General features: G+C 57.0%; 54 protein-coding genes (2 of these 54 cut by a window edge). 25 read left to right on the top strand and 29 right to left on the bottom strand.

Translation table 11 applies throughout. From position 1 onward, the window contains the following. Positions 1–143 carry the end of a LysR family transcriptional regulator gene (locus tag QMZ18_RS30060; protein WP_282610105.1) on the top strand. Its footprint begins 829 nt before the window's first position, so the window shows 143 of its 972 coding nt (coding positions 830–972); its start codon lies off the left edge, out of view; the stop codon is at positions 141–143. Here the strand turns inward: QMZ18_RS30060 and QMZ18_RS30055 are convergent. Next, on the bottom strand, positions 129–662 hold the full coding sequence (locus tag QMZ18_RS30055) for a MarR family winged helix-turn-helix transcriptional regulator (protein ID WP_282610104.1): 534 nt from the start codon (positions 660–662) through the stop codon (positions 129–131). The two genes, QMZ18_RS30060 and QMZ18_RS30055, sit on opposite strands and share 15 nt — an antisense overlap. Before the next feature lie 139 nt (positions 663–801). On the opposite strand from QMZ18_RS30055, the gene QMZ18_RS30050 reads away from it, so the two are divergent. Together QMZ18_RS30050 and QMZ18_RS30045 are read left to right on the top strand one after the other, a co-directional pair. After that, positions 802–1,776 carry a haloalkane dehalogenase gene (locus QMZ18_RS30050; RefSeq protein ID WP_282610103.1) on the top strand — a complete coding sequence of 325 codons (975 nt, stop codon included), beginning with the start codon at positions 802–804 and terminating at the stop codon, positions 1,774–1,776. Between the two features lie 405 nt (positions 1,777–2,181). After that, a complete protein-coding gene (locus QMZ18_RS30045) occupies positions 2,182–3,579 on the top strand; it encodes an adenylate/guanylate cyclase domain-containing protein (RefSeq protein ID WP_282610102.1) in 1,398 nt (465 codons plus the stop codon). Between the two features lie 55 nt (positions 3,580–3,634). Here the strand turns inward: QMZ18_RS30045 and QMZ18_RS30040 are convergent, their stop codons facing one another. Continuing rightward, positions 3,635–4,309 carry a PEP-CTERM sorting domain-containing protein gene (locus tag QMZ18_RS30040; protein WP_282610101.1) on the bottom strand — a complete coding sequence of 225 codons (675 nt, stop codon included), beginning with the start codon at positions 4,307–4,309 and terminating at the stop codon, positions 3,635–3,637. 535 nt (positions 4,310–4,844) lie between these two features. Here QMZ18_RS30040 and QMZ18_RS30035 point away from each other — a divergent pair. Beyond that, positions 4,845–5,387 carry a cysteine hydrolase family protein gene (locus tag QMZ18_RS30035; protein ID WP_282610100.1) on the top strand — a complete coding sequence of 181 codons (543 nt, stop codon included), beginning with the start codon at positions 4,845–4,847 and terminating at the stop codon, positions 5,385–5,387. 262 nt (positions 5,388–5,649) lie between these two features. Further along, positions 5,650–6,531: a PEP-CTERM sorting domain-containing protein gene (locus QMZ18_RS30030; protein ID WP_282610099.1), complete on the top strand. Its 882-nt coding sequence runs from the start codon at positions 5,650–5,652 to the stop codon at positions 6,529–6,531. On the opposite strand, the gene QMZ18_RS30025 is transcribed toward QMZ18_RS30030, so the two are convergent. Beyond that, the gene (locus QMZ18_RS30025) at positions 6,520–7,506 is read right to left on the bottom strand and encodes a DMT family transporter (protein WP_282610098.1); all 987 of its coding nucleotides are present in this window, start codon (positions 7,504–7,506) and stop codon (positions 6,520–6,522) included. The two genes, QMZ18_RS30030 and QMZ18_RS30025, sit on opposite strands and share 12 nt — an antisense overlap. A gap of 182 nt (positions 7,507–7,688) precedes the next feature. Between QMZ18_RS30025 and QMZ18_RS30020 the strand changes: the two genes are divergently transcribed. After that, a complete protein-coding gene (locus QMZ18_RS30020) occupies positions 7,689–8,195 on the top strand; it encodes a GNAT family N-acetyltransferase (protein ID WP_282610097.1) in 507 nt (168 codons plus the stop codon). Positions 8,196–8,372: 177 nt separating this feature from the next. On the opposite strand, the gene QMZ18_RS30015 is transcribed toward QMZ18_RS30020, so the two are convergent. From QMZ18_RS30015 to QMZ18_RS30005, 3 genes are all read right to left on the bottom strand, one after another. After that, a complete protein-coding gene (locus tag QMZ18_RS30015; RefSeq protein WP_282610096.1) occupies positions 8,373–10,331 on the bottom strand; it encodes a proline/glycine betaine ABC transporter permease in 1,959 nt (652 codons plus the stop codon). Positions 10,332–10,450: 119 nt separating this feature from the next. Further along, entirely contained in the window at positions 10,451–11,467 is a 1,017-nt protein-coding gene (locus QMZ18_RS30010; RefSeq protein ID WP_282610095.1) for a glycine betaine/L-proline ABC transporter ATP-binding protein, read from the bottom strand. Between the two features lie 658 nt (positions 11,468–12,125). Further along, complete coding sequence (locus tag QMZ18_RS30005; protein ID WP_282610094.1) at positions 12,126–13,070, bottom strand: ABC transporter substrate-binding protein; 945 nt, start codon at positions 13,068–13,070, stop codon at positions 12,126–12,128. Positions 13,071–13,406: 336 nt separating this feature from the next. On the opposite strand from QMZ18_RS30005, the gene torR reads away from it, so the two are divergent. Continuing rightward, positions 13,407–14,114 carry a two-component system response regulator TorR gene (torR, locus tag QMZ18_RS30000; RefSeq protein WP_282610093.1) on the top strand — a complete coding sequence of 236 codons (708 nt, stop codon included), beginning with the start codon at positions 13,407–13,409 and terminating at the stop codon, positions 14,112–14,114. 175 nt (positions 14,115–14,289) lie between these two features. On the opposite strand, the gene QMZ18_RS29995 is transcribed toward torR, so the two are convergent. Together QMZ18_RS29995 and QMZ18_RS29990 are read right to left on the bottom strand one after the other, a co-directional pair. Continuing rightward, on the bottom strand, positions 14,290–15,009 hold the full coding sequence (locus QMZ18_RS29995) for a response regulator (RefSeq protein ID WP_282610092.1): 720 nt from the start codon (positions 15,007–15,009) through the stop codon (positions 14,290–14,292). Further along, on the bottom strand, positions 15,010–17,241 hold the full coding sequence (locus QMZ18_RS29990) for an ATP-binding protein (RefSeq protein ID WP_282610091.1): 2,232 nt from the start codon (positions 17,239–17,241) through the stop codon (positions 15,010–15,012). A gap of 251 nt (positions 17,242–17,492) precedes the next feature. Here QMZ18_RS29990 and QMZ18_RS29985 point away from each other — a divergent pair, with 251 nt between their 5' ends. The 5 genes from QMZ18_RS29985 to QMZ18_RS29965 all read left to right on the top strand — a co-directional run bounded on the left by QMZ18_RS29985 (position 17,493) and on the right by QMZ18_RS29965 (position 21,418). Further along, a complete protein-coding gene (locus QMZ18_RS29985; RefSeq protein ID WP_282610090.1) occupies positions 17,493–18,329 on the top strand; it encodes an alpha/beta fold hydrolase in 837 nt (278 codons plus the stop codon). Positions 18,330–18,391: 62 nt separating this feature from the next. Further along, entirely contained in the window at positions 18,392–19,315 is a 924-nt protein-coding gene (locus QMZ18_RS29980; RefSeq protein WP_322097429.1) for a class I SAM-dependent methyltransferase, read from the top strand. Between the two features lie 198 nt (positions 19,316–19,513). Beyond that, entirely contained in the window at positions 19,514–19,888 is a 375-nt protein-coding gene (locus tag QMZ18_RS29975) for a group 1 truncated hemoglobin (protein WP_282610089.1), read from the top strand. Beyond that, positions 19,878–20,933 carry an adenylate/guanylate cyclase domain-containing protein gene (locus tag QMZ18_RS29970; RefSeq protein WP_282610088.1) on the top strand — a complete coding sequence of 352 codons (1,056 nt, stop codon included), beginning with the start codon at positions 19,878–19,880 and terminating at the stop codon, positions 20,931–20,933. Before QMZ18_RS29975 ends, QMZ18_RS29970 begins: the two co-directional genes overlap by 11 nt. Before the next feature lie 269 nt (positions 20,934–21,202). Continuing rightward, entirely contained in the window at positions 21,203–21,418 is a 216-nt protein-coding gene (locus tag QMZ18_RS29965; RefSeq protein WP_282610087.1) for a hypothetical protein, read from the top strand. Between the two features lie 353 nt (positions 21,419–21,771). Here the strand turns inward: QMZ18_RS29965 and QMZ18_RS29960 are convergent, their stop codons facing one another. From QMZ18_RS29960 to QMZ18_RS29950, 3 genes are all read right to left on the bottom strand, one after another. Beyond that, positions 21,772–22,116, bottom strand: a complete 345-nt coding sequence (locus tag QMZ18_RS29960) for an antibiotic biosynthesis monooxygenase (protein ID WP_282610086.1) — start codon at positions 22,114–22,116, stop codon at positions 21,772–21,774. Beyond that, the gene (locus tag QMZ18_RS29955; protein WP_282610085.1) at positions 22,113–22,727 is read right to left on the bottom strand and encodes a GntR family transcriptional regulator; all 615 of its coding nucleotides are present in this window, start codon (positions 22,725–22,727) and stop codon (positions 22,113–22,115) included. The genes QMZ18_RS29960 and QMZ18_RS29955 overlap by 4 nt, the downstream gene beginning before the upstream one ends. Positions 22,728–22,820: 93 nt before the next feature. After that, positions 22,821–23,822 carry a LysR family transcriptional regulator gene (locus tag QMZ18_RS29950; RefSeq protein ID WP_282610084.1) on the bottom strand — a complete coding sequence of 334 codons (1,002 nt, stop codon included), beginning with the start codon at positions 23,820–23,822 and terminating at the stop codon, positions 22,821–22,823. Between the two features lie 15 nt (positions 23,823–23,837). Here QMZ18_RS29950 and QMZ18_RS29945 point away from each other — a divergent pair, with 15 nt between their 5' ends. Both QMZ18_RS29945 and QMZ18_RS29940 read left to right on the top strand, forming a co-directional pair. Further along, positions 23,838–25,067, top strand: coding sequence for a multidrug effflux MFS transporter (locus tag QMZ18_RS29945; RefSeq protein WP_282610083.1), 1,230 nt, complete (start codon positions 23,838–23,840; stop codon positions 25,065–25,067). A gap of 151 nt (positions 25,068–25,218) precedes the next feature. Next, positions 25,219–26,289 carry a serine hydrolase gene (locus tag QMZ18_RS29940; RefSeq protein WP_282610082.1) on the top strand — a complete coding sequence of 357 codons (1,071 nt, stop codon included), beginning with the start codon at positions 25,219–25,221 and terminating at the stop codon, positions 26,287–26,289. 85 nt (positions 26,290–26,374) lie between these two features. On the opposite strand, the gene QMZ18_RS29935 is transcribed toward QMZ18_RS29940, so the two are convergent. Further along, positions 26,375–27,808, bottom strand: coding sequence for an adenylate/guanylate cyclase domain-containing protein (locus QMZ18_RS29935; protein WP_282610081.1), 1,434 nt, complete (start codon positions 27,806–27,808; stop codon positions 26,375–26,377). A 424-nt stretch (positions 27,809–28,232) separates the two neighbouring features. On the opposite strand from QMZ18_RS29935, the gene QMZ18_RS29930 reads away from it, so the two are divergent. Together QMZ18_RS29930 and QMZ18_RS29925 are read left to right on the top strand one after the other, a co-directional pair. Next, the gene (locus tag QMZ18_RS29930) at positions 28,233–29,474 is read left to right on the top strand and encodes a CaiB/BaiF CoA-transferase family protein (protein ID WP_282610080.1); all 1,242 of its coding nucleotides are present in this window, start codon (positions 28,233–28,235) and stop codon (positions 29,472–29,474) included. Then, positions 29,471–30,208 (top strand): glutathione binding-like protein, encoded by a 738-nt coding sequence (locus QMZ18_RS29925; protein WP_282610079.1) that lies wholly within the window; start codon positions 29,471–29,473, stop codon positions 30,206–30,208. The genes QMZ18_RS29930 and QMZ18_RS29925 overlap by 4 nt, the downstream gene beginning before the upstream one ends. Before the next feature lie 52 nt (positions 30,209–30,260). On the opposite strand, the gene QMZ18_RS29920 is transcribed toward QMZ18_RS29925, so the two are convergent. The 3 genes from QMZ18_RS29920 to QMZ18_RS29910 all read right to left on the bottom strand — a co-directional run bounded on the left by QMZ18_RS29920 (position 30,261) and on the right by QMZ18_RS29910 (position 32,729). Further along, entirely contained in the window at positions 30,261–30,950 is a 690-nt protein-coding gene (locus QMZ18_RS29920; RefSeq protein ID WP_282610078.1) for a hypothetical protein, read from the bottom strand. Positions 30,951–31,335: 385 nt separating this feature from the next. After that, on the bottom strand, positions 31,336–31,749 hold the full coding sequence (locus tag QMZ18_RS29915) for a hypothetical protein (RefSeq protein WP_282610077.1): 414 nt from the start codon (positions 31,747–31,749) through the stop codon (positions 31,336–31,338). A gap of 35 nt (positions 31,750–31,784) precedes the next feature. Then, on the bottom strand, positions 31,785–32,729 hold the full coding sequence (locus QMZ18_RS29910; protein ID WP_282610076.1) for a LysR family transcriptional regulator: 945 nt from the start codon (positions 32,727–32,729) through the stop codon (positions 31,785–31,787). Positions 32,730–33,254: 525 nt separating this feature from the next. On the opposite strand from QMZ18_RS29910, the gene QMZ18_RS29905 reads away from it, so the two are divergent. Together QMZ18_RS29905 and QMZ18_RS29900 are read left to right on the top strand one after the other, a co-directional pair. After that, positions 33,255–34,328 carry an ABC transporter substrate-binding protein gene (locus tag QMZ18_RS29905; protein WP_282610075.1) on the top strand — a complete coding sequence of 358 codons (1,074 nt, stop codon included), beginning with the start codon at positions 33,255–33,257 and terminating at the stop codon, positions 34,326–34,328. A 63-nt stretch (positions 34,329–34,391) separates the two neighbouring features. Beyond that, entirely contained in the window at positions 34,392–36,110 is a 1,719-nt protein-coding gene (locus QMZ18_RS29900) for an ABC transporter substrate-binding protein (protein ID WP_282610074.1), read from the top strand. Positions 36,111–36,151: 41 nt separating this feature from the next. On the opposite strand, the gene QMZ18_RS29895 is transcribed toward QMZ18_RS29900, so the two are convergent. The 3 genes from QMZ18_RS29895 to QMZ18_RS29885 all read right to left on the bottom strand — a co-directional run bounded on the left by QMZ18_RS29895 (position 36,152) and on the right by QMZ18_RS29885 (position 37,826). After that, complete coding sequence (locus QMZ18_RS29895; protein ID WP_282610073.1) at positions 36,152–36,403, bottom strand: hypothetical protein; 252 nt, start codon at positions 36,401–36,403, stop codon at positions 36,152–36,154. A gap of 94 nt (positions 36,404–36,497) precedes the next feature. Continuing rightward, positions 36,498–37,055, bottom strand: a complete 558-nt coding sequence (locus QMZ18_RS29890; RefSeq protein ID WP_282610072.1) for an ABATE domain-containing protein — start codon at positions 37,053–37,055, stop codon at positions 36,498–36,500. Between the two features lie 9 nt (positions 37,056–37,064). After that, complete coding sequence (locus QMZ18_RS29885; protein ID WP_282610071.1) at positions 37,065–37,826, bottom strand: hypothetical protein; 762 nt, start codon at positions 37,824–37,826, stop codon at positions 37,065–37,067. Positions 37,827–38,301: 475 nt separating this feature from the next. On the opposite strand from QMZ18_RS29885, the gene QMZ18_RS29880 reads away from it, so the two are divergent. Further along, positions 38,302–39,702: a multicopper oxidase family protein gene (locus QMZ18_RS29880; protein WP_282610070.1), complete on the top strand. Its 1,401-nt coding sequence runs from the start codon at positions 38,302–38,304 to the stop codon at positions 39,700–39,702. 10 nt (positions 39,703–39,712) lie between these two features. Here QMZ18_RS29880 and QMZ18_RS29875 read toward each other — a convergent pair whose 3' ends face one another. From QMZ18_RS29875 to QMZ18_RS29865, 3 genes are all read right to left on the bottom strand, one after another. Then, positions 39,713–40,186, bottom strand: coding sequence for a hypothetical protein (locus QMZ18_RS29875; RefSeq protein ID WP_282610069.1), 474 nt, complete (start codon positions 40,184–40,186; stop codon positions 39,713–39,715). A gap of 127 nt (positions 40,187–40,313) precedes the next feature. After that, a complete protein-coding gene (locus QMZ18_RS29870; RefSeq protein ID WP_282610068.1) occupies positions 40,314–40,664 on the bottom strand; it encodes a RidA family protein in 351 nt (116 codons plus the stop codon). Positions 40,665–40,723: 59 nt separating this feature from the next. Further along, on the bottom strand, positions 40,724–41,842 hold the full coding sequence (locus QMZ18_RS29865; protein WP_282610067.1) for an FAD-binding oxidoreductase: 1,119 nt from the start codon (positions 41,840–41,842) through the stop codon (positions 40,724–40,726). A gap of 344 nt (positions 41,843–42,186) precedes the next feature. On the opposite strand from QMZ18_RS29865, the gene QMZ18_RS29860 reads away from it, so the two are divergent. From QMZ18_RS29860 to QMZ18_RS29845, 4 genes are all read left to right on the top strand, one after another. Then, positions 42,187–43,518 (top strand): hypothetical protein, encoded by a 1,332-nt coding sequence (locus QMZ18_RS29860; RefSeq protein WP_282610066.1) that lies wholly within the window; start codon positions 42,187–42,189, stop codon positions 43,516–43,518. A 180-nt stretch (positions 43,519–43,698) separates the two neighbouring features. After that, positions 43,699–44,709, top strand: a complete 1,011-nt coding sequence (locus tag QMZ18_RS29855; protein ID WP_282610065.1) for a C4-dicarboxylate TRAP transporter substrate-binding protein — start codon at positions 43,699–43,701, stop codon at positions 44,707–44,709. Between the two features lie 71 nt (positions 44,710–44,780). Next, positions 44,781–45,410 carry a TRAP transporter small permease subunit gene (locus QMZ18_RS29850; RefSeq protein WP_282610064.1) on the top strand — a complete coding sequence of 210 codons (630 nt, stop codon included), beginning with the start codon at positions 44,781–44,783 and terminating at the stop codon, positions 45,408–45,410. Next, positions 45,407–46,732, top strand: coding sequence for a TRAP transporter large permease (locus QMZ18_RS29845; protein ID WP_282610063.1), 1,326 nt, complete (start codon positions 45,407–45,409; stop codon positions 46,730–46,732). The genes QMZ18_RS29850 and QMZ18_RS29845 overlap by 4 nt, the downstream gene beginning before the upstream one ends. 116 nt (positions 46,733–46,848) lie before the next feature. On the opposite strand, the gene QMZ18_RS29840 is transcribed toward QMZ18_RS29845, so the two are convergent. After that, positions 46,849–47,337: an Lrp/AsnC family transcriptional regulator gene (locus QMZ18_RS29840; RefSeq protein WP_282610062.1), complete on the bottom strand. Its 489-nt coding sequence runs from the start codon at positions 47,335–47,337 to the stop codon at positions 46,849–46,851. Positions 47,338–47,553: 216 nt separating this feature from the next. Here QMZ18_RS29840 and rocF point away from each other — a divergent pair, with 216 nt between their 5' ends. Together rocF and rocD are read left to right on the top strand one after the other, a co-directional pair. After that, positions 47,554–48,528: an arginase gene (gene rocF, locus QMZ18_RS29835; RefSeq protein ID WP_322097423.1), complete on the top strand. Its 975-nt coding sequence runs from the start codon at positions 47,554–47,556 to the stop codon at positions 48,526–48,528. A 59-nt stretch (positions 48,529–48,587) separates the two neighbouring features. After that, on the top strand, positions 48,588–49,796 hold the full coding sequence (rocD, locus tag QMZ18_RS29830; protein ID WP_282610061.1) for an ornithine--oxo-acid transaminase: 1,209 nt from the start codon (positions 48,588–48,590) through the stop codon (positions 49,794–49,796). Positions 49,797–49,839: 43 nt separating this feature from the next. Here the strand turns inward: rocD and QMZ18_RS29825 are convergent, their stop codons facing one another. From QMZ18_RS29825 to QMZ18_RS29795, 7 genes are all read right to left on the bottom strand, one after another. Next, positions 49,840–50,415, bottom strand: a complete 576-nt coding sequence (locus tag QMZ18_RS29825) for an ATP-binding protein (RefSeq protein ID WP_282610060.1) — start codon at positions 50,413–50,415, stop codon at positions 49,840–49,842. A gap of 340 nt (positions 50,416–50,755) precedes the next feature. After that, on the bottom strand, positions 50,756–51,817 hold the full coding sequence (gene dctP, locus QMZ18_RS29820) for a TRAP transporter substrate-binding protein DctP (RefSeq protein ID WP_282610059.1): 1,062 nt from the start codon (positions 51,815–51,817) through the stop codon (positions 50,756–50,758). Between the two features lie 23 nt (positions 51,818–51,840). Continuing rightward, complete coding sequence (locus tag QMZ18_RS29815; RefSeq protein WP_282610058.1) at positions 51,841–53,145, bottom strand: TRAP transporter large permease; 1,305 nt, start codon at positions 53,143–53,145, stop codon at positions 51,841–51,843. A 14-nt stretch (positions 53,146–53,159) separates the two neighbouring features. Then, positions 53,160–53,792 (bottom strand): TRAP transporter small permease, encoded by a 633-nt coding sequence (locus QMZ18_RS29810; RefSeq protein ID WP_282610057.1) that lies wholly within the window; start codon positions 53,790–53,792, stop codon positions 53,160–53,162. Between the two features lie 69 nt (positions 53,793–53,861). Beyond that, positions 53,862–54,596, bottom strand: a complete 735-nt coding sequence (locus QMZ18_RS29805) for an SDR family NAD(P)-dependent oxidoreductase (protein WP_282610056.1) — start codon at positions 54,594–54,596, stop codon at positions 53,862–53,864. Beyond that, entirely contained in the window at positions 54,593–56,662 is a 2,070-nt protein-coding gene (locus QMZ18_RS29800; protein ID WP_282610055.1) for a TIM-barrel domain-containing protein, read from the bottom strand. The genes QMZ18_RS29805 and QMZ18_RS29800 overlap by 4 nt, the downstream gene beginning before the upstream one ends. 11 nt (positions 56,663–56,673) lie before the next feature. After that, positions 56,674–57,024 carry the end of an L-fucose/L-arabinose isomerase family protein gene (locus QMZ18_RS29795; protein WP_282610054.1) on the bottom strand. Its footprint extends 1,008 nt past the window's final position, so 351 of the gene's 1,359 nt are visible here — the last part of the coding sequence; its start codon lies off the right edge, out of view; its stop codon occupies positions 56,674–56,676.

Here is a 57,024-nt window from a genome sequence, read left to right as displayed (position 1 = left end):
GGCTTCTTCGAAAAGATGGATCGACCCCGAATGATATAGCGATCGATTTCATCGAAGGGCTTATCATCGATACGGTCGAAGCGGGCCTCTGGCCGGGAGCCCGCGTCCTGAAGAAATGCGGCGAGCGCTCAGGAACGCCTTAGCGACTTTGGAATAGCGGCCCGTTCGACCGGACACCCCTTTGATCGACATACGCCCTCATCGCAAAGACGGCAGATACGCCGCGCGGCCTCCTCACCGTCGGTTATCTGATTCAGGGCGGCTTCCAACACAGGGCCGAGCGCCTGCTGTTGGCTTGCGGTTAGAGAGTCTAGGACCTTAGCCGTCACCTGCTCGCGGGCATGGAGGACTTTATCGGCCCGCTTTCGCCCGGAAGCAGTCAGCCGTAGTACTACAGACCGGCCGTCATCGAGATTGCGGTGACGCTCGACCAATTTCTCTTGCTCCAGGGTGTTGATGAGGCGAACGGCACCGGAATGCGTCAACCCCAACACCTTGCTTAGAACGTCGATACTGTCGCTGGGGTGGTTACGGATTGTCACCAGGGCAGACTCGTGGCTAAGGCTCCGACCGCCCAGCTTGGAGATCTCTTGCTCGATCCCGGCGGAAACGCTTGTGGCGAAGGCGCCCAGGAGATTGGTTAGGTAGGCATTTTTGCTCATTGGATATTTTTATATGACTGGCTCATAAAAAACAATAGACAGTCATATCGGTATGTGTATTGTATGACTCACTCATATAATACACCGGAGAAGATCCATGTTCGAGTTATCGCGCCGAAACATTCTTTTGGGCGCTCTGATGGGAGGCGCGCTTATTGGGTCCGCCAAATCCATCTACGCTGACGGCACTGAACAGAAACGACAATCCTTGGAGCAAACATCCGAAATGACTAGTGACACCGAAGCCCTGCGTTACAAAAAGCAGTTCAAAACTATCCTCGGCAAACAAATGGCCTACATTGATGAGGGCACCGGCGATCCCATCGTGTTTCTGCACGGCAATCCCACATCCTCTTATCTCTGGCGCAACGTCATGCCACACCTGGAAGGGCGAGGACGCTTGATTGCCATCGATATGATCGGCATGGGCGATTCCGACAAACTCGATAACACGAGTGATGGCAACTATTCTCTGGCAGAAAACAGCACATACACCTTCGCTTTGTTGGAAGCGCTCGGCGTCGAAAAGAACGTGACACTGGTATTACATGATTGGGGCTCAGGCGTGGGCTTCAACTGGGCCAATCAGCACCGCGATGCCGTGAAGGCCATTGCGTTTATGGAAGCCATTGTTACGCCATTTCCAAGCTGGGACGAGTTCCCTGAGGAACTACACGGACCGATCGGCAAGTTCCGCTCTCCAGAGGGTGAGAAAATGGCGTTGGAAGAAAATTTCTTTATCGAAACCCTGCTGCCAAGCGCCATCTTGCGAGACCTGAGTGAAGCCGAGCACGCTGAATACCGCCGGCCGTTTTTAGAAGCGGGCGAAGCACGCCGCGCCACCTTGGCCGGACCGCGGCAGTTGCCGATCGCCGGTGAACCCGCCGATACGGTCGCTCTTGTGGCAGCCTACGGCGAATGGCTCTCAAAATCCGATGACCTACCGAAACTGTTCATCAATGCCGAACCGGGGGCTTTCCTCGTCGGCTACGCACGAGACTTCGTTCGGACTTGGCCGAACCTGAAGGAAGTTACCGTTAAGGGATCTCATTTCGTTCAGGAAGATTCCCCTAATGACATTGGGGAAGCTATTGCCGAGTGGTTACCTGAATGAGGCTGATTTAATGTTCTGAGAAATAATGCCCATCTCAAGGTTTTGGGGTGGGCATTTGTCTGCCGGTGATCGGGCTTGGCGTGTAGTGTTAGGAACTTGGCGCTGAGAAAGGCGTTTGGATCAGGTACGGCTCGTGCCTTTGCTCTTCATTCGGAGGATATGAGGTCGTGGCGTCCTCGCAGTTGCAGGACCCGACCCGGTTCGCCTATTCGCTTCAGCCCATTCAATGACCGTTTTGCGTTGAAAGCTCCGCATGCACCGATCGGAGAGTACCGCTGCATTGTAAATGGCGCGTCCTTCCTGGTTTGACTTGACGTCTTCTGATTCAATGGCCTGATCCCTAAGTGCTAATGGCGGAGTTGTCTGAGCCGCCCGATCTGGCACTTGAGAGGAAAGGCAGGGAAATTGACCCGGATACCAGAAAAACAGGTCATTGCAGGCGCGTCCGGATCCGTTAGCGGGACGACGGACACTGCTCTCGCTGAGACTTTTCGCGAAGCCGAGCAGGCCGGCCTGCGCATCGCTCTTAAGGGTCGTCTCGTGGCATTGGTGTTGCTCGGCGCCTTTCTGGTCCTGACGCGTTTGGCTGACCCGGGGCATGCACTTGATCTCGGCCTCGGCATCGCCGTCTTTGCTGCACTCGGCATCTTCCATTTCGTCCTCATCGGTTCACGTTACGACCGACCCTGGCTCAAATATGCCTTCATCACCGTCGACATTGCGATCCTGTCGCTGCTCATGGCCACCCAACCAGTTTACGATACGATCGACGTGCCCCAGGTCATGTTGTTTCGTAACACCATATTTCCCTTCTATTTCCTGATCCTGGGTATAGCCGCCTTTAGCTTCTCGCCGGGCAAAGTACTTTGGTCCGGGGTCATGGTCGTCGTCGGTTGGCTCGGCGCCTTCGCCTGGGCGATCCGCGATATGCCTGAACGCCTTGATTGGACCGACATTGGTACGACACCGACCACAGAACATTTCATATCGGTCTTTCTCAGCCCCAACTTCGTCGGCACCGGCAGTCGGATCCAGGAGTCTTTGGCCTACTTTCTGGTCGCAGTTCTGATTGCCGGGGTCGTGTGGCGGGCGCGGCGCACGGTGCGGAGGCAGCTTGAGCTGGACGAGGAAAGGCGTGCGCTCACAGATGTTTTTGGCCGCTACGTGCCCAAGGCCATCGCCGACGCGCTGATCAACGACCGCGGTCTGCTGGAACCTGTCGAGGGTACGGCGACAGTTCTGTTCATCGACGTTGCAGGCTTTACAAAGATGACGGAGGAGAGCGGAGCCCGGCGCGTGGTCGACGTGCTGAATGCCTTTTTCGACGAGGCGACCGCAACGATCAACCGATACGACGGTGTGGTGACCCAGTTCATCGGTGACGCAATCATGGCAACCTTCAACCTGCCGGTCAAAGATCCGGAGCACGCCGCCAAGGCCGTGCGCGCCGCTCTGGATATCGCCGCTCTGACGGAGAACCAGACCTTCAACGGCGAGCGCCTGGCCATCCGCGCCGGCATCGCGACCGGTCCGGTGATCGCCGGTAGCGTCGGTGGCGGCGGCCGGCAATGTTATTCGCTTTACGGCGATACCGTAAACCTCTCGGCGCGTCTTGAGGAGCTCAACAAGGAGCGCGGCACGCGGATCCTGATCGACACCGCTACCGTCGAACGTCTCCCCGGCATCACCCTGCGTGAGATGGGCCAGGTCGCCGTACGTGGATTTTCGGAATCGGTGGCCGTCTTCACGACGGCAGCCGAGACGGAGACAGAACTGCGTCAAGGATCCGGCCGGCCCGATTGACCCACCGGTGCAGGCTGAAGGTCATGCTGAAGGCTCTAGTGAGGCATGTTACCAGCTACATCGAACGACCCTTCCGGTGCCGCGCAAATCCCAGTCCGGCAAGTCCGACTCCGAACAGCGCCATAGTCGTGGGCTCAGGGACGGCAACGGCAACCTGACCAAAGTGCACATCGTCGACTGCAAAGTTGTTGCCCGTTATATCATCGCCGTCGATCACGAAGGAGACTCGCGCAATCGGGATTCCCGTGCTGATGATTCCCAGGAAGCTCGAGAAGCTGCCGGCCGCCGTCATGGGACCTTCGACGACCCCGAGCAGGCTATCCGACTGGGAGGACGCGGTCATGCGGACGCCGTGGTTTTCACCAAAGGTATCCACGAAAGCGCCGATCGCTCTGGTGCCAAGGGGGAGCTCTGCATTGATTTGTTCCAAATTGTCCGACGGCGGTATCTCGCCGTCGGAGATGGAGCGCGTACCGGAGCGCGAAACGCTGGTGTCCGCAAAAAGGTCCGTCTCCGCCGTCCAGGTCAGCCCGAGGCTCACCGTACCATCTGGATTGCTGCCGTCTACCCAAGGCGCACCATCGAAAGTCTCGACCGTCAGTCCCTGGGTCGCAGCCTGAAAGTCGGCAAAATTGTTAAAGGTCATGACGACCGCCGACGCGCTCGGCGTCACGGCGTTGGCGGCGAGCAGACATGCCAGCGCCAGCCCTCTGCGCACTAACTTTTTCATAATCTGATTCTCCATTCTGGACCCGCGAACCTGATCCCATGCCCGCTTCGGTCGTCATCCCTGCGACAGGAGGACGTCAGGCCCTCACAGCGCTTTGAAGACCCGCTAAGCAAAAGACCTGTCAAGTGCAGCTCTCTGAACAGACGCCGAAAACACAATCCGCGGAAATGCAATTTGAGCAAATACAGTCTGGACGACATCGTTCGCTCCCTTCGTTTTAAATTTTATTTGAACCCCGAACGGGCTGTTGGAAATATTATTGGTCTGCAAATTTATTTAGGCAGATGTCTTATTACCCCCACAGATGCGCGCGATGAACCCGTAAAGCTGCATGAGCAAAATGTAATTTTGCAGTTTGACCAAAATCGCAGCTCTTCAGGCAGGTGTTCTCCGCCGGGTAACGCCGAGGGGCTCGCCTGTTCGCTCTGACGCCTTTCTATTCGTTCCTTGATGCGGATCTGGAGATGAAACTGATCTTCTTCACGGGCTATAGTGAAATTTACCCAGATCGCAAACTGCAGTGGAGGAACCGGCGATGGGCAGGACAGCTTTGCTGGTCATAGATGCTCAACGCGCCTTCTATGATGGCGATGCAATTCCCGCGGTTTATGATGGTGAGAAGATTCTGGCCCGGATTGGCGGTGTGCTTGAGCGAGCGCGAGTCGCGGGATTATCCATTGTCTATGTTCAGCATGCTGGCGGCAGCGGCCATCCGTTGGAAGAAGGGGGTAAGGGGTGGCAGATTCATCATGAGGTCCAACCCCGGAAGGGTGATGTTGTTGTTGCCAAGACCACTCCGGATTCCTTCTACGGCACGAGCTTAAAAAATGAACTGGATGGGTTGGGTGCGAAAGACCTGGTTGTGTTGGGCAACCAGACCGATTTCTGTATCGACACCACCTGTCGCCGTGCCCGCAGCCTCGACTACAGAACCACGCTCCTCAGAGACGCCCACAGCACCTGGGATAACGAATACCTCAAGGCTCAACAGATTATCGATCATCACAACTTTGTCCTCGGGTGGCAATTCGTGAGTCTCGGCGAGTCGATCAGCTTCGATTTTGACCGGCTTTCGTGAGCAGGGCCGTCAGCACACTCTCCGGCTTCGCCTTGAGCCCGGGGCGCGTTAAACCTCATTGAGGGCATGTGGGGATTGGTGACGGGAGCAGGCTCTATATGCATTTGTGGAAACCGCTTTCACGGCGGGTGATGGTCAATCCAGGAAAATGCGCTCCCGCGCTGCACCATGCCTGACATTGCCCGAGACGGCTTTGAGGCGTACAATGTCGTCAGAAACCGGGGTTTGTACCGGAAATGTCGATTTAGATGAGGAGGGTCATATGAAACCTCTGCATCCTATGCCATGGATCCTGGCCGCGACATTGATGTTTGGTGTGTCTTCTGCGCAGGCCGACACGATCCTTCTGTCCACTGCCGGCGATGCGACGCTGGGAGGCATCACCTTCAGGGATGACGATCTCGCCGACTACGATCCCGTGACGAATACGGCGGCCTTGTTCTTCGACGGCAGTACGCTCTTTTCCTCAATCACCGAAGACATCGACGCTGTCACCATTCTGCCCAACGGCAACATTCTCCTGTCCACCCTCGGCGACGCGACGCTGGGAGGTATCACCGTCAGGGATGACGATCTCGCCGAGTACAATCCCGTGACGGATACGGCGACCTTGTTCTTCGACGGCAGTATGCTCTTTTCCTCAATCACCGAAGACATCGATGCCGTCTCCATTCTGTCCAACGGAAATCTCATCCTGTCCACCCTCGGCAACGCGACGCTGGGAGGTATCAGCTTTGGAAGAGACGATCTCGTTGAGTACAATCTCACGACGAACACGGCCAGTTTGTTCTTCGACGGAGAAGCTCTCTTTTCCAGCAATTCCGAGGACATCGACGCCGTCTCTATTCTGTCCAACGACAATCTCATCCTGTCCACCTTCGGCAATGCGACGCTGGGAGGCATCAGCTTCGGAAGAGACGATCTCGTCGAGTACAATCCCACGACGAACACGGCCAGTTTGTTCTTTGACGGAGACGCTCTCTTTTCAAGCAACACCGAGGATATCAATGCCGTCTCGGTCATCGAATCCACCCGGGTCACGCCCATCCCTGAACCTGCGAGCCTCTTGCTGACGGGTTTTGGGTTCCTGACCCTTATCGGCTATGGCTGGAAGCGTCAAAAACGATCAGACTCAAGGCCCTGAATCAGCCTTCGCCAGACGCTCGCGGTGCAGTGTATAGATTCCGGTTGCGACGATGATCAGCGCACCCAGCCATGTCCAGCCGTCCGGCAACTGGTCGAAGATCAGCCAGCCGTACATCGTCCCCCAAATCAGCAGGCTATAGTGCACGGGCGCCAGCACCACGGCTTGAGTCAGTTCCAGCGACTTGATCACCATGATTTCGGCCACCGCCGCCATCAGCGCGATGCTGACCAACAGGCCTGCCTCCAGCCCCCAATCCGGCGTCTGCCAGACAAACGGCACCGGCAGGCTCAAGAGCACGCTGGCGCTCAGCGCTGTATAGGCCACGGTTGTCACGGTTCGGTCGGATCCGCTTAATCTTCGGGACAGGATTTGACGAAAAGAGAAGAAGGTTGCGGCCACCAACACCAAAAACATTGCGGGATGGACCACGCCCAATCCCGGGCGAGTCACCATCAGCATGCCCAGAAAACCGATCGCAATGGCGGTCCAGCGGCGTGGTCCGACGCGTTCGCCGAGCAAAAGCGCACCCAGGATCGTTACAAGAAACGGCGCGACAAAACTGACGGCCACGGCATCGGCGAGAGGTACGTAGGTGAGCGCAACGATGAAAAAGCTGGCCGAGCCTGCCGCCAGGGCCCCCCGTCCGATCTGCAGCCAGGGATGTTTCGTGCTCAGCACGCCAAGGCCTCGAACGGCTAAAAGGATCAACACGCCAACCAGCAACCCTAACTGACGCGACCAGGCAATCTGCAGGGGATGCAGGCTCTCGGTCAGGAATTTGGCTTGCGTGTCCACCGCCGCGAACAAAAACAATCCGCCGGCCATGCAAGCAATGCCACGCAGGCTGTCGGATCTTGCCGGGATAAATTTTGATGCGGTGGACGGAGGGAATGCGATGCGAAAGGCTCCATGGGTGTCGGCCTCGTGATGAGGTCGAGTAACGTAGTAGCTCTCCGCAACCTGCAGGTCCATCAAAAGGCGTTGGAAAAAGACTTCGGTTTCCGAATCTCAAGCGATGGAACAGGAGGCAAAAGCGGTTGGCCGGCAGGTTTTGCGGAAACTGATCGCGCTGCGAAAGTCTGCCGCTTAACATGGCTAAAACGAACAGTAAACAATCGCTCCCTGATTCCAACCGGCTTTTAATGAGATATGAAATGACTGATGTACCAACCCTTGAGACTGAGCGACTGTTGCTCCGTTCTCCCAGGATGGACGATTGGTCCGGGTATGCTGAGATGATGTCTTCAGCGCGCTCGGTTTACATGGGTGGCCCATTTTCGACGTTTGCCGCTTGGGGTATGTTCTGCCACGATCTGGCCCAGTGGCCGCTTATGGGGCATGGTGCTTTGATGATGGAGGATCGCGATACCGGCGTATGTCTCGGGCAGGTGGGCATTAATCACGGGCCGCTCTTTCCCGAACATGAACTGGGCTGGCTCGTTTATCCTTCTGCTGAGGGAAGAGGCTATGCCTTTGAAGCGGCGCAGACTCTGCGCGACTGGGCCTTCAAAGTACGCCGCCTTGAGACTCTTGTCAGTTACGTCGATCCCGACAATATGCGGTCCCGCCGGCTCGCGGAGCGGCTAGGCGCGGCATTGGATACGGCAGCAGTCCGTCAAGATCCAACCGATATGGTTTTTCGGCACCCTAACGCGCTGTAGCCACGCGCCCCAACCACTGTAGAACTTTTCATGAAACCGGCCGGCCAGTCACACAAGGCTTCGGGGCCGGCGATCATGGTTTACAGGGGGCGCTTCTATAAATTCTTCGCGGCGTCCTCCAGTCGATGAACCTTTTCATTCGAATTCTAGGTGGCCCCGGCGACGAACGCGACGCCGTCAACCCAGTCCTAAAACGGCTTTTCTTTCTTTCGCCCAGGTATGGATCAGATGGTCGACGGCCAATCCGATAAAGGCAACGCAAAGGCCGAGCATCAGTCCGCTGCCGATCCCGTCTTTGTCCGACAGGGATTTCAGAATCAACTGTCCCAGATCGTCGGTGCCGATCATGGCACCGATAATGACCATGAACAGGGCAAAGACAACGGTCTGGTTTATGCCCAGCATGATGTGCGGGAAGGCGAGCGGCAGTTCGATGCTGGTCAATCTTTGCAAGCGGTTGACGCCCGACATCGAACCTGCCTCTTGCAAAGAAGGAGGTACATTGCGGAGCCCCTCCACCGTGTAGCGGGTGGCAGGGATGGTGGCATACACGATGACGGCAATTAACACCGACGTGTCGGTGACACCGAAGAGCATGATGACCGGAATCAGATAGATGAACGACGGGAAGGTCTGAAGGGTATCGCAAAGCAACAGTATCAATTTTGTCGCGAGGGCGTTTTGAGCACACAAAATGCCGACCACTGCGCCGATCACAACTGAAATGATCACCGCAAAGGTTGTCATATAAGCCGTAATCAGAGCTCTGTCCCACCACTCGGTCAGTGCGATGAACAACAGGAATCCACCAACGACGAGGGCGGACCTTATACCGCCGGCGATGTAACCGACACCCATCGCCAACACGAAGGTCGCTGCCACCGGCATACCTAGATAAGCGTTTTTCATTGGCACCAGCACATTTACGATCAGTGCCGTATTGAAGATTTGCAGACCCTGGTACCAATTGTCGACCATCCAGTCGACTCCCGCCTGCCAAAGGAATTCCGTCGTAACGCCCTTGTTGTGCGGAATGAGGTAAAAATAATTGACACCACCCTCGAAAATAAACTTTCCGAAGTAGGCCAACAGCGATCCGGCCAACAAGATACCAAGAAACATGATTGCGTATTTGTGGCGCTGGGAAAAAGTAAGGTCGGCAAAATAATCGACCTGCTTGTTTGCCCAACCTAGAGACAGCTTGTCCAGGACGACGGCGATCAGCACGATGCAAATGCCCAATTCGAGAGCCTGTCCGATTCTCAACTGATTGAGGGCAAGCAGCAAATTGTAACCCAGGCCTTTGGCTCCAATAAAAGAGGCAATGACCGCCATTGCCAGGCACTGCATGATCACCTGGTTTACACCGACCAGAATGTTCCGCCTTGCCGTCGGAATCAGCACTCTGAACAACAGTTGGAATTTGTTGCAGCCGTTCATCAGGCCCGCTTCGATCACTTCCGGTGTTACCGCTTTAAGTCCCAACAATGAGAGGCGAATCATCGGCGGGGTTGCAAAGATGACCGTTGCGATAGCGCCAGCGTGATCACCGACACCGAAGAGAACCGTGACCGGAACCAAATAGGAAAAATGCGGCATGGTCTGCGCAATGTTGAGCAACGGCCACAATGTCGCTTCGACCTTTCGGCTCTTATAGGCCAGAACCCCTAAGGCAAGACCCAGAAGGACGGAAAGCGGCGCCGCAATCAGAACGAACGAGAGCGTTTCCATGGCCGGCTCCCATTGTCCGAAGACCGCGATATAGATCGTCGCAAATCCGACAAAGACGGCAAGCCACCTCCCACTGAGGGCGTATCCCAACAAGATGGCTGCACCGGTAACCACGGTCCAGGGGAGTGCAGGCCAGTGAGCCCAGCTGTTTTCGCGGACATAATCCCAGCTTGTAAAAGCCACGATCGTTTTAACGCCACCTAAAAGAACTTCACGAATGAACTCGATACAAAAGAGCAGAGAACCAGAAATGGATCTGGTGAATTCCTTTAACAGCGAAGACTCTTCATAGTCTTCGATTTCCGGATTGTAGATCTCGATCGGCGCCCAATCGAAAATCAGATAGTTGACCGTATCCGTCAGCGCCGTCGGCACAGCAGCCAACAACGCAGGCAGCCGCCACAAGATGTTGCTTTCAGATGGCTCAATCAAAAGACACAGAAGGAAAAATACAACCAACAGAGTGGTGAACTGCGCTAATCTTGAGTGTCTTATCAATTGACTCATGATCACTCTCAACTCTTTCAAGCGACAGGCGAAGTTCCTGCGCTGCTCTTGCTGAACAGAATATGGATGATCGTTTTACTGTTCAGGACGCCGATCATCTCGTCGTTTCCATTGGTAACGGGGACCGGTTTGGGTTCATTCAGTACGGCTTCGGCAACGGATTCGATGATGGCATCCTTTGAAACGCTCATGTCGCTGATGCCTGAAGGGTCGCCGACCTCTTCCATCACGTCTCCGCACTTCAACACCTTCTCGCGCGGCACGTCATTGGTGAATTTGGCCACATATTCGGTGGCAGGATTGAGCACGATGTTGGCGGGTGCATCGATCTGTTCAATTATTCCGTCTTTCATGATCGCAATTCTGTCGGCCAGGCGCAGAGCCTCATCGAAGTCATGCGTCACGAAGAGGATCGTCTTGTTGAGCATTCCCTGAAGTCGCAAAAATTCATCCTGCATTTCTTTTCGTATCAGCGGGTCAAGCGCGGAGAAGGGTTCATCAAGAAACCAGATGTCGGGTTCGACCGCCAAGGACCTGGCAATCCCGACGCGCTGTTGCTGCCCGCCGGATAGCTGTCTCGGAAAGTAATTCTCGCGTCCGCCGAGACTGACAAGCTCGACCATTGCGGCCGCTCTCTTGATGCTGTCTTGCGTGCTGACGCCCTTCATCTGCAACGGGAAGGCGATGTTTTCCAGCACGGTCTTATGAGGCAGCAAGGCAAAGCTTTGAAAGACCATGCCCATCTTGTTGCGGCGGAGTTCGATCAGGTCTTTGGCATTCATGGCGAGTAAGTCCTCGCCATCTATGAATATCTTTCCGGCAGTCGTATCTGTCAGACGCGAAATGCAACGAAGCAGAGTTGATTTTCCGGAACCCGATAGCCCCATGACCACCAGCATTTCGCCTCTGTGAACCTCGAAAGACGCATCGTTCACCCCGAAAATGCAACCGGCATCCTGAAGTGTTTTAACGTCTATTGCGCCGTCAGCGTCGCGTATGTTTTTTTCTGCATTTCCGCCAAAAATCTTGTACACCGAATCGCACCTAATAACGGGGTGCGTGTCTTCTTTGGCTACGTCTCTGGGCATTTATCAATCCTTACGGATATCTCTCATGATTACCTGCGTATTGCTTAGCGTACACATCTAACCTTCCTAAGGATAGCAGCCGACAACAATATCGCTTTTCCATCGAACCGAAGTCGTTGAGGTTCAGGGCCACCGGCGCTTGCCACTCTGCGCGGCGCGAATGACACCTACGATTGTGGAAAGGCGTTACAAACCCGGTTGAGTTTCAAGTTGATCGAACGCACCGGCGGGCCAATTGTGCCCTACCCAGGTGGGGCGGGCTATTGGGAACCCCAACCAGCCAAGCGGAAAGCCACCCGAAGCATATCGATGCGTGCGTCATACAGACCGGCGGTCATTATTTTTACTGTTCTTCGCCGCCAAACCTGAAGTCCCCCGGGCGCTTCCTACGCCACGCCGAGAATAGGCCGTTTCCCCAACCCAAACCCATTGTCACTCGTTTTGGATGCCGCAAATCTGGGGGCATCCCTTTTCCCGAGTTACCTGGATTTCCTTGCACTTCAGCAGATCACTCCCCTGGCCACGAGAGGCCAGGGGAGGTCGTACCAACTCAACGATTGGTTCCCTGCTGCAAGCAGAGGAGCATCGCTACCTGATTGAGGTTTTACTCCGTGAAAGGCATCCAGACGTCTTTATGGTCTGCCAGCCATTTCTTAGCGGCGTCTTCGTGGCTCATCTTATCGATGTCGACCAACGCGGCCATCTGACCGATGTCCTTGGTCGAGAAAGACAGTTTGCTGAAGACCTTGTAAGCATTCGGGTGCGTCTTCGGGAACTTGTAGTTGGCCGCTTTCTTCAGCCAGCCCTTAGGCGAACCGCAACTGCCGTCACCACCATCCTCGACTCTACAGCCTTGTTCGTAAGGAGGAAACGCAATGAAGTCGAAGCCATCTGCATCAGTAAAGTTCGGAGTCCAGTTGAACGTGATGATGCCGCGGCCTTCCTTCTTAGCGGAAGCAAGTTCAGCCCAGATCGCGTCGGCGGAGCCGGCGAACTTGACGACATACTTGTCTTCCAGTCCCAGCGCTTTGATACGTACCGGCATGAGGTCGCCATGCCAGCTCTGGGGGCCTTCCAGGATTCGGCCTTTGCCGCCGGAATCTGCTGTCGCAAAGACTTCCGGACAGTTCTTCAGCGCTTCCCAATCGGGTAGACCGGGACAGAGGTTGTTCTCGACCACATAGCTGGGAACACCCAGTTCTTCCAAGGTGCTCGCCTCATGCGTCCCGGCGTCAATCAAACCACCCTTTTCCATGGCATTGTAAAAGGACTTGCCGAAGGTAGATTGCCAGACTTCGTGTGATATCGTGATGTCACCATTACGGATGGCTTCGTAAACGCCCTGAGAATCAGCGGGCACATATTCGACATTGTTGCCCAGGCTCTCGAAAATTCCACCGATGATGTGAGCCATCACAACCTGACTTGACCAGTTGTGTGTCGGAATTCGGATTGGCTTGTTTGAGTCTGCTGCCAAGGCTGGAATTGAGGCGCTGGCCAACACTGCGGAGAGTGCCCCCGCAACCAACTTACCTTTAAGTGTCTTCAATTTTCATCTCCCCAATTGGGCGGCATTTTTGCCGCGGTTGTTTTCACAATCTGCTTTTTGTTCGCAACATTGCCCCGGTAAGACCTGGGCATTGATTCTTGGTCCAGGTCGGATGGGACCGGTCTAGGTGGCGATGTCGAGAAGCCGCTCGGCGCGAATCAGGATGTCATGCTCGCTGCTACCGCAAATCGCCGATCTGTCTCGTGGCAAGCCATCGTCACCTGTCCCACTATAGAGCGTCATTGTGAATAACGTTCTCGCCTGACAAAAATGGATTGTGAATCAATGTGAAAAACTGTTAACAAGCAATTCAGTGAGAATTGGTGAGTGTCCCAGATGCCGGATGTGCAACACATTATTGTTGTCGAAGATGACGAGGTGACCCGTGCGAAGCTTTCGGCGTACTTGGAAACCGCCGGCCACCGTGTTAGCGAGGCTGCCGATGGACAGGCGCTGCGAGATATCATGGAGCGAGATATTGCCGACCTGATCCTGCTCGACATCAATCTACCCGGTGAGGATGGACTGGACATCACCCGCCAGCTGAGAACCCGCAGCAACGTCGGCATCATTTTGCTGACCGGGCGGACGAGCGACGTCGACCGTGTTCTTGGGTTGGAAATCGGCGCCGACGACTACGTCACCAAGCCGTTCAATCCGCGAGAACTTTTGGCCCGAGTGAAGGCTTTGCTGCGTCGGGTTAATCAGGGCGCCATTCAGGACCTGCCGGTAAAACGTTTCTCCGGCCATCTATTCGATCTGCGGACCCGGCGACTTCGGAAGAAGAATGGCGAAGCGGTCCCTCTGACCCGTGCCGAGTTCGAGTTGCTGTCAGCCTTTGTTGCCTGGCCCGGAACAGTGCTGAGCCGGGACCGCCTGCTGAACCAGATCACCCATCGGCTGCCAGAGCCGAACGACCGCACCATTGACGTCCTCGTCCGCCGTCTTCGCCGTAAGCTGGAGGTCGATCCAAAGGTCCCTGAGATGATCGTCACCGTGCACGGCGAAGGTTACATCTTTTCCGCCGAGTTCGAGATGTACTGATAAGCGCCTCCATGCGAGGCATTCGGAATTCTTTCCCTTGACCTCGGCATACAGAATAAATCAGAGGGTCTTGGACAGGCAGCGTTGTTCACCGGGGTGATTTAGCAGCATCTCCTGACCAGGGCTTTCGCGCGGTCGGCGCAGGAATCTGCGTCGTTACCAGGTGGCGCTATTTTTACGACAGTTCCGGGTCGTACACGTATCCAAGACCTCGAACGGTTCTGATGATCGTTGGTTTCTCGGGATTCTTTTCAATTTTGCGTCTCAAGCGGGATATCCGGATATCGATGCTTCGGTCAAACGGATCCCATGACCGGTCATGAGCTTGCTCCAAAATCTGGTCTCGGTTGAGAACCCGGCCTTTGTTTTGCGCAAAGGCTTTCAAAAGATTGAATTCCATGGCGGTCAAGGGCAGTTCGCTACCGTCGCTTGCCGTCATCTTGGCCGCCTGGATATCCAGCAGGTAATCCCCGAACTGCGCAGTATCCACTTTTGCCGAGCTGTCTTTTTTGTCTGCGGCTTCGCCTTTGCGCCGGAGCACAGCCTTAACCCTGGCTTCCAGTTCCCGCAGGTCTACCGGTTTGCCCAGGTAGTCGTCCGCCCCCATCTCGAGACCGACGATGCGGTCGATGACTTCACCCGCGGCGGTGAGCATGATGACCGGTACCTGATTGTCGGCGCGCAGGGACCTGAGAACGGCCAACCCGTCTTCGCCGGGCATGTTGATGTCCAGGATGATCAGGTCGGTGCCAGTACGCGCGAGCACCGCGCGGAGCTCCTGCGCGTTGGCGGCTGTCGTCACGTCAAAGCCACGCTTACCAAGGTACTCCTGCAGCATTTCGCGAACATCCTGTTCGTCGTCACAGACCAGAATACGTGTGCTCTTGTTGTCCATTTAGTTTTCTTCTTTCACGTCGCCCAAAATGCTGAAGACGAGCGTGCGCAACTCGTCCGGCGAGACCGGTTTTTCGAGAAACGGCCGATCCAGCTCCTTCAGAAGCGCTTGAGAAGCCTTCCCCATCGTATCACCCGTAATGAAGGCGCAGTGGTCGACAAGGTAGGGAAAATCGGCCAGCAGTGCATTATAGAGACCACGGCCATCGACCTCAGGCATGTTAAGATCACTGAGGAGAATGTCGTACTTCCGCTTCTTCAGGCAGGTGATTGCTTCTTGTCCTGAATGGGCGATGGTTACGCCAAAACCCTCATTTTGCAGCACCTCCGCGACGAATTCGGCGACATCGGTCTCGTCGTCGACAACCAGCGCTTTTTTTGAGGCTACTTCGTCTGAACGGATGGTTTCTTCGGAATTGGCTTCATTCACACCTTTTGCCATCGGCAGTCTGATGCAAAAACGGCTTCCCTGCGCGGAATGCTGGTCAAGCCAGATTTGCCCTCCATGTGAATGGATAATGCGGTGACAGAAGGCAAGGCCTATGCCGGTGCCGTCTCCAACATTTTTCGTTGTGAAAAAGGGCTCAAAAATACGCGCCTTTATGTTTTCCGGGATACCCGGCCCATTGTCGGCGATGACGATCCGGATGGCATCGCCCAGTTCATCGACCTGTGACGACACCTCCACGCGGTCGCCTGTTCCCGAGGTGCTGATGGCCTGTCCCGCATTGATAATCAAATTGATCACGACCTGCGTGATTTGATCGGCGTCAGCCAGAATGTCGGGCAGGTCCTCGCGCAGCAGCGAGACGATCTCCACGCCATCCTGCTGTTGCCCGAAACCTGCGACGTCGATCGCGGTGGCCAGAACGGAGTAGATATTCACAGGCTCCATTTTTGTCGGCTGCTGCCTGGCCATGGCAAGGAAGGTCTTCACTATTTTTGCGCTGCGCTCGGCGGCATTGCTGATCTTGTCGATGCGGCGCAGGGTTTCGGCGTCGTTTGTTTCCTCACGTAACATCAGGGAATGACCCACCACGATGGAAAGCGGATTGTTGAGTTCGTGCGCGACACCGGCCAGCAATTCCCCGAGCGCCGACATCTTCTCGTTCTGGAATAGCATGTCCCGCTGGCTCGAGAGTTCCTCCTGAAGCGCCAACTCGTCCGTAAGGTCGCGTGTACTGGAGACGATGACCTCTTCGCCGTTGAACGCGATAAGCCGGGCGGAAACCGCGCCCATAAAAAGCTTCCCGTTTCGATCAACGAATTCTGTCCGGTAGTCGTTCAGCCAGCCTTTTGCACGAAGCGCCTTTAGAAACCTGGGCCGTGCGGTTGGATCTTTGAAATAGGATCGGTAGCTCTGAACCCGGCCGGTTTCACTCGTGGTTTCCAGGCTGGTAAACAGCAACTGTCCGGTCTCGGCGTTGGTCATCTGGATTGGAACGGGGCAGGCCTCCAGAACCTGCTTGACCAGTTCCTGAGATTTAACTTCCTCAGTCAGATCGACAACGCTGGTGACGATAACCTCTTCGCCCCGGAATTCCGCAAAGCGCGCTGAGATGGAGGCGGGAAAGACGACACCCTTGGCGACAACGTTCAGCCGGTAATTGTCGACTTGCCCGTCTGCAAGCATCAGGGTGATGAAATCCGCCCGTTCGTCGACATTCTCGTAATGATCTTTCGCCGACTTGGTGTTGCCGAATAACGTCAGTGCGGCGGGCGAGCGATAGAGAATTTGCCCGTCACCGGTGCGTGCCATAATGACGATCGCGGAGCTTGCATCCAGCACGGTCCGGACCAGCAGGTCACCCTCGCGCTCGACAAACTCCGCCTTCTTTCGTTCGGTAACGTCGGTGCGCGTGACGACGAACCCGCCAAGCTTGGTTGGATGGGTTGAAACGAGATAGCAAGAACCGTCGGTATGGGTCAGTTCATACTCGTCGACATAGTCGTGCGTGGTCTGCAGTCTGTCTTGGATCCAGGCGTCTTCTCTGCCGATGGCATCGGAATAGACACCCCGGCGTGCTGTTTCACGCATCAGGATTTCCCAATCGAGGCCAGGTTCCAGCATATCGGCGACCGCGGCGTTCATCTCCTTGTAACGCTGGTTACACATGACCAGGCGCCGGTCATCGTCGTACAGCGCGAAGCCCTCGCTGAGAGATTCGATCGCATCCCGCAACAGATCGCGGGCTCTGCGGATGTCTTCCTCGCTGTCTTTGTGCCTTTCCATGCCGGAAACTTACCTCACGCATGTTTCAGTACGTTTTCTCATCGCCGTTCCAATGTTTCAATTGTTTCAGAAACAAAGGGGTGGATGGTAAAAAATTATCGTTAATATGTTGAAATATATGAATAACTATAAACTTCTCCGCTTTTGTTAGTGTGGAAACAACTGAAACGCGAAACGAGGCGATGTGACAATCAGCTGAAACACGCAGGTCTCAAATAGAGGTCATCGAACAACGCAACGAGGCGAACCCGATGGCCCACATTCTCAATATTGCACAAACAGACCGCTCTCCAATTGTCGCTCTGCATTCCTCGGCGTCAGACGGCAGACAGTGGGCTGGATTAGTCTCAGAACTTTGCGACAGGCACGAGGTTCTCGCCTACAATCTGCCGGGTTACGGGCAGGAATTCAAACGCTGTACTTCCCAGCAGGGTATGGCAGTGGTTGCTGAACCGATCATCCAGGAAATCCTGAAATTCGGTGAAACGGTTCATCTTGTCGGTCATTCCTTTGGCGGCGGCGTGGCGTTGAAAATCGCCTTGATGAGGCCTGATCTGGTCAAAAGCCTGACCCTGTACGAACCCGTGTCATTCCATGTTTTGAACAACGGAAGTCAGGCGGATGCAGCGCTGCTGTCCGGATTGAAACAGGTTGAGCAAGGCCTGCTGTCGGATGACACGGATGGGCGGACCGGCCCTGCCATTAAGCCCTTCATCGACTTCTGGAATGGTCAGGGCGCGTGGGACGCTATGCCGGAATCGCTTCGCAATAAGCTCATCTCGACGACAGCCGCGGTCGTTGCCGACTTCGTGAATTGTTTCGGTGAGACCTGGCGTCTCGACGATCTCAAGGGGCTGGATATCCCGACACAGATCCTTATGGGAATGGAATCTCCGGCGATCGCTCAAAGAACCGCCACGCTGGTTTTCGAACACATTCAGGAAGCCGAGCTGGTGATGTTGCCGGGTCTTGGACATATGGCGCCGATTCATGCCCCTGACTGGGTCAATCCCCGCATCAAGCAGCACATCGCGAGAGTCGAACGCTGTGCCGAGCACTTCGCCTGGCCGCAGACGCGTGCGGCATGAGCTTACCTGCCTTGACGACACATGGCCTGATCAGATGGCGACCGAGAAAAAAGGAACCCACCATGCCCAGCGAAACCCTGATTGACCCCATCCGCACCCTTGCGGCTTTAGCAACGCAAAAGAAAACCAAGGAGATTGACATGAATATGACGGTTCTGACGCATCCTGCACCGGACTTCACTACACCCGATTTTGGCGCGATCAAATCCAAACAGAATGCCGCCTGGTCTTCCGGCGACTATGCGAAAATTGGCGTTACGCTTCAGATTACCGGCGAAGAGTTGGCCGAGGCGGCCGACCCCGCACCCGGATCTTCCGTTCTGGATGTTGCGGCCGGAAATGGCAACGCAACGCTCGCTTTCGCCCGCCGCTGGTGTGAGGTGACCTCGACCGATTATGTGGAAAGCCTGCTGGAGGGCGGACGCAAACGTGCCGAAGCGGACGGGTTGGACGTGGCTTTTCAGATTGCCGATGCCGAAGACCTGCCTTTCGCGGATGCTTCCTTTGACCTGGTCGTCTCCACCTTCGGCGTCATGTTTACGCCCAATCAGCAGAAATCTGCAGCGGAAATGATCCGGGCCTGCCGCTCTGGCGGTAAGATTGCCATGGCCAACTGGACCCCTGACAGCTTCATCGGTGCGCTCTTTAAAACACTGGGCAGGCATGTTCCCCCGCCTGCCGGTGTCGCGTCTCCGGCCCTATGGGGAAACAGGGACTGGATCGAAGAACAGTTTTCCTCCGATGCCCAGGACATCACGATGAAGCTCAAGAGCTTTAACTTCCGCTACCGCTCGCCGGCGCATTTCATTGAGTTTTTCCGCGTCTTCTACGGCCCTGTGCGCAAGGCATTCATCGCCCTCGACAAAGCGGGGCAGGTTGCACTCTACAAAGACATTCTGGATACCGTGAATCGCTTCAACCTTGCGACCGACGGGTCAATGATTGCACCCTCCGAATACGCAGAAATTATTGTCACGAAGCGTTAAAAGTGAGGCCCCTGGCAAAGACGAATGTCCGGGGCCTTTCCTTCTAAAGCTGCTTTTACAGCTTTTCCAAATCCTCTAGAGTCTGATCGTTATTTACTGAATCAGCTATAAAATGTGAATTTGTCTCTATTCCATAGAGTTAGAATGCGCAGTCAGTAATTTCTAAACGAAGCCCGGACAATTAACAGGGGAATATTAATGGCGCAACAGACTCTTTTTGAGAAGTATGGCGGGTTTTCGAAAGTCAGTAAGATCGTTCTCGCGTTTTATGACACCCTGTTGGACAGCGACGAGATCGGCCCGTTTTTCGATGATATTGATATGTCGAAAATGGTTGATCATCAGACCAAGTTCGTCGCATCGCTACTCGGCGGGCCCGCCTCCTATACCGACCGGCAGTTGCACCAGCTGCATAGTCACTTGGATATTCGGGATGCGCACTTTGATGAGCTCAAAGTGGTCCTGAAAGACACTTTGAGCGATCACGGCGTTGAGGACGGCGATGTGCAAACAGTGCTTGACGAATTCGAAAAAAGACGCAGCCAGATTGTAGGGCAGCCCCATGTCGATTGAAGCGATCAATGAACAGCTTTTAAGGGCCATCGGTGTTGGCGTGGCTTTGCTGGACCGCAGCAGTTTAAGTTTTCATTTTCACAATGACACCTTTGAAGAATGGTTTGGCGCGCAAGTCGGCATCAATCCCCTCCCGGCGGTTTTCGAAGGGCTCGATGTCACAGCCCTGAACGCAGGGCTCGATGAGAACGGCCGCTACACCGCGGAAATCAAGCACAAGAAAAAGCGGCGGAACATGGTCATTGCGGTGGAATTTACCGCGGCCAGCGAGGGCGAGCAGCAGCTCGTCGTGCTTGTGTGCCAGAACATCACCCGCATCCGGGAGCTGGAATCGATGATCGATTCCTATTCCATGATGGTCGAGCGCAATACCCGCGAGATCAAGCGGGAGAAGGAACAGGTTGAGAAGCTGCTTCTCAACATCATGCCGCGTTCGGTCTATGAGGAATTCAAAGCCTTCGGCGTTGTTACGCCACAGCTTTACGACCCCATTTCGGTTCTGATGCTGGACTTTGTCGGCTTCACCGACATGGTTGCCTCTGCTGATCCCAGCGTCACCGTGACCGAACTCAACGATATCTACAGCGCCTTTGACCGTATTGGCGAGCAGTTCGGCTGCGAGCGGATCAAGACCATCGGGGACGCCTATATTACAGTCGCGGGACTTCCCGATCCGATGCCGGATCACGCCAAGGCGGTGGCGAATACCGCGATAAGGTTCATCAGATACCTCGAGCGGCGCAACAAGAGCCATCCGCATCAGTGGCATTGCCGTATCGGCTTGGCCTCCGGTGCCGTCGTCGGGTCCGTCGTGGGCATTCAAAAATACGTCTACGATATCTTTGGGCCGGCGGTAAATCTCGCGACACGGCTGCAGGAGTTTTCCGAACCCATGCAGATTTCTGTGCAGGACGAAGTCGCGAAAACCCTTCGTGAAGAATTCGAAATCGATAGCCTGGGGGAGAGAGATATTCGCGGTTTCTCGAGCCAGGAGATCTGGCGTTTGAACGACAGCAAAAGAGAAATATCTCAAGTCAAAACCTAGAGTGAACAGCAGCCAACCAGGCCCGGTAATCTGTCGAGCGGTTGACCCGCTTCATAAGTCTGGAACTTGGTCGCGTTCAAATCGGTTTCGGACAGACCCTTGGAGTTTCAATTCAGCAGGCATAAAGAGTAAGAACGCGGGGCGAACCGGATCGGATTTAGGTGCTTTGAAAGTTTTCGAAAGCACCGGCGGTGCCGAAACCCTATCCGAAATACTCTCAATCTATCTGATCTGACAGAGGAAATTCCCAAGCTCGGCGTGGAGTCCAAATGACAGTCTATGAAACAATAATGGCGATTGCTGGTATCGGTCTTGTACTTCTTGCATTCGTGGGCTTGTTTGGCTTCTCACCTTCCCGGCTATGGCGCCGGATGCGGGGAGACGTCAATGGTATCGGCTCTGCGGCTGGGATGAGCCGCCGGCGCGATGTCGGCGAAGATCATTTCGATGGTGGTGATTTCGGCGGTGGCGGTTCTGAACAGTGAAGAGCTTTTAGGTCGAGGGCAGCAGAGGGCAGTCAATGAGCAAAACAAGCAGGGAACTTCGTGAGGAGCAGCCGGCCTGGTTGACCATTTTTTGGTGCGACCGCTGCGGTCGTACGATCAATCGGAACGAAGAGAAGGACCATTTCCACTCTGAGCAATGCGGAGGCTGCCGCAAATGGAAGGTTATCGATTCTGATTGGGGTTACTGCCAGAGTCACGAATCCGTTTACGGCGGTCGTCGCACCTACGAGCACGACACCTGCTCAAAATGGCTGAAAGGCGAGTGGTGAGTGCAGGTTAGGCTCTAAGCCGGGTTAGGTGTCTCCCTGGCGGGCAGCTGGAGTTGCCAAGATTCAAACAGCCCTGCCGTCAGGCCCGGAATAGGCACGTTCTACGCGCGCCACGCGCAGTTCGTAGTGCGGATACCAGCGTTCGATCCCCAGCTTCTGTGCCACGAGATGGCGGGTGTCCTCTTTCCAATCCTTGAGGCTTTCCTCGTCCTTCCAGTAGGAGACCGTGATTCCGATCCCCTCCGCATCTCGCGTGGTCTCCACACCTAGGCACCCCGGATGTTCGCTGGCCAGATCGAACATCTTGATGCCCATGGCGTCGTAGCCAGCGGGATTTTCGCTCAGGCGGCTCGTAAAGATAACTGCGTAGTAGGGCGGTTCGGGGGTCTTCGCGAAGCGCTCGTTCATAGAGACCGTTCCTGTGCGATGTCGAAATGGGTGTCTAGTAAAGCAAGCGCCTTTCCGCGATTGCCGGCTTTGCAGGCCTCAAGGATGTCGCGGTGGGCGCCGGTGCAGGCCTCGCGAGCGCTCGACCCGAGAGGTTGACCGAGATAGGCGCGGATATTTGTCCGTCGCAACTCGGTGATCAGCTTGACCAGCGTCGCATTCCTGCAAGGGCGGTAGAGCGCCAGATGAAAATCGATGTCACGCTGCGCGAGCTGCTGCGGTTCGCCCTCGATTTCGAAGAGTTCCACAGCCTGCTGGGCAATAAGAAGGTCCCGGTCTGTAAGATTGTCGAAAGCCAATGAAAGAGCTTCGCGTTCCAGCAGCCGCCGTATCGCGAGAACCTCCTCCGACGCCGCCTGCGGAAGGCCGATGACTTCGAGCGATCTGTCGGCCCGGCGCGAAAGCAGATCCTTTGCCGTGAGAATCTCGAGGGCCGTCCTGACAGGTTGACGGCTGACGCCGAAGCGCTCGGCCAGAGCTTCCTGCTGCAACAGGTCTCCTGGGCGCAGCTGGCCGAAGACGATCTCTTCTTCGACGGCGTCTGCGATGTGATTGGCAGCTTTTGTATCCATGGATCCAAATAGCCAAAGTGCTGATTCAGAGTCAAGGCGATTCGGTCTTTTGTTCAAAAGCGCCACATCGTCGTGCCGCCGGCGTGCAGAGGTTTAAGCGCTCTCCGCCGCCTCCCTGACCAACGATCGCAGCCACTGGTGCTTCGGCGAGGCGTTATCGCGTTTGTGCCAGTAGTGGTGAAAGGTCAGGGCCGGGGCCGGGAAGGGGCAGGGGAAGCTGGCAAAGTCGCTCATGATGAAATGCCCCAGTCTCGAGGGCAGGGTGGCGATCAGGGGCGTGCCGCGCATCAGGGTCGAAAGGGCGATGAAGCCGGGGACCTCCAGGGTGAAGTTGCGCTGGTAACCGGTCTTGATCAGCAGTTCGTCGACCAGACTGCGGTTCTCGTTGGTGAAGCTGACCCGAGCGTGCTGGGCCTTCACATAGTCCTCCATGGTCTGGGGTGGGCTGACCATCTCGGCGTCGTAGAAACAAGTGAAGGCGTCGGTAAACAGCAACTGGCCCATTATGTCTTCACTGTCGCGCAAGGACAGGGGTGAGATCACCAGATCCGTGCGGCGGGCACGCAGGTCCTCGATGATGCGCCCGGCAGTGTTGATGATTTTCAGGCCGGCGTTGGGGGCCTGCTCCCGGATCTTGCGGAAGACTTTGGGCATCAGCAGTTCGCGCTGATAGTCGTGGGCCGAGATGACGAAGCGGTCGGTCACGTCGGAAGGCGAAAAATCCTCGACTTCACCCAGTTCCTTAAGGCCGTCAAGCAGCTTGTCGACCCGCCCGGCAAGCTGATCGGCGCGCTGCGAGGGAATGATGTTCCGGCCCGACTTGATGAAGAGAGGGTCGCCGAGCAAGTCGCGCAGCCGCGCAAGGCCGTGGCTGACCGTCGACTGGTTGACCCCGAGGCGGGCCGCGGCGGCGGTCACCGACTGCTCGTCGTAGACGGTCTTGAACATCAGCAGCAGGCGGCCGTCGAGATTCAAATAATCGAATTCCTTCATATTATTTATGAAACATATGCAATTGATCGATACAAGGGCGATCGCGCATAGTGCAAAAACCAGCGCCGCCGTCATTCCGCCGGCCCGGCGCTCTCCGCTCACCTTTTCTGAGGATCAATGACGCTCGATATCCGCCTGTTCGCCTTCATTCTCGCCGTTCTCTCGGCGCTGGCGCCTTTTTCCATCGACACCTATCTGCCGGCGGTTCCTGCCATGGCGGATTACTTTGGTGCCTCGGTACATCGGGTCGAGTGGTCGATTTCCTCCTATTTCCTGGGCTTCGCAGTCGGACAGCTTTTAGGCGGCCCCCTGTCGGATTCCCTGGGGCGTCGCAAGATCGCCCTCTGGGGGCTTGCGCTCTTCGTCTCGGCCAGTCTGGCGATTTCCTTCGTGACCTCGGTCGACTGGATGATCGCGCTGCGCGTCGTGCAGGCGATTGGCGGTGGCTTTTCCGTGGTGGTCGTGGCCGCGATCGTCCGCGATCGTTTCGAGGGGCGGGAGGCCGCAAGGATCTACACCCTGATCGGTTTGATGATGATGGTCGCGCCTTTGATCGCGCCGGCGGTCGGCGCTCTGCTCCTGGAGTTCTGGAGCTGGCAGGCGATCTTTGTCGCGTTGGCAGTCTACGGTGTCCTGACCGTTGCCGGTATCCTGACCTTGCTGAGTGAAACCCGGATGGCGCGGCGTGGCGCGCGGGGCCCGATAGCCCAATCCATTCGTTCGGCTCTGAGCGGTTACGGCCGTATTCTGTCTCATCGCGGCGGCCTGGCTTATTTGCTCACCATGGGTTTCGCCATGGGTGTGCTCTTCGTCTACCTGACGGATTCCGCCTTTGTCTTCATTGAGTATTACGGCTACTCCCACACTACCTTTCCGATCTTCTTCTCGGCCAATGTCCTTTCTCTGATGGCCTTCAACCGGATCAATGCCTGGCTGCTCAAACGCCATGACCCCGATGTGATCCTGCGCCACGGACTAATTCTCCTGGTGGCCGTAACTTTGGCACTGCTGGTCTCGGCATTGGCTTCGGGCAGCGAGTTCCTGGTTTTCCCGCTGCTGCTGGTCGCCCTGGGCAGTCTCAGTTTCATCGGCACCAACGGCACCGCCTGCTACATGACCTACTTCGGCGAGGAGGCCGGCGCGGCCAACGCCATAATGGGGACCGGCCGCTTTGTCTTCGGCGGCCTGCTGGGCGGTCTGGTCGGCCTGATCCATGACGGTAGTCTGCTGCCCATGACCGGCATGATCGCCTTCTGCGCGGTGATGGCGCTGGTGTCCTACAAGCTTCTGCGGGTCGAGGCGGACAACGGAGAGAAACAGGCCGAGGCAGAAGAAGCGGCGGTTTGAGGTTTTGCTTTTGGCAAGGTCGGTCGGTCCGCGTTATGGCGCCGGCAAAACTGGTACCCTCTTTCTTGTTTTGATAGTATTCCAGGGCTTGCAGCACAAGAGAACGGACGGATGAGAGGCGGTGAACCCTCTTTCAGGCCCGGTAAAATCAGTGAAGAAGTCACGACGAATTGGAGGCCTGTCTCGTCTTGCAGTGATCGTCATCTGCTGTGCCATCATCAACCCCTTAAACAACCTGCAGGCGCGTGTCGAAATGCCGTCCGTAGAAGATACCAGGGAAGCGGAGCGGGCCAGGCTCGCGTCCTTCGAGGCGGATATCGCTGGGCTCTACGTCCGTCTCCCTATTGCGGGGATGGCAGCCGGCCTTCTGCGCGGCAATGACCTTTCGTGGTTTAAAGGCTACGGCTACGCTGATCTGGCAATGAAGAGGCGGGTCACGCCCGACACACCGTTTCATCTGGCGTCCCTGACCAAGACCTTCGCCTCCACCCTTCTCCTGCAACTGGGTGAACAAGGCAGACTCGATCTCGATACGCCCGCCGCGGACTTCGGCATCAAACTGGAAAGCCGCGGCACAATTACCCTGCGGCACCTTTTTTCGCACACATCGCACGACAGGCCCGGCGAGGACTATCGTTACGACGGATCACGCTTCGCGCAGCTTGACCGGGTCATCGAACAGATCACCGGCCGCAGTTTCGAGGTTTATCTCAATAATCTCATTGTCGGCCCGCTCGACCTAAAGAACACCGGTCGGATGGGCGGTGTCTTTGAGGTGCCGCCCGCGTCCCCTTATAAACTGAATGATGCAGGTGACTTGGTGCCTGGTGCCTACAAGACTTATTTCGGCAGTGCCGCCGGCCTCGTGGCTTCCATTGCCGACTATGCCAAATACCTGACAGCAGTAAAGAACAACCGATTCCTGCGGCCCGAGACCCAGGCCCTGGCCTTTACGCCCGCCAAGTCGACGGTGGGGCACGATCTGCCCTACGGCCTCGGTTGGTTTGTCGAGTCCGTCAAGGGAACCAAAGTCATTTGGCACTACGGCTATTGGGACTCGGTTTCGACGCTGGTCGTGATGCTGCCGGACAAGAACCTCAGCTTCTTTGCCTTTGCCAACACCGACGCCCTCAGCCGCGGCTTTAATCTCGGCAACGGCCGGATCCTCGAGTCACCGGCCGCCGCGATCTTCCTGGAACACTTCCTGTTCGATGTGGAGTGACAGATGTTTCTGTGTGGATCTCTGGTGAGGTCGATAAGCTTCGGCGGTCAGGTCAGTGGTGGTTCAAAGCCGAGCCCTACGAGCTCTACGAGCCCAACCGGTACCGAAAGATCTGTTCTTCCGCAGACACGCCTTTCAGTCGCGCGAGTTCGGGGTGGCCGCAGAAGCCTGATCTGGTCAAGAGTGCCGGGACCTCGTCGTTGTCGTTCAGCGCACTGGTCAAACAGATTTCGCCGGCGTCTGCCAGGCCTTGTACTCGCGCGGCAATGTTTACTGTCTGGCCGAAATAATCCAATGTCTGACCCGCATTGATGGCCAGAGCGGGGCCGGCGTGCAGCCCGACTTTAAGCCCCACGTCGTTGTTCCGCCGCCCGCCCGCTAGGCTTTGCATCGCACCCATCATTGCGATGGCCGCAGCAGTCCCGTCATTGCCGCTTGGAAATGCGGCCATCACGGCATCGCCCATGGTCTTGATCACCGCCCCTGAATGGCTCCGCACGACCTGTTTGAGGGCTATGAAATGATCCTGAACCAGCCGGTAAGCGGCAAGATCCCCTTCACGGTCATAGAGCGCCGTAGACCCCTTCAAATCTGTGAACAGCAGGGTCAGGCTGCGCAACTTGAGTTTCAGGTCGGGCGCCAGTTCGTGCATGGCAAAATTGTCGCGAAAGGCCTGATTGTTGAGAAGGTGCTTGCCGGTGAGGCGGCGGCTGAACTCCGGCGGACCCTTTCCCATGATCGCTGCGATGTCGTCCAGGTTCAGCTGAAGTGCGCGGCACCAGACCGTAAGGTCGCTATGATTGGCCAGCGTCAACACGGCTTCTTCGGCTGGGATCGTGATCGCAGGGCATGAAAACCCCGCATTCGTCAAAGACAGTTCGACGGCCTGCGCCTTCTCTGCCGACGGAAGGTTTTCCGCCACGAGCAAATCCGCCCCTGAATGCGTGTCGAGGCAGATCAGCCGATACTTCTGGCCGGCTTCAAGAGAGAGGGGCAGCTTAGCGCTTTGGCCTGATTCAAGCTTGACGTCGGCCACGGTATAGCGCTCGTGATAGTTTCGCCAATCCTCCCGATAGGGATAGCTGGATGAAGTGTAGAAGTGCTGGTATGTCGCGAAATCGTGGTGCAGGTCGACGGGCGCCCCTGCCGCCGCGTAGGCAAAGCTGACCTCGACCGTATCGTCCAGCACGGAGTCCACGTCTTTGTCACACAAGGAGCAATGCAGAGTGTCTTCAGCCACTCTATCAAGCTCGGCCACGCTATGTGTAATGCCGCCGCACAGGGGGCAGACCATGCCCCATTCGAGGTCGAACAGGCCAAGCTTGGCACCGTGTACGAAGAGATCAAGTGCCGTTTCTGCGCCGACACCGGCCGCATCTGCAAACTCGAAGGGATTGATGCGGGCGGCCAAGTAGGGCGGTAGCGCCTGCAGGTGCTGGGAAAACCGGCTCAACTCTTGGGTGTTGCAGGAAATGCGTGCCGCAGCCGCTTCTAGGGTCGCTGGAACGGACTGTGCCATGGTCGAACTCCTTGATCGCGTCCACAAGACGTGGCTCAGGCAAAGCCTACCGGCAAGGCTTAAATAAGCCAAATGCGGTCCTGGCGGGGTGGCCGATCCGGCTCGGTAGTGAATATCTCTACCCATCATTATGCACGTACGCTGAGTCTCCGTAAGTGAAAGTCGAATACGCGCCGCGTGAAATGGGAACCCAATCTCCCCACGCTTTTGTGACCGCAGGTCGAGAGTGCTGTGCCCCAATCGGTTCTTGAAACCTTATGCGCTTTAAGCCTTATCTAGAGCGGATTGTGTTTTCCTAGAAACGTAAAGTCTCAAAATCTGCGTTCGAAATCAGCATGCTGCTGATTGAGGGGCAGCGGATTTTGGGTCAAGCTAAGCGCAATCTGCTCAATAGGCTGAGCCAATAACAGGAGGCGTTCTTTCAATGGCGGGACCTTTGCAGGGCTATCGCATCGTCGATCTCACGGCGATGATATCCGGACCTCTAGCGACCATGATTCTGGCGGATCAGGGCGCAGATGTGATCAAGATCGAGAGCCCGAAGGGCGGCGATTACACCCGGCAGGTTTCGAACCGGCGGGCCGGGATGGCGGCTTCCTTTCTCAACAATAACCGCAACAAGCGCTCGGTTGCCCTGAACCTGAAGAATGCGCGTGGGATCGAGATCCTAAAGGAGCTGGTGACGGACGCCGATGTCTTCGTGCAGAACTTCCGGCCCGGCGTGATTGAACGCATGGGGTTAGGCGAGGACGAGATCCGTAAGATCGCACCCGAGATCGTCTATGTCTCCATCAGCGGCTTCGGCGAAAAGGGGCCCTACGCTCATAAGCCGGTCTATGACCCTCTAGTTCAGGCACTCTCCGGCCTGACCACGGTGCAGGCGGGGTCCGACCAGGAACGCCCGCGGCTGGTGCGCACGATTCTGCCGGACAAGCTGACAGGCGTGACCGCGTCCCAGGCGATCACCGCCGCACTTCTCTCACGTGAAAGGACGGGGAAAGGTCAGCATGTGCGTCTTTCCATGCTCGATTCCGTCATTGCCTTCCTCTGGGGCTCTGATATGGGCAGCCAGACTTTCGTGGGTGAGGAGCGACCTCAGCAGGCGGCTCAGAGCTTTATCGATCTGATCTACGAGACCAGCGACGGCTACATCAGTGTTGCTGTGCAGTCGGATAAGCAATGGGAAGGTCTGACCCGGGCGCTGGAAACCCCGGAGTGGCTCGAGGATCCGCGCTTCAAATCGCCTGCTCTGCGCCAGACCAACATCGATGCCCGGTTGGAATTGACCCAAAGTGTCCTGATTGGGCGGTCGTCGGCGGAATGGCTGGCGCGCCTGGAAGAGCAGGACGTGCCCTCTGTGCCCGTTCTCTCGCGCGGCGATATGATCAGCCATCCCCAGGTGATCGAGAGCGGCATCGTGATCGAAAGCGATCATCCCCATGCGGGACGTCTGCGGCAGGCGCGGCCCGCGGCGCGTTTCTCCGAGACACCCGCCGAGCTTCGCCATGGCGGCGCCTTGCTTGGTGCGCACAATGACGAAGTGCTCGGTGATCTGGGATACAATGCAGGGGAAATCGAGGCGTTACGCGAAGCTGGAGTGTTGGGCGAGCTGGTCGATCCTGGAGGGGCCGAACCATTGGCAAAGAAGTCGGGAACCGGAGGATGATCGATTTCTACTACTGGCCAACGCCGAACGGCTGGAAGGTCGCAATCCTTCTTGAGGAACTGGGGGGCAAATACAACACCATTCCACTGAACATCTCCAAGGGTGATCAGTTCAAGCCGGACTTCCTGGCCATCAGCCCAAACAACCGCATGCCGGCGATCGTCGATCACGATGTCGAAGGCGAGCCGGTCCCGGTCTTTGAATCAGGCGCCATCCTCTATTACCTGGCCGAAAAGACCGGCCGCTTCATCCCGGCCGATCCGCTGGGGAAGAAGGAGACGCTGGAGTGGCTGTTCTGGCAGACCGGCAACCAGGGTCCCATGGCCGGACAGCTCAGCCACTTCGTCAACTACGCGCCCGCTAAAGACACTGCCGAAGACAGCTACGCCAAGACCCGCTATGCCAACGAATACGACCGCTGCCTGGGCGTGCTGGAACGCCGTCTTGAGGGGCGCGACTACATTCTGGGTGGCGACTACTCCATCGCCGACATGATCAACTGGCCCTGGGTTCTGATCGCGAAGCCCCTGGGCCGAGACCTGACTTCCTTCCCAAACGTCTCCCGTTGGCGCCAAACCATCAAGGAACGTCCCGCCGTCCAGCGCGCCGTCGATCTGGGCAAGGAATTCCGCCGCAACGCGCCGCCCAGCGAGGAGGAACGCAAGGTCCTCTTCAGCCAAAACGCGGAGACGGTGAAAGCACAGATCGGGGAAAAGGCCCAGATCAGCGAATAGGCGGACGGCTGAGACCGCTGGCCTAACGCTCGTCTTATCACTCGTCTGCCCGTCATACTCCTGAAGTTCTTCTGCGCGCGAACAACAACAATCCCCCGATGCCGAAGAGGGTCAGCGGAACCGTCGTCGGCAGCGGTACAGCAGCGGGGTCGGCCGTTGCCTTCGCGAAGACGAGATTGTCGATGTTGAAGCTGTCGGTCGACAGCACATTGTCGTTGGAGAAGGCGATGGCCTCGAAGGCCGTATCGGCGACGAAACCGACAAAACCGACAAAACCGCCCAAATCCACATCGCCGCTGACGTTGTGTAAGAGAAAGCTCTCGAGCCCGTTTCCGCCATCGAAGGTGACCTGCACACCGTCCGGTGAGGCATAGGAAAGGTTGAATCCAAAACCGATGATCGGCATCGGGAAATCCCAGGTGATTGTGTCGGCGAGCAGGTTCGTGTCGTGACTCACGGAGTTGCGGTAAAAGCCGCCGGCGTTGAAAGGAACGACCGAATTGTCGTCGGGGAAAATCGAAACCGGTGCATTGGTCGAGACGATACCGCTGTCGAGGGCGATCTGCTCCGCACCCGGGATCGGGTTGTCAAAGGGGTCTTCCGTCAATGCGGCACCGGCCACGGCGGCTTCGAAGGCGTTGCGGTCATCGAAGGTCATAATGGCCGCGAAGGACGGCGCCGGCAGAAGGACCGCACCCGCCAGCGCGATGGCGGTCCAGTTAATTTTCTGAATCAGTCTCATCGGAAATCTCTTCCTGAAAATAGATAAAACAATGTCGATCAGGGTAGATAATGACTTAACTTTCCCGGGTGAACCTGAACGGCTGCACAAAGGTCATGTGTTTTTGCCGGTTCCCGGCCGTGCCCATGTATGAGTAGTGCTGGCTGCAGACCCTTTTAGGCCGCGGCCTGAAGGGTCCCTTGAACGCGATGGGGAGTTTGCCGCGCGGCCCAGCGAGGAAGAACCTCTCCAGCCAAAGCGCGGAGGCAGTCAAGGTGCATACCGGCGAAGCGGCCCAGATTGGAGAAGTGGCCCAGATCGCGAAAAGGCGGGCGAGGGCAATTGAGGATTCGGGACTTCCTACGTGTTTCCCGGCCGGCGTCCGCTAGGACCGGGACTGAGTTATTTAGCCTGATTTCAGCGCTTCGTAGACGACCGTACGGTTTTCGGCAAACGCGGGTTTTATGATCTTACGAGGCCAGCTGCAGTCGAAGCCCGGCAACTTCTCAAGCCGTTCCAACAAGGCATCGTATCCCTCCAGCTCTTCGTTGATAAAAAGAGCGTAAAGATCGTTCGACTCTTTATGGAACACGTTGAGGCAGACAAGATCGTTACAGACTTCGTCGAGTTTGAACATTTCGATCTTTGTGATTGCGCCGAACGGCACAGTGATCTCAGGGCGCCATACAAAGACCAGCTGAAACTCTGAATATTTGGTCAGGATTTTGGGCTCGTGTTGCGTGCGGGCTGCAAGTTTGGCACACCACGCTGCCAGCGACTTGGCTGTGGACAGGAGGCCCGCCAATTTCCGATGTTCCATGGCGATAGGTCCCACTCGCATCCCGGTCTGATTGGCTAGTGAGTAGCCGAAGGCATCGACGCGACAATACCTACGCTACACTGTTGTCCGACCAGATCCAGTGATTCCCGCAAACGCGGGATCGCAAAGTCGATAAAGACTCTGAGCTTCTGCGGAATGTGCCGTCCTTGCGGATAGACGATGCTTACGGGCACCGGGTCGATCTCGTGCTCCGGCAGGGCGACGGCGAGGCTGCCGTCCGCGATATGCCGAGCGGCCTGATAGGAGTAGAGTTGCGCCAGACCGCTGCCCTGCCGTGCGGCTGAGACAATTCCTTCCACCGAATTCACCCTGAACCGCGTCCGGACCGGGTATTGCCTGACTTTTCCATCGCCTGTTTTGAACGACCAGTTCGCAGATCCGCCATAGGAAATGCAGTCCAGGCGAGCCAGATCCGCCGGCGAGGCCGGGATGCCATGATCGGCGAAGTAATCCTGACTGGCGCAGAGAATCTGCCGGACCGATCCGACCTTCAGGGCAATCATCGACGAGTCGGATAAAGGACCGATACGGATCGCGAGATCCGTGTGGCTCTCGATCAGATCAACAACGTCGTTGGTCAAGTTGAAGTTCAGGTCGATGTCTTCATGTGCCGTTATGAATTCCGTCGCAATCGGCAGGACATGGAGACGACCGAAGAGGGTTGGCGCCGAAATCGAGAGGCGCCCTTTCGGCCTTCTGTATTCTCCTGCAACTTGGCGTTCTGCGTCATCTATTTCGTCAAGGATGCGCCGAACATCGTCGTAGTAGCGTTGCCCGTTTTCCGTGACTTTGAGGCTGCGGGTTGTGCGGACCAGCAATTGCGCGCCGAGGTGCTGTTCCAGATTTGCAATCTTCCGGCAAACCGTCGGTAAAGGCATCGACAGGGCTTTCGAAGCTGCCGTGAAGCCTTGGGTGTCAACGACCGTAAGGAACACGCGCATCGCGGAGAGGTAGTCCATCATTATTCCAATTATTGAGATAGTTATTCTCTAAAATCACATATTCCTCTTTTTATTCGGAATAGCCAAGCTGCCTTCCACAACCGGAATTGACGTGTTGGCTGCAGCGTTCATGGATAGCATTAAAGAAGAAACGAGCCGGTTCAGGCTTCGGCCGAAGCCTCTGGGGCTGGCCCCGATCTTCCCTGTAGATCAACAAGAAAACCGGACAGTTGCGAATTGGACCATTCCTGATTTTAGCGGGGTGTTGCCGTTTGCTTCTCTGCTTGCGTGCGGTGCTGCCAGAACTCCCAGCCTGGTGCCCTGTGGCTTGGGGGGAGGGGTTCAACATCCCTCCCCCTTTTTCTTATTGGGTGGCGGTCCGTCTCTGACCGGATTTCTTGCAAATCTAGACTCAGATTTACGGGAAAGCGGCGGTGACCGTTTTGGGCCTGTGTTAGCCGTAGGGCCCCGATGCACAGCAGTTTCCGACAACTTGAACAGAACATGTGAAGCGGAAGCTTAAACAATGGGAGATCTGGAGACATGAGAAGAGTTGTGATCAGTGCCGCCACCATCGCGTTGCTCACGGCTGCGGCTTATGCCGGCCCTGCCGGTGCGGCAGATACCCTGACCATCGTGTCGTTCGGCGGCGCCTACAGCAAGAGTCAGATCGAGGCCTATCACAAGCCCTACACGGCAAAAACCGGCATCAGAATTAATTCAGAAGATTACAACGGCGGTCTGGCGCAGGTGCGCGCGCAGGTCGAAGCCGGCAACGTCATTTGGAACCTGGTCGACGTCCAACTCTCCGACGCCATTCGTGGGTGCGACGAAGGGGTTCTGGAGTCGATTGATCCCGCGATCCTGCCGGCGGCTCCCGACGGCACACCCGCGATTAAAGACTTCATCGAAAGCACTCTGACCGAATGCGCGGTCGGAACCATTGTCTGGTCGACGGTCTTTGCCTTCGATGCGTCGAAGTACGCGGATGCCAAACCAACACGGCTTGCCGACTTTTTCGACACTGAGAAATTCCCCGGCAAGCGTGGCCTTCGCAAGGTCCCGAGCGTGAACCTGGATTGGGCTCTGATGGCCGATGGTGTTCCCCTCGATCAGGTCTATGACGTGCTTAGCACACCCGAAGGAGTGGATCGTGCGTTCGCAAAGCTCGATACCATCAAAGACGACGTGATCTGGTGGGAAGCCGGAGCACAGCCGCCGCAGATGCTGGCCGACGGCGAAGTTTCCATCACCTCGGCTTACAACGGTCGGCTGTTCAATGCCGTTTTCAATGAGAAGAAGCCATTCGAGATTATCTGGGACGGCCAGGTCTGGGACATGGACCTTTGGGCGATTCCGAAGGGCGCTAAAAACATGGAATCCACTCTGGATTTCGTGAAGTTCTCGACCGACACCCAGCGGTTGGCCGACCAGTCCAAGTGGATACCCTACGGCCCGGCCCGGAAATCCTCCTTCCCGCTGATCGCCGCTGACATCAGACTGCATATGCCGACGGCACCGGACAACTTCAAAACCGCGCTGCAGAACGATTACGAGTTCTGGGCGGATCACACCGACGAACTGAACGAGCGTTTCGCGGCCTGGCTTGCGAAGTGAACCAGCGGCCAGCTCCACGAGACGATCCTGAACGACACACCCAACAGGAATTGGGAGATTGAGATGAGTAAAGAGTCGATCAAAGAAGAGAGCAAAAAAGTTCACTCTTACGTTCCGGAGCTCTGCGCGCAGCTTCGCAAGGGTGCGGTAGACCGGCGCGAATTCCTGCAGACCGCAACGCTGCTAGGCGTATCTGCGACGGCCGCCTACGGTTTACTTGGAGAGATCACCGGTGAAGATGCGGTGCCGGTCGCTAAGGCGGAAGGCACGCCGAAGCAGGGCGGGTCGCTGAAAGTCGCGATGGAAGTGCAGGAGATGACCGACCCCGCCACCTTCGATTGGGCGCAAAAGTCCAATGTCGCCCGTCATGTCGTCGAGTACCTGACCATCACCGGACCGGATAACATCACGCGGCCGTATCTTGCCGAGAGCTGGGAAGCGTCGGAGGACCTGAAAACCTGGACCTTCAAGCTGCGCCAGGGCATCAAATGGTCCAATGGCGACGACTTCAATGCCGACGACGTGGTCTTCAACTTCACGCGCTGGCTCGACCCGGAAACCGGCTCGTCGAACATCGGGCTGTTCAAGTCGATGACCGAGGTCACCGACAGCGGTAAGAAGGACGATGACGGAAATCCGGTCACCGAACAGCGGATGACCAAGGGGGCCGTCGAGAAGGTCGACGATCACACGGTCCGTCTCAATCTCAATCAGGCCGAGCTGTCGATTCCCGAGAACCTCTACAACTACCCGACTGCGATCGTGCATCGGCGGTTCGAGGAAGAGGGTGGGGATTTTTCGAAAAATCCTATCGGGACCGGTCCTTTCGAACTGGCGGAATTCTCAATCGGTCAGCAGGCGATATTGCGGCGACGGAAGGAACCCTATTGGGGTGGTGACGTTTATCTGGATGAAATCCGCTATATCGACACGGGCAGCGACGGCAACGCCATTATGGGGGCACTGGCATCGAAACAGGTCGATGTGGTTTACCGTCTCGATATCTCGGCGCTCGACGTGGTGGAGCGTATCCCCGGTGTGACAATCCACGAGTCTGTCACCGCTCAAACAGGTGTGATGCGGATGAAGGTGACGGAGAAACCCTTCGACGATGTGCGGGTCCGCCAGGCACTTGCGGCCTGTTGCGATAATGCCAAGTTGCTTGAGTTGTCGCATCGTAACCTGGGGGCGGTCGGCGAGAACCACCATGTGGCTGAGATTCATCCCGAGTACGCCAAACTGCCGGCCCAGAGTGTGGATTACGACAAGGCCAGGAAACTGCTGGCCGATGCCGGCTATCCCGATGGGGTCGAAGTGACCTGTAATGTCGGCAACACAGATGGTCAGTGGGAAAGCGCGCAGGTGCAGGCGATGCGGGAAATGGCGGCGCCTGCGGGTATCAGGATCAATGTCAACGTGATGCCTGCGCCGCAGTACTGGGAAGTCTGGCTCGACGCGCCTTTCAGTCTGACGCTCTGGACCCACCGCCCGCTCGGCGTGATGATATTGAATCTGGCCTACCGGAGCGGCGTGCCCTGGAACGAATCCGACTACAGCAATCCGGAGTTCGACAAGGCGCTCGACGAGGCTGGCGCGATCCTGGATGTCGGCGAGCGGCGCAAGGCCATGGCGAAGGTCCAGAAGATCCTCCAGGATGACGCTGTCATGGTGCAGCCCTTCTTCCGCTCGGTCTTCACCGCGACGCTCGACAAGGTGAAGGGTTACGAAGGTCATCCGACCCGGTATCACCAGTTCAACAAGGTCTGGCTCGACGATGCCTGAGGGGCCGTGAAGCGGTCCCCGGGCTTCCACGGTCAACTCACCTAGCGAGCGGCCGGGACCGGGGCGGCCGCCTCGCGCTTGTGCGGTTCGCTAACGATGCGTTTGTTGAGAATGCGTACTGCGCCCACCATCAACAGGCGCATGTCGCGGACCAGATAATCGGCCAGCGCCACATCGGCGATGTCGTCTCCCTCGATGTCGAGTCGGAAGCCTTGCCCCTGGATGCCGCCGCCGTTGGAGAAGTCCACCTCGAAATCGAAGCAGACCCGCTTTTCACTGCTACCCAAAGCCATAGTTATTCCTCCCGCCGCTGGCCACTGCCAAGGCGCCTTTTCTGAACGCTTCGTACCGATCAGTTAATTGTCGTCATTCGGTCTTAATGCGGGGTCAGTCGCCGCTCATTTCCGCACGTTTTCTGGCGCGGTGCCGGCGCACCTTCGCGCGGTTGCCGCAGCCCGAGGACGACGAGCACCATCGCCGTTTGCCCGGGCGCGACAGATCGACAAACAGCATCTCGCATTCGCAGCAGCGGCGCAGCCGCGAAACCCTGTTACTCTCCAGAAGCAGCAAGGCATTCGCCGCGATCATTGCCATGATCGACTCGAAGGGATGGTCGCTTACCATGACAAGCTCGCCCTCTTCGAACCGTGGCCGGAAGTCCTTGTGGGCCGACCACTCATTCAAAAGGGTGACCTGATCTTCCAACGGGCTCTTCTTGTCCACCGCGGTGGACAGCAGGCCGAAGGCAGCTTCGCGGAGGTCTTTGACAGATTCGAGCTGCGTTTGCCCAAGCTCGAAGTCGTGACCGAAGCCCGCCGCCTGCAGCCAGAGGCGCAGATCTTCCGGCGCCACCAGCAACTCGGTCGGCTCGTTTGTCCGGCCTGCGAGGGTATCGACCAGGTTCAGGGACAGTGACCCAGCACAGAATTCGAAGGCTCTTTTCATCTTGGTCCGTCAGCTTGCCGTTTTGTTTCCAATAGCCTTACCACGATCACAGTGCTTGAGCAGTCGTTCCGTTAAGCTTGCTCGCAGATCGCGCCCCGGCAACCCCCTGGCCCGCGCAAACCATAAAAGCTCACCGATCCCGAAGAGAGTAAGCGGCAATGTCGTCGGCAACGGCACGGCGGCGGAGGGGGCGGCCTTCGCGAACACGAGGTTGTCGATCGAAAAGCTGTAGGTCGAAAGTGGGATGGCGTTGGAGATGACAAAGCTGTCATAGGCCATATCCGCGACGAAGCCGACAAAACCCGTCGTTGTGGTCAAAAAATTGACGTCCGTGAAAATAAAGTCCTCGAGCCCGTTTCCACCGTCGAAGGAGACCTGCAGGTCGCCGATGGACGCGTCGGAGAGGTCAAAGCCGAACCCGATCACGGGCATTGGAAAGGTCCAAGTGATGAATTCGGTGAGTGTGTTGAACTCGTTGCTGACGGAGTTGTTGTAAAACCCGCCGGCCTCCCCGGAAACGATGACCGAGTTGTGCGTTGGGATAATCGAGTTAGAGGAATTCGTCGAGACGACTCCGCTGTCCAGGACGATTTCGAGCACGCCAGGAATCGGTTTGCTGAAGGGATCCTGCACCAGTTCGGCGCCGTTCACCGCAGCGTCAAAGGCTCCCTCGTTGTTGAATGTCATGATGACGGCCCCGGCCGGCACCGGCAAAAGAGCCATGCTCGCGAACGCGAGTGCGGCCCGGGCTGTAAAATTGAACGATGCCATTGAAAAAGTTCTTTTCAAAAATTAGAAACAAAGCCAGCTCAGGCGTCTTCGACGCATCCTCAGGCCCGTATAGCTCAACTCTAAAACCTTCCTGCCGGCCGGTTGTTGGGCAATGCGGCGTAGGTGATATTTACCGTCAGCGGTATAGTTGATATGGTAACAAGTAAAACAGGTTACAAGGCGAGTCAAGCGTCATGCGATGACCTGAACTTTGGTGGCGCGAACTGGTGGCCCTAGAGGCTCGTGAGCTAGCCGCAGGTTGGTGGCGAAGAAAGCTTGTGGCTGTCCGGCGAAAAGAGTTGGTCAAAGCTATCTCCTGTGCGAAAAACAGATCTCCACCTGGGATTGGTTCCGCCGCGACAATTGCAGGTCATTTCGTCGCAGCATTTCCGTTCATCCCCATTATCCCTTTTCTGCCCGCCCTTTTTGTTGTGAACTCTTCTCATTCGCAATTTTAGGAAAAAGCAGTGCCGTTATGTTGACGAGACGGGAGTTCGTCGCGGCCGGTGTGGTCGGCGCAGGGGCGGCGGCATCGGGTGTCGGTCTGGCTGAACTGACGGCGGACCGGGTTGCCTTCGCCAATGAAGCTTCAGCCGGTATTCTTCTGAAACCTCAAAGGCTTGATCATTCTCTCCTGCCCGGTACGATGACCCGGGGCATGATGTCTTATGGCGTGGAGGGGCCGGCGCCGGTCCTGCGCATGAAGCAGGATGAACCCTTTGCCGCAGAGCTGCTGAACGGTCTCGAGGAAGCCACGACCATTCACTGGCACGGCCTGCGCATTCCCAATGCGGTCGACGGTGTACCATTTCTGACCCAGCCCTACGTCTACACGAACGAGAGTTTTCGCTACCACTTCACGCCGCCCGATGCAGGGACATTCTGGTATCACCCGCACTGCAACACCTTGGAACAAATGGGAAAAGGATTGACAGGTCTGCTGATCGTGGCGGAGCCGGAGGACCCCGGCTTCGATCAGGACCTGCCCTTGAACCTGCGGGATTTCAGGCTCGGCGATGATGGTCAGTTCATCCGCCAGTTCAAGCCACGCAACGCCGCGCGGGGCGGCACGCTCGGCACCGTCATGACCACCAACTGGCAGGTTGAGCCACGTTATGTCGTGCCGACCGGAGGCCTGCTGCGCCTGCGCCTCGCCGCGACCGACGTGACCCGAATCTATCGAATCAAGATCGATGGCGCGGATGCACAGGTCATTGCCCTGGACGCGAATCCTGTCCCCAGACCCTTCCCGCTGACGGTTTATCCCCTGGGCGCCGGGCAGCGCATGGACCTGGCGATCCGGCTGCCAAACCGGGAAGGACAGGTGCTGCGGGTCGAGACCGAAAGCGGTGCCGGCCCCCGATTACTGGCCGAGCTGGTTACCTTGGGAGTCGATTTTAACCGTTCCCTCAAGGAGTTGAGGCCTCTGCCGCCAAATCCGGTGCCGGAACCGGATCTGGCCAACGCGACCACGATCCCCTTCACCTTTTCCTGGTCGGCCGAGAAGTCGGGTGTGGAAAGCATCTGCGGAACACTGGGGTATACCTTCTGGGCCATCAACCGCGTGCCCTGGCCCGGCGACGTTCCCGATCCCGGCGGGCCGCTCGCAGTCCTGAAGCAGGGGCAGAGCTATATCTTCCGGCTGATCAACGAGACCCCGAACAGTCATCCCATTCACCTGCACGGCATGAGTTTCAAACTCTTACGCTCCAACCAGCGCAAGCTTATGCCCCTTGTGACCGACACAGCGCTCTTGTTGCCCCAGGAGCAGATGGAAGTGGCCTTGGTCGCCGACAATCCCGGCGACTGGGTCTTTCATTGCCACGTCATCGAACATCAGAAGAGCGGCCTGACGGGCTATGTGAAGGTGGTTTGAATTTCAAACTTTAAAAGAAGATGCCGTTTGGCGAGAAGCCAACCGAGTTGCTGGAGTCCTCCGGTCCGAAAAATACAAGCATCTTTATCTCGCCGCAGACTTCACAGGTTCGATAGATGCGGTCACTCCAAGACGCCTTCGCAGGGAAGAGTCCCAGCCCGTGAAAGCTCTCATCCGTGATGCCGTTGATGAAAAAGGCTGTTGGACAGGGCTTTTCTTCTTTGAAATTGCAGAAGCGGACGAGAAGGTATCGCGCGTGCTCGGATCCAATGTCGCTGATCGAGACCTCGATCGGATCCCTGTCGTTGAAGGGCCGTAGCTTTGTGATTTCTCTGATGGAGAAGAACTCGGTCATGCTGGCTTGCCGGAATATGTTTTCCGGACTGGCCATGATGGCAGCCACCGGCTTAACGAATACGGAGAGCGAGACCAGAAGGGCGACCAAACAGCTTACAGCTCCTTGGGATGACGTTTTTCGAAGCATGACAACCTCCAAAGTTCCCTGCCATATGGGGGTGGAGCTTGGGAAGTCGATGCTTGTTTTCCTTTCTCGTCTGGGTGTCAGCGCCGCAGAAGGCAAGAGTACTGCTCTGCGGCGCCTAACATTCCTGTTAATCGTTGACTGCTGCCACGATGATGATTTCGACCTTGAAGTCGGGTTTCGCCAGACGTGATTCGCCTGCTGCACGGGCGGGCGGGTTGGCCGAATCGACCCAGGCGTCCCAGACCGCGTTCATCTCGGCGAAGTCGTTCATGGAATCCAGCCAGATCGTGGCTTGAAGGATGCGTGCTTTGCTGGAGCCGGCCTCGCCCAGCAACCGGTCGATGCTTTCAAGGATGGCAGTGGTTTGCGCGGTCACGCTCTGACCTGGAGCGCCGACCTGACCGGCCAGATATACCGTCCCGTTATGGATAACGGCCTGACTCATGCGGGGTCCGGATTCGAGTCTGCGAATGCTCATGGAATTGTTCCTTTTCGGTTGAAGTGTATTTGGCTGGAGTGCGATTGGCGAATTCGCGGTTAGTTTCTGAAACGTGCGGGAGACAATGCGACGATAGTTTCATCTGAAACTATTTCCGCTGTCGGCTGCTTCGTGATGAGAGCCGCGGCGACTTGTGAAATCGCCGGAGAGGTCTGGATGCCGTATCCGCCCTGACCCGCCAACCAGAAAAAATTCTCTGCCGACGGGTCGAAGCCGACCACCGGCGTGCGGTCCGGGGCAAAAGTCCGCAGACCGGCCCAAGAGCGTAAAACTCGAGTCACCTCGACAGAAGTTGCGGTCTCAAAGCGATGCAGGCCTTCGGCCAGAACCATGTCATCGGCAAAGACATCGTGAGGTTCGACGGGATCCTCGTCTGCCGGCGAGACGAAAAGCTGTCCCGCATCCGGTTTCATGTACCAGCGTTCCTGGACGTCGCTGACCAGAGGCCAGGTCATGACGTCGTGACCGGCAGGGGCGGGAATGACAGCAATGCTCCTACGCATGGGGGTGAGCCCCACAGGCGTCAATCCAGCCAACCCGGCAACTTTGTCAGCCCAGGCCCCGGCGGCGTTGATTACTGTCTTGGCGCACAGCGTTCCATCTGGTGTTTCCAACTCCCAGAGACCGCCTTTTTGGGCGAGCTGTGTGACTTGGGCTTTGGTACGGATTTCACCACCGGCCCGCTTGAACTGCCGTAGCCAGCCTTGGTGCAGGCTGTTGACATCGATATCGCGGGCGTCCGCTTCGTAGGCGGCAGCGAGAATTGGTTCCCGGCGCAAAATCGGGACTTTGGCGACGGCACTCTCTGACGAAACTTCCTCTAGCCCCTGCGACTCCTGGAGATGAGCATCGAGGTGCGCCCGTCCACCTTCTTCGGCCAGCGCCAAGTGTCCGCGCGGGCTGAGCAGGGAGTGCTCGCTGATGTGTCGCGGAGGTGCAATGAAGAAGCTCTCACTCGCCCGCGTCAGTGCGCGGATCGGAGCATTACCGTAATTGAGGATGAAAGTTGCCGCCGACCGGCCGGTCGAGTGATAGCCTGGCTGCTCTTCGGATTCCAGAATCACGCAGCGGCATTTATCCGCCAGCATTGCCCCGGCCCCGGCGCCTGCAATGCCGCCACCTATAATCGCAACGTCATAGGTTGCGCTGTCGCTCATGGGTCTTGTCCAGTGTCGTTTGTATTTGTGACCGGAATCGGTCCGTCTCTTTGCCACCCGAGGTGGACACCCGAGATGTGAAACCAAATTACGGTGCGAAACAAGTCCTTTGCGAACAGAATCACCTTTGCAGGCCGTTGAGGCCGCAGCCAGGGAGGTAGTTGCTGACCGTTTCCGGCTAAGCTGCTATATCGCTGAAAATGCATAAGGAACCCGGCGAAGCCTTGGAGTCGCAAAGACAGACCGAAAACAGCGAGGTTGTAGCAATTTGCTTGCTGGTCGTCTGCGGTGGCGTGCTTTCGAAACTTTACTTGAACCTGCATTTTGGAGGCTCGGTTGCCTCGATGGCATTGATCGCTTTTGCGATTCTTGGCCGCGAGTACTTCCGGCTCCGTGAATTCTTTCTGCTCTCGCTGGCAGTGGTTCTGACGGTCGCTGCGATCGCGACCCGATCCGACGTGGTTCCCATGGTCGGTAAAGCTCTGGACCGCGCTTCCTTCCTGGCGGCCTTCATGATTTTACTGGCCTTGTTGCGCGATGGTGCCGTGACTTCCCCATCAGTTCTCGCGGTCGGCCGCTATCTCACCCGGCAGCCGCCGGGCCGGCGGTATCTGGCGCTGCAAACCGGCGGGCACCTGCTCGGCGTCATCCTGAATTTCGGGTGTCTAAGCTTGCTCGGTCCCCTGATCCAGCGCGGTGTGCGGGCGGAGCAGGACGATGCGGCCATGACACAGCAGACCGGGAGTTCCGAGATCACAGCGATTCGGGAACGGCGGCAGATGTCGGCGCTGACACGGGGGTTCTCGTGGATAATTGCCTGGTCACCGACCGCCATTACCCAAGCCTTTGTTCCTCTGGTTCTGACAGGGGTTCAGGCTGGGCGTATGGCGGCCATGGGGGCAGGGATCACACTGATCTTTTTCCTGGCCGGCTGGCTCGAGGACCGTGTGCGCGGCGCGCGCATTCGCGCCCGGCTGGCGGCGCTCGGGCAGCTGCCGACGCCAAACCCGCTTGCCTTCCCAAAAGCCGATTTCTTCCGCTTTGCAATGGTCTGCCTTGCCCTGGGCCTTATGAGCAGCGCAATCATCCTGTCGACGGGCAGCGCGACCGTGCCCGCTCTGATGCTGACGGCGCCTGTCGTGACGGCCGTATGGGTATGGTTACAACACCGGAAACAAAAGGATGGATGGCGGGCCACGATTCTTCGCGGCCGCGAGATCGTCACTCAATCCATTCCCAATAGCTCGCCCGAGGCACTCACGCTTTCGGTCGCCGGCTATTCGGGCATCATGGCGGCGGGGCTCACTGATGCGCAGGCGCTGGCTGCTTGGATCGGACTGGACGGTATTCCACCCTTGGCGATTTATTTGGCCGTCGCGGCGATCGTGCCGCTGGCGTCCAATCTTGCAATTCCCTCCATGCTCGTCGTGACCTTCCTGGGAAGTCTTTTCTCGGCCTTGCCACAGCTAGGCCTGGACCCGACTGTGCTCGGGTTCGCGCTGGTGATGGGCTGGGGCTTGAACCTGATTGGATCGCCTTTCAGTGCAACTTCTTTGGTTCTTGCCCGCGTCACGGGTATTGCAGGAACAACCCTGTCCTGGCATTGGAATGGGGTCTACAGCCTGATTTCCTATGGCATTGTAGCGGTTTTTCTGACCTTCTTCGCTGCGCTTTGAACGGCCTCGCTGAATGAGCTGTTGTGTTTTCGGTTTTTCCTGAAAAAATGCTGCCAAACGATGGTTAGGGAAGAAGCTAAAGTGCTTCCTTGCCGTCGATCCTCCGATCAGGAGATTGGAAACAATTGTGCGTGCGGTCAAAGCACGCCGCAGGAAGCAAGTTACAGGGAGAAGAAATCTATGATCCGTTTTTCGTGGAAAACTGCGGTTATCGCAGGCGTGGCGCTGACGTTCGCCGGCGAAGCCATGGCAGATACGACCTGGAATGCCTCGCTCTGGGGCAAGCGCCGGGCCTTTACCGAGCATATGGAAAAGCTGTCGGAACTGGTGAACGAGAAATCGGGTGGAAAGTTCCAGATCAAGCTGCATTACGGTGCGGCCCTGTCGAAAAACCGTGAAAATCTTGACGGTATCTCGATTGGCGCCTTCGAAATGGCCCAGTTCTGCGCCGGTTATCACCGCGATAAGAACCCGACAATTACAGTTCTTGAGTTGCCGTTCCTGGGCGTCACCACATTGGAGCAGGAGATCAAACTCTCCAATGCGATTTACAGTCATCCGGCCACACAAAAGGATCTTGCGCGCTGGAATGCCAAGTTGCTGATGCCGTCTCCTATGCCGCAGTACAATGTGGCCGGTACGGGCACCCCGCCCACCAGTCTTTCGGATTTCGACGGCATGCGTATTCGAGCCACCGGCGGAATCGGGCAGGCCTTCAAGAAGGTTGGTGCAGTGCCGACGTCTGTGACTTCCTCCGAAGCCTACAATGCTCTGGAATCGGGTGTCGTGGACTCGGTGGCTTTCGCACCTCATGCGCATTTGGCGTTCCGGACTATCGATATCGCCAAATGGTGGACGACCAACCTGAACCCGGGCACGGTCAATTGCCCGATCGTGGCGAACATCGATTCCTTCGAGTCTCTTTCGGATGAAGAAAAAGACATCCTGATGAGCTCGATCCCAGAAGCTCTGGAGCACTATCTTGCCAAGTACGGTGAGGTCTACGAGAAGTGGGGTCCCGTACTGGAAAAGAACGGCATCAAGAAGGTCGATTTTCCTCAATCTGAAATCGATGCCTTCCGTAAGGCTGCCGCTGCACCCGGACGCGATGCCTGGATCAAGGACATGGAAGCTAAAGGCGTCCCTGGACAGGAACTCTATGATCTGGTCGTGAAAACGCTCAACGAATAGAGCAACTTAAACGGGCGTATATCTTCGGCCCCTGCTGACGCGGGGGCCGTTGCCTTTTTTGGGGAACCACCATGGCCAGCACCTCCGTGCGGACTGACGATTCGACGCTCTCCTGGGCCGATCGGCAGCTGTTTCGTGTTGAATCGACGCTAAATCTGATGGCCGGGTTGGTCGTCTTTACCCTGATGCTTTTGGCGGTTGCCCAGATTCTTGGTCGCAAGATCTTCAATGCGCCGATTCCCGGTTTCATCGACTGGGTCGAGCAGTTCATGGTCGTGTTCGCTTTCCTCGGTGTGGCCTATTGCCAGCGATTGGGCGGGCATATCCGGATGGACATCGTGATCGGCAAGGCCCGGGGACGACCACTCTGGCTGGCCGAAGTGGTCAGTGTTGCGCTCATGATGCTCGTGATTTCCGCGCTGATTTATGGCGGGTTTCTGCATTTCGAAAGAGCCTTGAATATCGGCGATTCGACGATCGATATCGCGCTTCCCACCTGGCCGGCCAAGCTGATCGTTCCCGTGGCGTTAGGCTTGCTCTGGCTGCGCCTGCTGGTGCAGTTGATCGGTTATGGGCGGGCGTTATGGAACGGTGAAGAGATACCGGTCGCAGTGCCAATGATCGAGGATGCGGCGGCTATCGCGAAGCGTGAAGCGGAAGAGACCTTGGGCGAAGATTTGGATGGGGAGGCACGGCCATGACCCCTTTCGAGATCGGCCTGCTGTTTTCGGTGCTTTTGGTGGTTCTTGTCTTGATCGGCGTACGGGTGGCGTTTGCCGCCGCGCTGGTCGGGTTGCTCGGGCTGATCACGCTGCAGTCCCAGCGCCTGGGCTTTGAAAAGGGTGTACTTGTTGCCATAAAACTGGCCGGCACTGTACCGCATTCGAAGTCAACGACCTATGCCTTGTCGCTGATTCCGACCTTCATCCTGATTGGTTATCTTGCCTACTATGCAGGTTTGACCAAGAGCCTGTTCGAGGCGGCCAAGCGATGGGTTGGCTGGCTGCCGGGCGGCCTGGGCGTTGCAACGGTCTTCGCCACAGCAGGATTCGCGGCCGTATCCGGCGCATCGGTCGCGACCTCGGCCGTCTTTGCGCGGATTGCTATCCCCGAGATGCTGAAGATCGGCTACGACAAACGATTTGCGGCCGGTGTGGTGGCGGCGGGCGGCACTCTGGCGTCACTCATTCCGCCCTCCGCTATTCTGGTGATCTACGCGATTATCGTGGAACAGTCGGTTGGAAAGCTGCTGCTGGCGGGCTTTCTGCCCGGCGCCGTTTCGGCGCTGATCTACGCAGGGATCGTGATCGGCCTAGCCAAGTGGCGGAAAGACCTCGGCCCGCCGGTGAGTGGTTTTACCTGGCGTCAGCGCTTTGAGAGCCTGCCTGGCGCCATGCCGATCTTCGCAGTCGTGGCGATCATCATCTATTGCATCTACTTCGGTTGGGGGACGCCGACGGAAGCCGGCGCACTCGGCGCTTTCGTGGTGCTTGTCATGGCAGTCTGGAAGGGCATGCGCTGGCAACAGCTCAAGGGTGCGCTGATGGAAAGCGCCAAGTTAACGGTGATGATCTTTACCATCATCTGGGGCGTTTTGCTCTATGTGCGCTTCCTGGGTTACGCAGACCTGCCCGAAGTTTTTGCCCAGTGGATTGCCGGACTCGATCAGCCGAGAATAGTCACGCTGCTGATGATCCTGGCCGCCTATGCCATCCTCGGTATGTTTATGGATGCCATCGGGATGCTGCTGCTGACTCTGCCGGTGGTTTATCCTGCCGTCATCGCGTTGGGTTACGACCCCATCTGGTTCGGGATCATCGTGGTGAAGATGGCTGAGCTCTGCCTGATCACACCGCCCATCGGCTTGAACTGCTTTGTCGTGGCTGGGGTCAGACCGGATATTTCGGTCCAGGACGTGTTTCGGGGCGCATCACCATTCTTCGTTGCAGATGTGCTGACCGTCGGTGTCCTAATCGCTTTTCCCGAGATTGTGCTCTGGCTGCCTAAGACGATTGCCGGGTAATTGCAGGCTTACACCAGTTTCTTTAGGGTGCGATGGTCCTTGACGGAAACAGTCAAGAGCGAGAATTGTCCTCTAACTAAAAGAGTAAGAGTCTGATCGTTCTTTGCTGATCGGGTCTAATCGCCGGTAAGGCGTTCGAGGCCGACTGTTCCGCTTTCCTTCGAGGTCTGCAGGACCACATGGCTGCTGAGGTTCAGTCCGTCGGGCCCGGTGGCCAGCAGGTGGTCGCTGATTGCGGTGTAGGTTCCGATGTCGTTGCAGACAAAGCGCAGCAGATAATCGAATTGGCCGCTGACCTTATGGCATTCGACAAGTTCAGGAATATCGGCAACGGCAGCTTCGAAGGTGCCGAAGGCTCCCTTCTCGTGGCTGGAGAGGCTGACGCTCACAAAGACAGTGATACTCTGGGCGATCCGTGCCAGATCGATCTGGCAGGAATAACCTTTGATAATGCCGCGTTTTTCGAGACGTTTGACCCGCTGCAGGCAGGGGCTTGGCGACAGACCTACCAAATCTGACAGCGCCTGATTGGTGATACGTCCGTTGTCCTGCAGAGCTGTCAGGATCTTTAAATCGATCCGATCCAGCTCATTATGCTGCGCCATTTCCACCTCCTGGCCGAATATCCGAGTGTTTTCTGCCGGTAAACACTCTAACTCACTGAAATTTAAAATTTGATCTAGCGGGAGATGTTACAGCAGTTTCTGCTGTCCAACCAGATGTTGCCGGCAGTTCCTCTTGCCGCTGCGGCATCTTCGGCAGCACCTGACCGGCAGTTCATGACATTCTCTTGTCACCCTCGAATATTAGGATCCGTCACCATGATGGCTCAAACAGATACTTTGGAACGCAGCTCCAGCGAGAAGCCTACAGCCGCGGAAACGATGAACAAGCTTGCTCTGATCGGTGTTCCGACTGATGTCGGGGCCGGCGTGCGGGGTGCCTCCCTCGGGCCTGAAGCGCTTAGGATCGCAGGTCTTGCAACGTCGCTAAGGGAACTTGGCCACAACGTCGTGGATCTCGGTGATCTCGGCGGACCGCCTAATCCAGAGGAGCAGCCGGGCAACGGTTGCCGTAATCTGCGTGAAGTCAGTACCTGGTGCCGCCTGCTGCGCGATCGAATTTATGAGGTCGCAGGTGATAGGATGACGCCGGTCGTACTTGGTGGCGATCACTGTATCGCCATGGGATCCATCGTTGGTATCGCCAAGCATTGCAGCGAGCAGGGCCGTCCGCTTTTCGTGATGTGGTTCGATGCGCACACTGATTTCAATACACCTCTTTCGTCGCCGTCCGGCAACGTCCACGGTATGCCGATCGCGGCGCTCTGCGGCCGGATTGACAATCCCGAGTTTGATCTGGGTGTTGCGACACCGGTGGTCGAACCCAGCCGGATCAATCTCTTTGGTATTCGCTCCGTGGATCAGGTCGAAAAGGCGTCTTTGGTCGATAGCGGCATGAAGGTCTTCGACATGCGTGCGATCGACGAGCGAAGCACCTTTACCATCATGGGTGAGATCCTTGAGGAAGTTGCGACCGCAGGCGGGCATTTGCATGTCAGTCTCGACGTTGACTTTCTGGACCCCAGCATCGCGCCGGGTGTCGGCACCACGGTCCCAGGCGGCGTGACCTATCGCGAAGCACATCTTTGCATGGAGATGATCGCCGAATCAGGTTTGCTGGGTTCTCTCGATCTGGTCGAGCTCAATCCTCTGCTGGATGAAAGAAACAAATCGGCGGAGCTGCTGGTCGACCTGACAGGCAGCCTCTTCGGTAAAGCAACCCTGCATCGTTAGATCGAGGTTAAATCGATCCCCGGAAATTGGTTAGCCCCTAAAAAGCGCGGAGCAATGATATGAAACTCAACCCCGAACAGCTCGTCGCCGTTGAAGCCGAACTCGGCGCCCACAACTACAAGCCGCTTGATGTGGTTCTGTCCCGCGGCGAGGGAATTTGGGTCTGGGACGCCGACGGCAATCGCTACATGGACTGCCTGTCGGCCTATTCTGCGGTCAACCAGGGACATTGCCATCCGGTGATCCGCGAAGCCCTGATCGAACAATCTGGCCGCCTAGCACTCACCTCGCGCGCTTTTCACAACGATCAGCTGGCATTGTTCTATCAGGAGGTCTGCGAACTGACCAACTCCCACAAGGTGCTGCCCATGAACAGCGGCGCCGAAGCGGTGGAGAGCGCGATCAAGGCGGTTCGCAAGTGGGGTTATGAGGTCAAAGGCGTCCCGGCGGATCAGGCGGAGATCATTGTCTGTGCCGACAATTTCCACGGACGGACGATTGCGATTGTCGGATTCAGCACCGACCCGGCGGCGCGCAACGGCTTCGGCCCTTTTGCGCCTGGCTTTAAGGTTATTCCTTTTGGCGATGCGGCGGCGTTGGAAGCAGCCATCACGCCGAATACAGTCGGATTTCTGGTTGAGCCGATTCAGGGCGAGGCCGGAGTGATTATCCCGGCGCAGGGTTATCTCAAGCAGGTGCGCGAGATCTGCACACGAGAGAATGTCGTCCTGATTCTGGACGAAATTCAGACGGGTCTGGGCCGTACGGGAAAGCTGCTCGCTGAAGAACACGAAGAAATCGAAGCGGATCTGACGCTCGTCGGCAAAGCGCTGTCCGGCGGCTTTTATCCGGTATCGGCAGTGCTTTCGAATTCAGAGGTGCTCGGTGTGCTCAAACCGGGACAGCATGGCTCGACCTTTGGCGGGAATCCCATGGCTTGCGCCGTAGCACGTGCCGCACTGCGGGTGCTGATCGAAGAAGGCATGATCGAGAACGCCGAAAGGATGGGGGCATATTTCCTCGATGGTTTGAAGGCGATCCGCAACAACCTGATCAAGGAGGTTCGCGGGCGCGGCCTGATGATTGCGGTCGAATTTCACAAGGAAGCAGGTGGCGCACGCCAGTACTGCGAAGCCCTGCGCGAGGGAGGAATTCTTTGCAAAGAAACCCATGTCGATACCATCCGCTTCGCGCCGCCGCTGATCATCGACAAGGATCAGATTGATTGGGCGCTGGAACGTATTGAGCCGGTTATCCGCATGCAGTAGCTGCAATCTGTGAGGCCTGTCTCATCCTGGCCCTCAGCAGAACCTAGTTGGGACAGCCTGAAAATCTGATAATTCTGTGGAAATAGCTCCCCAGTGCCTGGTTACGGTCGGGGCAGGAATTGGTCGCGAAGATGACCAGGTCTTCGAACTGTTCCATGCGCCGGAGAAGATACGAAACCTCCTGGTTGGCATAGTGGCCGTGCGCGTCCTTGACCTGAGTGCGTCTGCTAAAAAGAGCGTCTGCTTCGTCAAAGTACAGTAGCCAATTTTCCGCACTGGCCCGATCGAGCAGTTTGGTTAGGTTTTTTTCCGTTTCACCGATGTATTGAGAGATCAGGTTGGGTAGGTCGACGTAGACGACCCGGCGGCCGCTTTCCCGGCCCATTAGTAGGCCGGACAGCGTTTTCCCGGTGCCGGGCGGGCCACTAAAAAGAACCCGGTAACTCCCGGTATATCCCTTCTTGCGAAGATTGCTTGCATCTTCGCGAAGCTCCGAGAGCTGGTCTTCGATCGTTTCGTAGGATTCGACGTCTCGCCACGCCAGTTCGGTGGTCAATTCGCGTGCTGGAAAAGATCGTCCAAAGGCTTTGAGATCATTGGCTTGGATTCTTGGAGTCATCTATCTTCCCCTCCCATTCAAGCGCCGACTGTTGTCCAAATTATCAGTCAATCCCCAGATACTGACGAAATCATCTATCCATTCATTCATAGGTCCGGTTGTTCAGTGTCCGGCGATTATAGCTCACGTTTAGCGGATCTTTAGAAGCGATTTTTGAAAGCCGCGGCAATAAATAGCTCAGCCGAGGGATCGAAATCTGCCCTATCCTTTTGAATTAGATTGGTTTCTCCCCGAGTTGCTTCTCTTGGCCGAATCTAGCCCCGTGAGGCAAAAAAAAGCCGCCGGAGTCAATCCGACGGCCAGTGCGCCCCAATTTCAGGGCATTTGCACAGGGAGTTAATTATTTTGCAGCTTCCTCGAATTCAGCCGTCAGCTTGGCTTCGCAGTCGTTGACCGCCGTCTGTGCGGCGTCGATCCATTCGCGGCCAAAATTGCTTTCGTACCAGGCCCAAACCGGCTGGGCAGCTTTCTGGAAAGACGCTTTTTCGTCTGCGGTCGGTGAGTAAACCGTACCACCGGCTTCTTTGAAGGCCGCAAAGGCATCCACGCCCTTACGCATCGGCAGAACGCGCGCGGTCTGCTTCAGGAACTGGAAGCCATCGTAGACGATGCGTTGATGTTCCGGGCTCAGATCCTTGAAGGCATCCTCGTTCATCCACCAAAGTGCGGCCATATAGGCATGCCCGTCGAGCGAGATGTACTTCAGATGATCCTGGAACTTCATGTTCACGATGTCGGTGATGCCGTTTTTAGTACCTTCGACCACACCTGTTCCCAGGGACGTATAGACTTCCGGCCAGGCGATCGGAGTTGGGTTGCCACCCATGGATTTGACGAGTTCGATCTGGATATCGGCGCCGATCGTGCGGAGTTTCAAGCCTTTGACATCATCTGGCGTTTTGACCTGTTTTGCGGTTGTCGCGATGTTGCGCCAGCCACCGGTGTTCGAGACAGCCATAAGCCGGGCGGCGCCGACGTCCTGAAGGACGGCATCACGAATTTTCCCCACCAAAGGACCGTCGAAGACGCATTCAGCCACGCGGTCATTCGGTAGCAAATAAGGAAGGTCGAGGAACTGCGCTGGAGGATACCAGCCCGCGAGACCGCCATTCGTGGTGATGTAAACTTCGAGCCGGCCGTCGAGCAACGCTTCCGAGCATTCGTCGGCATTGGAGCAGAACCGTCCCGATGGGAAGATTTCGACTTCAATTGCGCCGTTGGACGCGCTTTCCACGTAATTCTTCAGGACCAGGGAACCGTCGTAGTCCTCGTCGTCCTGAGATCCCAGAAAAGCGATCTTCAGCTTCGTGTCAGCAGCGAACGACGGGGCGGTAAACGCCATTGCGCTCAGCGCTAATCCGCCAGCAGCCGTCATGGCTGCACATTTTTGCCATGTAATCATCCCTAATGCCTCCTTGTTATTACTCATTGGATTAGTCCGAGGAACCGAGGCACGAAGAGCACCAGATCCTCCACATAGGTGATCAAAAAGATCACCACCACCTCTACTGCCAGGAACGGCAGCATGGATTTCACGATTGCCTCGACCCTAACTTTGGCGACCGAGGACGCAACGAAGAGCACCAGTCCCATCGGCGGTGTTGCGAGGCCGACAGTGACATTCACGCACATGATAATGGCGAAATGCACAGGATCGAGCCCAAGGTCCGTTACAAAGACTTTGCCCAGGATCGGACCGAGAATCAGGATTGCCGGACCCGCATCCAGGAACATACCGACGATGAACAGCATGATGTTACAGAGGAACAGCAGCAGGTAGGGATTGTCGGTCAGTGACAGGAGAAATTCCGACAGCATCTGCGCTGCGCCGACCTGATCGGCAACCCAGGAAAAGGACTTCGAGGCACCGATCAGCAGCAGGATGATGCCGGATGCGATGGCGGCGCGCAGGAACACTCTGGGGACTTCGCGCAGTTTCAGTGTGCGCAGAACGACCAGGGCTACGATGAAGGCGTAGAAGGCGGCGACTCCGGCTGCTTCGGTTGGCGTGAACCAACCCGACAGGATGCCACCCAACAGAATAACCGGCGTCAGCAAGGGCCAGAAGGAGGCGCCGGCTGCGCGTGCGACCTCGCGGGCGGGCGCGCGTTTGTTGGCGACCGGGAAGTCGTGCTTGATGGCGAGAAAATAGGTCACCGCCATCAGTCCGCCGCCGACCAAAAGCCCCGGCACCAGTCCCGCGGCAAAAAGCGCCGCCGGGCTGACGCCCATAATGAAGGCGTAGATGATCATGATGCCGCTGGGCGGAATAATCGGTCCGATGACTGAGGACGCCGCCGTGACGGCTGCTGCGAACTGACGGGTGTAACCGTTCTTTTCCATGGCCGGGATCAGCATGGATCCAAGGGCGGAGGTATCGGCAACCGCGGAGCCGGAAAGACCGGCGAAAAGGATTGAAGAGAGGATGTTGACGTGCGCCAGACCGCCGCGCACATGTCCGATCAGGGTTTGCGAGAAATGCACCAGCCGGGCGGTGATGCCACCGGTGTTCATGATTTCGCCGGCGAGAATGAACATCGGCAACGCCATTAGCGGTACGGATGACATTCCCGAAAAGAGCTGGCTGAGCAGCGAATTGAGGTCACGCGATTTGAACTCGTTCCCAAAGTCGTTCACGACCGTGACACCGGACGCGAGCAGCAGCCCGAAGACCACCGGGACGCTGACGGCGAGGAAGAGGAGGAAGAGCCAGAGAAAAGCTAACGGCATACTCGTTGCTCCCCCTATTCCGCCCGATTGGCTTCGACTTCTTCGAAGCTCCGCACGGGCCGAACCCGCTCGTCATTGGGGTCGAACAATCCGAGGACGTAGCGCAGGATCAGCTCGAAGTTGGCCAGCAGCATCAGCGTCATGCAGATCGGCATGGAGAAGTAGACATAACGCCAGGGCAGGTTAAGCACAGGAATCATCACGCGGGCCTTGAAGGGCCGGATGGATGCGAGATCAAGGCCAAGGAGCCAGTCGAGAAAGATTTCCGTCGGCATAAATCGGATGCCGACCTTTCTGAAGGTCAGATCCAGTCCGATCATGAACAACAGCATCAGAATCAGATGAATGATCAGCAGATGCAGCCGGGCAATACGTCCACCAAGCATATCGTGGAAGAAATCGAGTGAAACGTTGGCAGCGCGGCGATAGGCGATCGGTGCGATAACGAAGGCGGAAACCGGCAGCATCACTATGAAGGCTTTTTCGGTCCAGGGCATGGAAATGCCTGTCTTGCGCCCGAAAACGGAAAGAACGACCGTCAACAGCATGACGGCGATACCGATCCAGGCAATCGGCTTTAAGACCTCTTCCGCGGCAATATTGATCCGTCGGAGACCGCTTATCGCCAGCAGCAAGATACTTTTCATCTTCCCTCCCATTCAGACCACCGCGCGGCACTTTTTTTCGTGTGCCTTATTGGTGCGGTTGGCCCAGCGTCAGTCGTTCACTTGTCCACCATCCACGTTAATGGTTTGGCCGGTCACGTAGCTCGCGTCGTCACTCAGTAGAAACTTAATGACCGAGGCAACCTCTTCCGGTTCGCCGAAGCGGCCCAGCGGTATTTCCCGGAGCAGAATATCGCGCCGCTTTTCAATCACTTTCGCCGGCATCGATGTCTGGATAATTCCGGGCGATACGGCGTTGACCAGCGCTTTGTTTTTGAAGCGCCGGGCGAGGGCGCGTGTCAGGCCGACAAGCCCACCCTTTGCGGCGCTGTAGGCAACATGGTCAACGGCGCCGCGGCGGTAGGCGAGCGACGTCACGAATACCACGCGGCCCATCTCATCTGACGGAAAACGCTCTGCCATGGCCGTCGCGAGGTCGTAGCCATTTGTCAGGTTGTTGGCCAACGCCCGATCCCAAATGCCGTGATTGTTTCCCAGCTCCGGGTCCTCTTCGAACACGCCGGCGAGATGAACGAAACCGAAAATCGGACCTGTGATCGCCGCTAGAGCTGCTTCAAACGCAGCCGGTGTGTCCGTGTCGCGGGCTTCTGCGAGAACAGAGTGCTCTGTTGTGCTTTGGAGTTCTACAGAGAGATCCATGACGGAACTCCCGGGCCGGTCGAGCAGCAGCAGATCGTATCCCTGGGCAAGAAAGATTGGGCAGCAGGCACGCCCGATACCCCCGGCCGCGCCGGTTATGACAATCCATTTACCGGCAGTGCTCATGTTGTCACTCCCTCGGCGCCATAGAGTTTGACGGTCTCGATACGGTTTGCCTCGTCGAGCTCACCGGTATGCTGAACCACGGGGCCCAGAGGCAGACGGGTGCCTTGACGGACGTAGAGCACGGCTTTGCGCAGCGAGACTTTGCGCTCGAGAACCAGCCCGCCGGTCACGGGTTCCTCGGTCCAGAAGTCGTACCAGGTGCCCTTCGGCAGGTAGAAGCGGACATCACCTTCGGGTTCCAATACCGGCGCTACAAAAAGATCATTGCCGAGTAGGTATTGCTCGTCGAAGGCCCAGGCTGCGGGGTCATCGGGACAGGCGACAACCATCGATCGCATGACCGGAAGGCCCGTGACCGATTGATCGGCACAGTCTTCCAGATAGGGGATAAGCCGATATCGCAACTCAAGCCAATCCCGGACGATGGTCTCAACCTCCGCGCCGAAGGCCCAGGGTTCGCGGTCACCAATCCCATGCATGCGGCAGTGTGATGAGAGAACGCCAGCCTGAACCCAGCGCACGTAGAGTTCTGGGTCGGGATTGCCACCGTAAAAGCCGCCGATGTCGTGGCTGTAATAGGGGCAGCCGCTCATGCCCCAGGAAAGTCCGCCGCGAATGCTTCCCGCCAGTCCTTCCCAGCTGACTTCCGGGTCGCCACCCCACTGGATTGGCGCGGTCTGACTGCCGCTCCAGCCGGAACGCGCCCAAACCATGGCGTCATCGCCGAAGCGCTCGCGCGTTGCCTCGTAGACACAACGGTTGTAGAGCAGGGGATAGATGTTATGCAGCCGACGCCCATCGTCGCCGTTTGCGGCATGGGCATCGCGCGGGACCTGCTCGCCAAAATCGCTTTTGATGATGTCGATTCCGCTGTCAAACAGGCGATCATGAGCACGGGCATACCAAGCGTAGGCTTCAGGCTGAGTAAAGTCGACGAGCCCGCTCGGTGGAAGGGCCGTCAAAACATCGCCGAAGGGCGCCGGATCCCAGTGATAGATGTAGGGTTCGCCATCCTTGTCGGTGAGTAGCCAGCCTCTGGAGGCAAGTTCACTGAACAGCGGATGATTGACCGAAACCAGCGGGTATTCCCACACGCAAAGCCGCAGGTTCAGGTCTTTGAGCTTGTCTGAAAAGTCTTTGGGGTCGGGATAACGGCTGGCATCCCATTCGAAGGCGAAGCGCGTCTGTGTATCGAGCCAGGCCCGGCCATCCAGGGTGAAGACGTCGCAGGGGATGCGCTTTTCACGCAAGGTCTGCGCGGTCGAGAAGGCTTCATCTGCTGTTTTATAGTAGGCACGGCTCAACCACAGACCATAGCTCCAGCGTGGTGGCTTGGCCGGGCGCCCCGTCAGGGCTGTGTAGCGCTCAAGGATTTCCGCCGGTCCGTCGGCTGAGATCAGGAAAAGATCGAGTTCACTGCTTTCGACTTCGAGGCCGTAGGTGCGGTGCGACCACTGCGGATAGCCGACAGCGTGGGTTACATCGGCGGGTGTATGGACAAAGAGGCCCCATCCCGACGGGCTCCAGGCAAACGGCGCATTCTTGTATGAGATCTCTGCATTGACTCCAAGCGCGTCTTCATTGTGGCTGATGACAAGCTGCCCACGCCGGTTCAGTGGACCGTATTTTTCCCCGAGCCCAAAGACCGGGTCGCCGCTGTCCAGATGAAAGGCGGCGAACAGGCCCTTCTGGGTCGATGCAAAAGGCGGCAGCCTGAAGCTGCGCCGAAAGTGTCCGTCTGTCGTGGAGCGAAAAACAATCTTGTTCGCGCTCCGGAGAACGAATTGGAAGGGCTCATCCAAGAGCTCCAGTTCCAGGTCGCCAGAAGTGACGAGGTATCCCGTTTCGCGATCTTCGACGTTCAGCGGTGCAGATGGGCCAAGATCAACCAGGATCGGATAGCTGGCGCCATCTTGCTCGCCCAAACGAACCCGAACAACTCCAGTGAGCGGAAACGATATCTCAAGCGGCTCGCCGGCCAGTGAAAATCGGGCAACCCGTTCACCCGCTTCAACCAGATAGAGACTGGAGAGCGGGGTTAGAGTGTGAGGCGTTAACTCGGACACATCATCTCTCTTCAAGTCAACTCGATGACGGGCAGATCGAGCATGCCCGCCAGGCGTCGGAGTGCGGGCCGGTGTTCGCCGTAAACCAGGGCCGTGTGATGCTCCAAACCTTCGCGCATGATGCGATCGAGAACATCACCCGCCGGCTTGTCGAAACGCGCGACCCCGGAGGTTCCTGAGAAACTTGGTGGCGCACGAAGGACTTCGGCGCCGCCCAGAACGAGTCGGATCTCATTCTTGGCCTGGGTCAGGCGTGCCAGGGTGACCCTGCCGGGTTTCAGTGCGAACTCGTTCAGTAAGGGCAGTTTGCGGTTCGAATGGATGGTCGGGCCAATCGGGCCTTCCGGATCTGCCATGGAGAT

It is taken from the genome of Pelagibius sp. Alg239-R121, from assembly GCF_947331435.1.
Classification (GTDB): Bacteria; Pseudomonadota; Alphaproteobacteria; order Kiloniellales; family Kiloniellaceae; genus Denitrobaculum.
This window is presented reverse-complemented; position numbering and strand designations above follow the sequence as displayed.

Coding starts and splice junctions, on each gene's coding strand:
- QMZ18_RS29965 (WP_282610087.1), top strand. CDS start 21,203: ATGACAGTCTATGAAACAATAATGGCGATTGCTGGTATCGGTCTTGTA.
- QMZ18_RS29975 (WP_282610089.1), top strand. CDS start 19,514: ATGGCGCAACAGACTCTTTTTGAGAAGTATGGCGGGTTTTCGAAAGTC.
- QMZ18_RS30040 (WP_282610101.1), bottom strand. CDS start 4,309: ATGAAAAAGTTAGTGCGCAGAGGGCTGGCGCTGGCATGTCTGCTCGCC.
- QMZ18_RS30055 (WP_282610104.1), bottom strand. CDS start 662: ATGAGCAAAAATGCCTACCTAACCAATCTCCTGGGCGCCTTCGCCACA.
- dctP (WP_282610059.1), bottom strand. CDS start 51,817: ATGATTACATGGCAAAAATGTGCAGCCATGACGGCTGCTGGCGGATTA.
- QMZ18_RS29855 (WP_282610065.1), top strand. CDS start 43,699: ATGATCCGTTTTTCGTGGAAAACTGCGGTTATCGCAGGCGTGGCGCTG.
- QMZ18_RS29880 (WP_282610070.1), top strand. CDS start 38,302: ATGTTGACGAGACGGGAGTTCGTCGCGGCCGGTGTGGTCGGCGCAGGG.
- rocF (WP_322097423.1), top strand. CDS start 47,554: ATGATGGCTCAAACAGATACTTTGGAACGCAGCTCCAGCGAGAAGCCT.
- QMZ18_RS29935 (WP_282610081.1), bottom strand. CDS start 27,808: ATGGCACAGTCCGTTCCAGCGACCCTAGAAGCGGCTGCGGCACGCATT.
- QMZ18_RS29815 (WP_282610058.1), bottom strand. CDS start 53,145: ATGCCGTTAGCTTTTCTCTGGCTCTTCCTCCTCTTCCTCGCCGTCAGC.
- QMZ18_RS29860 (WP_282610066.1), top strand. CDS start 42,187: ATGGCATTGATCGCTTTTGCGATTCTTGGCCGCGAGTACTTCCGGCTC.
- QMZ18_RS29905 (WP_282610075.1), top strand. CDS start 33,255: ATGAGAAGAGTTGTGATCAGTGCCGCCACCATCGCGTTGCTCACGGCT.
- QMZ18_RS29945 (WP_282610083.1), top strand. CDS start 23,838: ATGACGCTCGATATCCGCCTGTTCGCCTTCATTCTCGCCGTTCTCTCG.
- QMZ18_RS30030 (WP_282610099.1), top strand. CDS start 5,650: ATGAAACCTCTGCATCCTATGCCATGGATCCTGGCCGCGACATTGATG.
- QMZ18_RS29890 (WP_282610072.1), bottom strand. CDS start 37,055: ATGAAAAGAGCCTTCGAATTCTGTGCTGGGTCACTGTCCCTGAACCTG.
- QMZ18_RS29850 (WP_282610064.1), top strand. CDS start 44,781: ATGGCCAGCACCTCCGTGCGGACTGACGATTCGACGCTCTCCTGGGCC.
- QMZ18_RS29920 (WP_282610078.1), bottom strand. CDS start 30,950: ATGAGACTGATTCAGAAAATTAACTGGACCGCCATCGCGCTGGCGGGT.
- QMZ18_RS29900 (WP_282610074.1), top strand. CDS start 34,392: ATGAGTAAAGAGTCGATCAAAGAAGAGAGCAAAAAAGTTCACTCTTAC.
- QMZ18_RS29910 (WP_282610076.1), bottom strand. CDS start 32,729: ATGGACTACCTCTCCGCGATGCGCGTGTTCCTTACGGTCGTTGACACC.
- QMZ18_RS29870 (WP_282610068.1), bottom strand. CDS start 40,664: ATGAGCATTCGCAGACTCGAATCCGGACCCCGCATGAGTCAGGCCGTT.
- QMZ18_RS29925 (WP_282610079.1), top strand. CDS start 29,471: ATGATCGATTTCTACTACTGGCCAACGCCGAACGGCTGGAAGGTCGCA.
- QMZ18_RS29825 (WP_282610060.1), bottom strand. CDS start 50,415: ATGACTCCAAGAATCCAAGCCAATGATCTCAAAGCCTTTGGACGATCT.
- QMZ18_RS29990 (WP_282610091.1), bottom strand. CDS start 17,241: ATGGAAAGGCACAAAGACAGCGAGGAAGACATCCGCAGAGCCCGCGAT.
- QMZ18_RS29970 (WP_282610088.1), top strand. CDS start 19,878: ATGTCGATTGAAGCGATCAATGAACAGCTTTTAAGGGCCATCGGTGTT.
- rocD (WP_282610061.1), top strand. CDS start 48,588: ATGAAACTCAACCCCGAACAGCTCGTCGCCGTTGAAGCCGAACTCGGC.
- QMZ18_RS29960 (WP_282610086.1), bottom strand. CDS start 22,116: ATGAACGAGCGCTTCGCGAAGACCCCCGAACCGCCCTACTACGCAGTT.
- QMZ18_RS29985 (WP_282610090.1), top strand. CDS start 17,493: ATGGCCCACATTCTCAATATTGCACAAACAGACCGCTCTCCAATTGTC.
- QMZ18_RS29865 (WP_282610067.1), bottom strand. CDS start 41,842: ATGAGCGACAGCGCAACCTATGACGTTGCGATTATAGGTGGCGGCATT.
- QMZ18_RS29885 (WP_282610071.1), bottom strand. CDS start 37,826: ATGGCATCGTTCAATTTTACAGCCCGGGCCGCACTCGCGTTCGCGAGC.
- QMZ18_RS29995 (WP_282610092.1), bottom strand. CDS start 15,009: ATGGACAACAAGAGCACACGTATTCTGGTCTGTGACGACGAACAGGAT.
- torR (WP_282610093.1), top strand. CDS start 13,407: ATGCCGGATGTGCAACACATTATTGTTGTCGAAGATGACGAGGTGACC.
- QMZ18_RS29915 (WP_282610077.1), bottom strand. CDS start 31,749: ATGGAACATCGGAAATTGGCGGGCCTCCTGTCCACAGCCAAGTCGCTG.
- QMZ18_RS30020 (WP_282610097.1), top strand. CDS start 7,689: ATGACTGATGTACCAACCCTTGAGACTGAGCGACTGTTGCTCCGTTCT.
- QMZ18_RS29845 (WP_282610063.1), top strand. CDS start 45,407: ATGACCCCTTTCGAGATCGGCCTGCTGTTTTCGGTGCTTTTGGTGGTT.
- QMZ18_RS29840 (WP_282610062.1), bottom strand. CDS start 47,337: ATGGCGCAGCATAATGAGCTGGATCGGATCGATTTAAAGATCCTGACA.
- QMZ18_RS29895 (WP_282610073.1), bottom strand. CDS start 36,403: ATGGCTTTGGGTAGCAGTGAAAAGCGGGTCTGCTTCGATTTCGAGGTG.
- QMZ18_RS29930 (WP_282610080.1), top strand. CDS start 28,233: ATGGCGGGACCTTTGCAGGGCTATCGCATCGTCGATCTCACGGCGATG.
- QMZ18_RS29875 (WP_282610069.1), bottom strand. CDS start 40,186: ATGCTTCGAAAAACGTCATCCCAAGGAGCTGTAAGCTGTTTGGTCGCC.
- QMZ18_RS29955 (WP_282610085.1), bottom strand. CDS start 22,727: ATGGATACAAAAGCTGCCAATCACATCGCAGACGCCGTCGAAGAAGAG.
- QMZ18_RS29805 (WP_282610056.1), bottom strand. CDS start 54,596: ATGAGCACTGCCGGTAAATGGATTGTCATAACCGGCGCGGCCGGGGGT.
- QMZ18_RS29980 (WP_322097429.1), top strand. CDS start 18,392: ATGCCCAGCGAAACCCTGATTGACCCCATCCGCACCCTTGCGGCTTTA.
- QMZ18_RS30050 (WP_282610103.1), top strand. CDS start 802: ATGGGAGGCGCGCTTATTGGGTCCGCCAAATCCATCTACGCTGACGGC.
- QMZ18_RS30025 (WP_282610098.1), bottom strand. CDS start 7,506: ATGGACCTGCAGGTTGCGGAGAGCTACTACGTTACTCGACCTCATCAC.
- QMZ18_RS29810 (WP_282610057.1), bottom strand. CDS start 53,792: ATGAAAAGTATCTTGCTGCTGGCGATAAGCGGTCTCCGACGGATCAAT.
- QMZ18_RS30035 (WP_282610100.1), top strand. CDS start 4,845: ATGGGCAGGACAGCTTTGCTGGTCATAGATGCTCAACGCGCCTTCTAT.